Source organism: Streptomyces sp. VNUA24 (genome assembly GCF_029167005.1).
GTDB lineage: Bacteria > Actinomycetota > Actinomycetes > Streptomycetales > Streptomycetaceae > Streptomyces > Streptomyces scabiei.
Genome location: NZ_CP119143.1, coordinates 2,005,006 through 2,062,676, shown reverse-complemented (window position 1 = coordinate 2,062,676; position 57,671 = coordinate 2,005,006). Strand labels below are relative to the sequence as shown.

Genomic DNA, 57,671 nt, shown 5'->3' with positions numbered 1-57,671 from the left:
CTCGTGCTGGTGGCCTGCGGAGCCATCCAGAACTTCTCCGGCATCCACGAGGTCGGTCAGTTCATGGGCGGCTCGCAGCAGTGGAACGGCGGCGCGGTCGCCTCCCAGGAGGCCATCAAGGAACTCGGCACCAACGGCGGCGGCTACTTCAACGCCAACTCCGCCCACCCGTTCGAGAATCCGACGCCCTTCACCAACCTCTTCGAGATCTTCCTGCTGCTGGTGATCCCGTTCTCCCTGACCCGGACCTTCGGGGTCATGGTCGGCTCGGTCAAGCAGGGCCACGCGATCCTGGCGGCCATGGCCACCATCTGGGTCGGCTTCGTCGCCCTGATGATGTGGACCGAGTTCGCCCACCACGGACCGGCGCTGCAGATCGCCGGCGGTGCCATGGAGGGCAAGGAGGTGCGGTTCGGGGTCGGTTCCTCGTCGATCTTCGCGGTGTCCACGACCCTGACGTCGACCGGCGCGGTGGACTCCTTCCACTCGTCCTTCACCGGCCTGGGCGGCGGTATCACCCTGCTCGGCATGATGCTGGGCGAGATCGCGCCCGGCGGCACCGGTTCCGGCCTCTACGGCATGCTGATCATGGCGGTCATCGCGGTGTTCATCGCCGGGCTGATGGTCGGCCGTACGCCCGAGTACCTGGGCAGGAAGATCGGCACCCGCGAGATCAAGCTCGCGGCCTGCTACCTCCTGATCACCCCGGCGCTGGTGCTCGTCCTCACGGCGGTCTCCCTGGCACTGCCGACCCCGCCGCACTCGATGCTCAACTCCGGCGCGCACGGATTCTCCGAGGTGCTGTACGCCTTCACCTCCGCGGCCAACAACAACGGCTCGGCCTTCGCCGGCCTGAACGCGAACACCGACTGGTTCAACACCATGACCGGCATCGCGATGCTGCTCGGCCGCTTCCTGCCCATGGTCTTCGTCCTGGCCCTGGCCGGTTCGCTCGCCGGGCAGCAGCCGGTGCCGGAGACCGCGGGCACCCTGCGCACCGAGAAGCCGCTGTTCACCGGGTTGCTGGTGGGCGCGATCCTCATCGTCACCGGTCTGACGTATTTCCCCGCGCTCGCGCTGGGGCCGCTGGCCGAGGGGCTGGCGTCATGACCACCCGTACCGAAAGCGAAGCGATGTCCACTCCCACCCTCGCGCCCCACCAGGACGCACCCACCGGGCACAAGGCTCCCGAGGGCCGTGTCGGCGCGGGCCTCTTCGACCCCGGGCAGCTGATCAGGTCGCTGCCGGACGCCTTCCGCAAGCTCGACCCCCGGGTGATGGTCAGGTCGCCCGTCATGTTCGTGGTGTGGATCGGGTCCGTGCTCACCACGGTGTTCTCCTTCAAGGACCCCGGTGACTGGTTCGGCTGGACCATCAGCGTCTGGCTGTGGCTGACCGTCGTCTTCGCCAACCTCGCGGAGGCGGTCGCCGAGGGTCGCGGCAAGGCCCAGGCCGACACCCTGCGCAAGGCCAGGACCGACACGGTGGCCCGTCTCGTGGACGGCACCGAGGTCCCCGGAACCGGGCTGAAGATCGGTGACCTGGTCGTCTGCGAGGCCGGCGACATCATCCCCGGCGACGGGGACGTGGTCGAGGGGGTGGCGTCCGTCGACGAGTCGGCGATCACCGGTGAGTCGGCACCCGTCATCCGCGAGTCCGGCGGCGACCGCAGTGCCGTCACCGGCGGCACCAAGGTCCTCTCCGACCGGATCGTCATCAAGATCACGACGAAGCCCGGCGAGACCTTCATCGACCGGATGATCAACCTGGTCGAGGGCGCGGCCCGGCAGAAGACGCCCAACGAGATCGCGCTGAACATCCTGCTCGCCTCGCTGACCATCGTCTTCCTGCTGGCCTGTGCCACACTGCCGCCGTTCGCGGACTACGCGGGCACGCACCTCACGATGGTCGTGCTGGTCGCCCTGCTGGTCTGCCTCATCCCGACCACCATCGGCGCCCTGCTCTCCGCCATCGGCATCGCGGGCATGGACCGGCTCGTGCAGCGCAACGTCCTGGCCATGTCCGGCCGGGCGGTCGAGGCGGCCGGTGACGTGTCGACACTGCTGCTCGACAAGACCGGCACCATCACCCTCGGCAACCGGCAGGCCGCCGAGTTCGTGGCGGTGCGCGGGGTGACGGAGGAGCAGGTCGCCGACGCGGCCCAGCTCTCCTCGCTGGCCGACGAGACACCCGAGGGCCGCTCCGTCGTCGTCCTGGCGCGGGAGAAGTACGGGCTGCGCGAGCGCGAGCCGGTCGGGGCCGAGTGGATCGCCTTCACCGCGCAGACCCGGATGTCGGGCGTGGACATCGACGGGCGGAAGATCCGCAAGGGCGCCGCCGGGTCGGTCGTCAGGTGGATCGAGGAGCAGGGCGGTGAAGTCGCGCCCGACGCGAGGGAGTTGACCGACCGGATCGCCGCGGCCGGCGGTACCCCGCTGCTGGTCGCGGTCGAGGACGCCGACGGGGCCCGGGTACTGGGCGTCGTCCACCTCAAGGACGTCGTCAAGCAGGGCATGCGGGAGCGGTTCGACGAACTGCGCCGTATGGGGATCAGGACCGTCATGATCACGGGTGACAACCCGCTGACGGCGAAGGCGATCGCCGAGGAGGCGGGCGTCGACGACTTCCTCGCCGAGGCCACGCCCGAGGACAAGATGGCCCTCATCAAGCGGGAGCAGGCCGGCGGCAAACTGGTCGCGATGACCGGGGACGGCACCAACGACGCCCCCGCGCTGGCCCAGGCCGACGTCGGTGTGGCCATGAACACCGGCACGTCGGCCGCCAAGGAGGCCGGCAACATGGTCGACCTCGACTCCGACCCGACCAAGCTGATCGAGATCGTCGGGATCGGCAAGCAACTCCTCATCACCCGGGGGGCGTTGACCACGTTCTCCATCGCCAACGACGTCGCCAAGTACTTCGCGATCATCCCGGCGCTGTTCGCGGCCGTCCACCCCGGCCTGGACAAGCTCAACATCATGGGCCTGTCCTCACCGGACTCCGCGATCCTGTCCGCCGTCGTCTTCAACGCGCTCATCATCATCGCGCTGGTGCCGCTGTCCCTGCGGGGCGTGCGGTACCGGCCGGTCAGCGCCGACCGGATGCTCCGCCGCAACCTCACGATCTACGGCCTCGGCGGGCTGATCGCCCCCTTCGTCGGCATCAAGCTCATCGATCTGCTCATCTCTCTCGTCCCCGGGCTGTGACTCTTGTGAAGGCGTGCTGAAAGCCATGAACAACTCCGTATCGAACACGGCCCGGTTGCTGTGGGCGGGGCTCAGGGCCCTGCTGGTGCTGACCCTGGTGACGGGCGTCGTCTACCCGCTCGCCGTCACCGGCGTCGCCCAGACCCTCTTCCACGACAAGGCGAACGGCTCGGAGATCTCGTACGGCGGGAAGGTCGTCGGTTCCTCCCTGATCGGCCAACAGGGCTACAGCCTCGCCTACTTCCAGCCCCGGCCGGCCGACGGGCTCGGCGAGAACTCGGTCAACACGCAATACAGGCTGATCCTCTCGGGCGCCACCAACCTCTCCGCCGACAACAAGAAACTCATCGCGTCGGTCGAGGAGGCGAAGGCGAAGGTCGTCGAGGACAACTCCGTGCCCGGCTACACCGTGAAGCCGTCCCAGGTCCCGGCCGACGCGGTCACCTCCTCCGGCTCCGGCCTCGACCCGGACATCTCCCCGGCCTACGCCGACCTCCAGATCCACCGCGTCGCCGAGAAGAACGGCCTGACCGTCGCCCAGGTGCGGAAACTCGTCGACGAGCACACCGAGGGCCGCACGCTCGGCTTCATCGGCGAACCCCGCGTGAACGTCCTCGAACTCAACATCGCGCTCAGGACACTCGTCGCCGGGGATCCGACGACCCCGTGACCCTCCCGCGTCCGGAATCCTCTCTCGCGGCGTGAACCACTCGGGGGGTCTCGTCCGATGAGGGGGTGTGAGCGAGATGAAGCGGGGGAGTCCGGGCGACGCCGAGCTGTTGCGGGCGGTCGCCGACGGGGACCGACGGGCGTTCGAGGAGCTGTACCGCAGGTACGCGCCGTGGCTCGTGCTGCGGCTGCGCGGCCGGTGCGCCGACCCGGTGCTGGTCGACGACGTCGTGCAGGAGACCTTCCTCGACGTGTGGCGGGGAGCGGCCCGGTACCGGCGCGAGGGCGATGTCGCGGGCTGGTTGTGGCGGATCGGATCGCGCCGTCTGGTGGACGCGCTGCGCGGCGACGGGGCCCGCGGCAGGCTGCGGCAGGCGCTCGCCCGCCTGCGGCAGCGCGAGGAGGTGTCGGCCGAGGAACAGGTGCTGGCCCGGGTGCAGCACGGTGACCTCGCGGGGTCGCTCGCCGCACTCTCGCCGGAACTGCGGGCTGTACTGCAGGCCACGGTGATCGACGGACTGACGACCCGTGAGGCGGCCGTGCTGCTCGGCATTCCCCCGGGCACGGTCAAGACCCGGGCCATGCGCGCCCGGAGGCAACTGCGGGAGGGCCTGACATGAGCTGGCACACCGACGACGGGGACCTCGCGGAGTACGCCCGGGGAACGCTGGCCGCCCCCCGGCTGTGGTCCGTCGAGACGCACCTCGCGGGCTGCGCCGACTGCCGGGCCGCGCTCACGTCCCACGTCCCGCCCGCCGAGATCGATGCCGGCTGGGCCAGGCTGGTGGACGAACTCGACGCCCCGAGGCCGGGCCTCGCCGAGTCGCTGCTGCTCCGGGCGGGCGTCGCCGACCACACCGCCCGGCTGCTCGCGGCGACCCCCGTGCTGCGCCGCTCCTGGCTCGGCGCCGTGACCCTCACCCTGCTGCTCGCGGTCGGCGTGGCGCTGGTCGCGTCGCCGCTGATGCTGCTGGCCACGGCACCGCTGCTGCCCCTGGCCGGAGTGGCGCTGTCGTTCGGCCCAAGGCTCGACCCGACCTACGAGACGGCCGTGGTCGCGCCGATGCACACCTTCCGGCTGCTGATGGTGCGCACGGTCGCGGTGCTGTCGACGACGACACCGCTGAGCGGGCTGGCGAGCCTGGCACTGCCCTCGCTCGGGCCGGCGGCGCTCGGCTGGCTGCTGCCGGCGCTCGCGCTGACCGCCACGGGCGTCGCCCTCATGCCCCGGCTGGGCCCCGTCCTCGCTCCGGCGCTGGTCGGAGCCGGGTGGACGGCACTGGTGGTGCTGAGCCGCCTTCTGGCGTCCGGCACACCGCTGCCCTTCACCGCCGAGGGCCAGGGCGCGGCGGCGGCGGTCGCGACGCTCGCGACGGTGCTGCTGCTCGCGGCGCGGGACCGCTTCGACTCCGGCCGCCTCGGCACGTCCCCCCGATCCCTTCGATTCGCAGCCAGGAGGCTGTCATGACACGACCCACGGTCTCCGCCGCCGGGCTGACCCTGAGCTATCGCGGCACCCCGGCGGTGGACGACGTCACCCTGCGGCTCTCCGAGGGCGTCACGGGCCTGCTCGGCCCCAACGGCGCGGGCAAGACCACCCTGCTGCGCGTCCTGGCGACCGCCACGCCCCCGGACAAGGGTGCCTTCACCGTCCTCGGACACGACCCGAGCACGGTCCACGGACGGCAGGACGCACGACGGGTCCTCGGCTATCTGCCGCAGAACCCCGGATTCCACCCGGACTTCACCGCCTTCGAGTTCATCGACTACGTCGCGATCCTCAAGGAGCTGACCGACCGGCGGGCCCGGCACGCCGAGACCCGCCGGGTCCTCGACGCGGTCGGCCTCGCGGAGGTGCGCGGCAAGCGGATACGGCGGCTGTCCGGCGGCATGCGGCAGCGCGTGGCGCTCGCCGCGGCCCTGGTCGGTGACCCGGGCTTCCTGGTCCTGGACGAGCCGACGGTCGGGCTCGACCCCGAACAGCGCATGCGGTTCCGGGAGTTGATCGCGGAGGCCGGAGAGGGCCGGACGGTGCTGCTGTCCACCCACCAGACCGAGGACGTGGCGATGCTGTGCCACCGGGTCGTCGTGATGGACGGGGGCCGGGTCCGGTTCGACGGCACGCCCGCGGAGCTGACCGCGGTGGCGGACGGCCGGGTGTGGAACAGCGGGGACCGGCAGCCGGGCGCCCGGGCCGGATGGCGCACCGGGACGGGCGAGTTCCGCAACGTCGGGGACCCGCCCGCGGGCGCCCGGCTCGCCGAACCGACACTGGAGGACGGCTACCTCCTCTCGCTCGGCGGCGATCAGGTGGCGGAGGTGGCCGCGTGACCACGATGACCGGGACACCGGTGACCGCGCCGAGACCGCAGCCGGTACGGGTCCGCGGCGGCGCGGGGGCGGTGCTCGCGCTGGCCCGGGTGGAGGCGCGGCGCCTGCTGCTGCACCCCCTGGTGCTGATCGCGCTCGTGACGTACGTGGCCCTCCTCCTGTGGTCGGGCGACGCGGCGGAGGACGCCTTTCCGGTGCTCCAGGACGTCGACCGCGAGACACAGATCGGACAACTCCTCCTGGGGCTGGCGGTGCTGGTCGCCGTGAACCTGGCGGTGCTGCGCTCGCACCGGCGGGGCACGGAGGCGTACTTCGGGGTGCTGGTGCTGCAGCCGTGGCGGCGCACGGTCGCGCATCTGCTGTCGGTGCTGCCGACGGCCGCCGTGGGGGCGCTGATCGTGGCGGGGCAGTTCACGGCGGCGGCGCTGAAGCCCGGGGCCGTGGGCCACGCCTCGCCCGCCGAGCTGGTGACCGGGCCGCTGCTGGTCCTCCTGGCCGCCGTCCTCGGCGTGCTGCTCGGCCGGGTCGCCCGGTCCGCGTTCGTGGCGCCGCTGGCCGTGGTCGCCGTCCTGGCCGTCACCATGGTCTTCGTCGCCGAAGCGGGCAGCCCGGCCCTGCTGCGCGGGCTGACCCCCGTGCTCTTCGACGAGGGGGCCCGGCCCCTGCCGTCCGACCTGGTGGGGCGGCCCGCCGCCTGGCACGCGCTGTACCTGCTGGCGCTCGCGGTGCTGACGGCCGCCGGCGCGGTCCTGATGAGCGGCGGCCGGGGACGGGCCGTACGGGCCACCGCGCTGGGGGCGCTCGGCGCGGTCGTGACCACCGTGGCCCTCCAGGGCACGGCACCGTCGGACGCGGTACGCGAGGCGCGCGAGACGGCGACCCGCCACCCGGCGGCCGTCCAGGACTGCGAGCGGCGCGGAGCGACGACGTACTGTGCCTTCCCCGAGTTCACCCCCTGGATCGGCGAGTGGGCCCGGGTGACGGAGGCGGTGCGCTCGCTGGCCGGCGCACCGGACGCGAAGCGTCCGCTGACCGTACGGCAGCGGGTCGCCGCGCTCGACGGGCCGTCGGGCACCGGGGAGCCCTCACCCGGCGCACCCGGCGAGTCCACGGCGACCACCGCGTGGGGCGGCGAGCGGGAGCTGGAGTTCGCCGCGAGCGTCGCCCGGGGACTGGTCGTGGGACACGAGCGGTACGAGGGCGTGTACTGCGACGCGCGGGGCGTGCTGATGGTCTGGCTGGCGGTCCGCGCCACCCCGGACGGCGAGGCGATGTTCGAGAGGCTCGGACAGGGGCCCAGCAGCCCGGGCGTGATCCAGGCCCCGGTGAGCGCGGTGTCGCTGCGAGGGCGTGAACTCGCCGTGTTCCAGGCGCTGTCGGCCGAGCCTCCGAAGGAGGTGGACCGCAGGGTGAAGGAGTCCTGGGCGGAACTGTCCGCCGCGGGCACGAGCACCGAACGCGCGGCAGCCCTGCTGGGCGTCACCGCCCCGGCCGAGACCGCCGACGACCGGGAGTACCAGTGCGCGTGAGGCGACGCCTGACGGTGACGGCGGCCCTGGTGCGGCCCACGGCACGCTCGCTGCCGTGGGCGGTGTTCACCGCCGGCTGGGCGGTGGGGCTGGCCGTCGCCGCCGTACCGGTGGTGTTCTCGATGGATCTCCCGGCGGTCGTGCTGGTCGACCTGGCCCGGGTGGCCGCGCTGTGCGGGGCGGTGGGGACGGCGTTCGTCCTGGACGATCCGGCCCGGCACACCACGGGCGTCCCTCCGGTGCCGCGTCCGCTGCGGCAGGCGGTGCGCGCGGCCCTCGTCCTGCCGCCGCTCGCGGTCTGGTGGGCGGCGGTGCTGGGGGTCCTGCGGGCGGGTGCCGACGCCGAGGCGTGGGCCGCGTCACCGGTGGGGGCGCTGACGGTCGAGGCCGGCGCGCTGTGCGCGCTGGCGCTCGCCCTGGCCGCGGCGACGGTGCGGTTCACCGTGCGGAGCGTGCCGGGCCCGGCGGTGTCGGGCGCCGTGACGGCCCTGCCGGTCCTGGCCGGCGTGCTCCTCCCGAAGCGCTTCACGCTCTTCGCAGCGCCGGGCACCCCGCGCTGGGACGACGCCCATGTGCTGTGGGCGGGCATCCTCGCCGCCCTGCTCGCCGTCTGGCTGGTCTGCGCCCGGGAGCCGTACCGCCGGCTCGGGGCCGTGCGCGGGCGGGCCTTGCGCGGGCGTCGCGGCGGCACCGGCGGGCGGCGGCTGACCGGCGGGTGACCGGTGGGTGACGGCGGTCCGTGCCTCGGCCGTCGGCCGGCGGGGTGACGTGAGGCGTGCCTCGGTCGCCGAACGGCTGGTGTGGCCGGGGGCTGACAGCCGTCCGGGGGAGTGCGCCCGCCCCCGGCTACCTTCACGCCGAGGTCGTCCACCCCGTGTGACAGGGCCACCCCACTGCGGACACGGGGTGGCCCGGCGAGGAGGAGGCCCGGGCCCGGTCCGTACCGGGCGGCCGCCTCCCGGACGCGGTCCGGGTGCGGGCCGTCACCGGACGCGAGAGCCTTGGGCGCACCACCCGGAGGAGGACGACCATGACCCGACCGGTCCACGAGGCGTCGCCCGGAGTGCGCCGGATCACCCTGGACGCCGCGGGGGTGCCGCTGTCGGCGCTGCTCGCCGAGCCGCCGGGCGACTCCCCGCGTGCCGTCGTGGTCGCGGTGCACGGCGGTGGCATGAACGCGGGGTACTTCGACTGCCGGGCCCACCCCCGACAGTCCCTGCTGACCCTGGGGGCGGGCCTCGGCCACACCGTCCTCGCCGTGGACCGGCCGGGCTACCGGCACTCCGCCACCCGCCTGCCCCAGGGACAGGACCTGGCGGAGCAGGCCGTCTCGCTGCGCGCGGCCCTGCGCGACTTCGGCTCCCGCCACGACACCGGTGGGGGACTGTTCCTGCTCGCCCACTCCTACGGCGGCAAGGTGGCGCTCACCGCCGCCGCCGACTCCGCTCCACCGGACCTGCTCGGGATCGACGTCTCCGGCTGCGGCCATCGCTACGCCGTCGAGCCGCACGAACTGCCCGGCGCCGACGACGACGCCGGCCGGCTGCGCCGAAGCTGGGGGCCGCTCGGCCTGTACCCCTCGGGCACCTTCCGGGAGAGCGGCGCCATCGTCGAGCCCGTGCCCGCCCTGGAACGGGCCGAACTGGTCCGCTGGCCGGAGCTCTTCCGCACCACGGCACCCCGCGTCCGCGTGCCGGTGCGGCTGACGTTCGCCGAACACGAGACCTGGTGGCGCCACGACGACGAGGCCCTGCGCGATCTGGCCGCACACTTCACGGCCGCCCCGCACGTGAGCGTCGAGCGTCAGCCGGCGGCCGGGCACAACATCAGCCTCGGCCGGGCCGCCCGCGCCTACCATCTGCGTGCCCTCGCGTTCCTGGAGGACTGCCTGGCGGCCCGCGAGAGGACCCTCGCGCCCGGCGCGGTCCGGGCCGCGCCGCCCGCGACGGTCCCCTGACCCAGAGGAACGGCCGGCCCGTGCCGGTCGGCCGAACCCACGGCGGCCCGGGCCGACGGGCTCCGGCCCGGGCCGGAGCCCGTCGGCCGGAGACCACGGACCTGCGGGGCGGCTCACCCTCCCCGCATCCACGCCCGCGTCCCGAACGAGGCACACGCCCGTGAGGCCACCGTCGCCGCCGCGCGCAGAGCCTCCGTGAAGCCCTCCGGCGTCAGGACGTCCCGCCCCGCGAGAGCATGCGTGAGCGCCCCGTGCAGGACGTCCCCCGCGCCCAGCGTGTCCACCACCCGAACAGCGGGAACGTCGACCGTGCCCCCCTCGCCGGGGCCCGCCCACACGAGGGGCCGAGGGCCCCTGCTGACCGCCGACCAGAGGACCCCGTGGTCCCGCAGACGGCGCAGGGTGGCGGCGGGGTCGGTCCGCGAGGCGGGCGTACCGGGCGGGCGGAAGTCCTCCGAGGCGACCGCGACGTCGACCGACGGCAGCAGCCTCTCCGTACCGGGCTTCCAGCTGCCGCCGTCGAACACCGTCCGACGGCCGGCCGCGCGCGCCGCGCGGGCGGCCGCCACCGCCAGGTCCATGTGATGGCCGTCGAACTCCACGATGTCGTGGTCCGCCACCAGCGCGTCCAGCCCGTCCGGCGGGGCGAGCCGGCGGCCCGTCGCATTGGTCGAGGCGACGGCCCGGTCGCCGCCCGCCGCCGTGACCAGCACCGACGACACCGTCGGCGGCTCGGCCGAACCGGCCGCCAGGTCCACCACCGTCACCCCCTGCCGGTCCAGGTCCGCCGCGACGGCGACCCCCAGGGGATGGTGTCCGACCGCCGTGAGCAGGGTGGCGGCACCGCCCAGGTGGGCGAACGCCACCGCCGCGTTCGCCGCGGGCCCGCCCGCGGCCACGACCTGCTCACGCGCCGTCAGCTTCTCGTTCGCCCCCGGCACCCGGTCGACGAGCTGCACGACGTCCAGCGTGCACAACCCGACGAACAGCCCCCGAAGGCTCCCGCGCGTCCCCGCCGGGTCCCCGGACTCCACCATGGTCTCCCCGCTCTCCGTCGCCCGGCCCGACACCGGACCGTCCGTCGGACGGTACGTCCACCGGGAACGGACGAGCGTCACGTGGCCCCGTGAATCCCGTGCGCGGGTGCCGGTGAAAGCGGGCGCTCCGGGGCGCGTGACGTGGCAGGGTAGGGGCTCGGGGGATCCGGGTGACCGCGCGCCACGCGTGGCGTGTCCGGCGCACAATGAACCCGGGAAGCAGTGCCTTGTCGTCGATCTGTGAGCCCATGGACGACGGCTCCGGTCGTACGGAGAGAAGGAACGATGGGCGAGCACGGTGTCGCCTCGGCCGCGGTCGACGCCAGGGGGCTGGTCACCGCGTGGAGTGCGGGCGCCCGTAGGGTCCTCGGCTACGAGCACGGCGAGGTGGTCGGCAGCCGGGCCGCCGATCTGCTGGCCGGCGGCCTGCCCGCCTCGGCCCGGGGCGCTCTCGCCGAGACCGTGGACTGGCGGGGCTCCCTGCACGCGCGGCACCGGGACGGCCACGGGGTGGAGCTGGAGCTGCAGGCCCATCCGCTCCTCGACGCGGCCGGGGACGCCCAGTGGTTCGTGACGGCCACGGTGCCGGAGCCGGCCGTGCGGCTGCGGCGATGGGCCCTGGACCAGCTCCCCGTCCCCATCGCGCTCTTCGACCACGACGGACTCGCGGTGTCCGCGAACTCCGCGATGGAGAAGGTGATGGGCCGGTCCCAGCGGGACCTGCTCGGCCGGCGGGTGGGGGAGTCGGTCGACGGACGGCGACGGCTCCCGGGCTTCGAGGGCCTCGACGAGGCGGTACGCAGCGTCCTGCGCACGGGGGAGCCCATGCCCTTCGAGGCATGGCTGCGCGCACCGGGCGAGGCCCGCGAGCACGCCTGGCTGGTCTCGCTCAGTCCGTTGAAGGACGGCGCCGGTGAGGTACGGGGCATGTGCCTGGCCGCGATCGACAGCACGGAGCAGTTCCTGGCCCGCCGACGGCTGAGCATGCTCAACGAGTCCGGCGACCGGATCGGCTCCACCCTGGACGTCACACGCACCGCCGAGGAACTCGCGGAGGTGTGCACGGACCATCTGGCCGACTTCGTCATCGTCGATCTGCTGGACTCCGTCCGGGCGGGCGAGGAGGCCACGGTCTCGCCCGGCACCGACCCCCTGGTCTTCCGCCGCATGGCACAGCGGTCCGTGCTGGAGGGCTGCCCCGAGGCCGTGATCCCGGTCGGCAGCCGGCACGGGTACGTCGCCGGGTCCCCGCCGGACCGTGCGCTGACCACCGGCCGGGCCGTGCTGTTCGAGGTCGACGACGCCACCGGGCGGCTGTGGGCGGGCTCGGCGGAGCGCGCCCGCAGCATCGAGGCCCACGGCATCCACTCGATCATGGCCGTGCCCCTGCGGGCCCGGGGTCTCACGCTCGGCCTGTCGATCCTCTCCCGCCACCGCACGGCCGAGCCCTTCGGCGAGGACGACCTGCTGCTGGCCGAGGAGCTCGCGGCCCGGGCCGCGGTCTGCGTCGACAACGCCCGCCGCTACACCCGCGAACGTGCCATCGCCCTCGAACTGCAGCGCAGCCTCCTGCCGCACCGCGCACCCCACCAGGCCGCCGTCGAGGTCTCCTCCCGCTACCAGCCGGCCAGCACCCGCGCCGGGATCGGCGGCGACTGGTTCGACGTCATCCCCCTGTCCGGCGCCAGGGTGGGCCTCGTCGTGGGCGACGTCGTCGGGCACGGGGTGCAGGCGTCCGCCACGATGGGCCGGCTGCGCACCGCCGTGCGCACCCTGGCCGACGTGGACCTCGCGCCGGACGAGCTGCTCACCCAGCTCGACGACATCGTCCTGCGCCTGGACTCCGAGCGCACGGCCGACGAGGCGGAGGACGCGCACAGCCCGGGGGAGATCGGGGCCACCTGTCTCTACGCCGTCTACGACCCGGTCTCGCGCCGCTGCTCCATGGCCCGGGCCGGCCACCCGCCACCGGCGCTGATCTCGCCGGACGGGGAGGCCCGCTTCCTCGACCTGCCGATCGGACCGCCGCTGGGCGTGGGCGGGCTGCCCTTCGAGACGGCCGAGTTCGACGTCCCCGAGGGCAGCGTGTTCGCCCTCTACACCGACGGCCTGGTCCAGGCACCGGACCGCGACCTGGACGACGGACTCGCGCGGCTGCGGCAGGCCCTGTCCGGCACGGACCGTGCTCTGGAGGAGACCTGTGACGGAGTGCTGCGGAGCCTGCTGACGGACCGCCCCGCCGACGACGTGGCCCTGCTCCTGGCCCGGACCCGGGCGCTGGACGCCGACCGGGTCGCCACCTGGGAGGTGCCCGCGGACCCCGCCTTCGTCGGTCAGGCCCGCAAGCTGGCCTGCGACCAGCTGGCCGCCTGGCGGCTGGAGGAGGTCTCCTTCGTCACCGAGCTGATCGTCAGCGAACTGGTCACCAACGCCATCCGGTACGGCGGGTCCCCGATCCAGCTGCGGCTGATCCGGGAGACCACCCTCATCTGCGAGGTGTCGGACTCCAGCAGCACCGCGCCGCACATGCGCCGGGCCCGCGCCTTCGACGAGGGCGGACGGGGGCTCCTGCTCGTCGCCCAGCTCACCCAGCGCTGGGGCAGCCGCCACACCCGCACCGGCAAGACGATCTGGGCCGAGCAGGCCCTTCCCGACCGGGCACGGGACTTCTAGACCACCTCTAGCCACCGATGCACGCCCGGGTCGAGCGGCCGGGCCGGCATCGCCCCCCCCGCGACGGGCCGCGCGTCGTGCTGCCCGATCGCCTGCCTGCAGGATCCTTGACCCCGGCTCGGCACTCCACGATGCTGTGTTGCGTTACACGCGATGAGTACCGCGATAAGAAACATCGAACTCAGCTCTCGAACCAGCCGAGGAGTGGTCATGGCTCACCAGGTCCGTGCTGTCGTCGCGCGGGGCAAAGGTGCCCCTGTCAGCCTGGAAACGATCGTCGTGCCCGACCCGGGGCCGGGTGAGGCGCTGGTGAAGGTGCAGGCGTGCGGGGTGTGCCACACCGACCTGCACTACAAGCAGGGCGGCATCAGCGACGACTTCCCCTTCCTTCTGGGCCATGAGGCGGCCGGTGTGGTGGAGTCGGTCGGGGAGGGGGTCACGGATGTGGCGCCCGGTGACTTCGTGATTCTCAACTGGCGTGCGGTGTGCGGGAGTTGCCGGGCGTGTCGGCGGGGTCGTCCGTGGTACTGCTTCAACACGCACAACGCGACGCAGAAGATGACGCTGCTCGATGGCACGGAGCTGTCTCCGGCGCTGGGTATCGGTGCGTTCGCGGAGAAGACGCTGGTGGCGGCGGGTCAGTGCACGAAGGTGGACCCGGCGGCGGCTCCGGCGGTGGCGGGTCTGCTGGGGTGCGGGGTGATGGCGGGCATCGGTGCGGCGATCAACACCGGCAACGTGGGCCGGGGCGACACGGTCGCCGTGATCGGCTGCGGCGGGGTCGGGGCCGCGGCGGTGGTCGGATCCGAGCTGGCGGGCGCGGCGAAGGTCATCGCGGTGGACATCGACGACCGCAAGCTGGAGACCGCCCGGAAGCTGGGCGCGACCCACTCCGTCAACTCCCGCGAGACGGACCCGGTCGAGGCGATCCGTGAGCTGACCGGGGGTTTCGGCGCCGATGTCGTCATCGAGGCGGTGGGCCGTCCGGAGACGTACAAGCAGGCGTTCTACGCCCGTGACCTGGCCGGCACGGTCGTCCTGGTCGGTGTCCCCACCCCGGAGATGAAGCTCGAACTCCCCCTCCTCGACGTCTTCGGCCGCGGCGGCGCCCTGAAGTCCTCCTGGTACGGCGACTGCCTGCCCGACCGCGACTTCCCCATGCTCATCGACCTCTACCTCCAGAAGCGCCTGGACCTGGACGCCTTCGTCACCGAGACCATCCAGCTCGACGAGGTCGAGAAGGCCTTCGACCGCATGCACCAGGGTGACGTCCTGCGCTCCGTCGTCGTCCTCTGACGCCTGACGCCTGACGCCTGACGCCTGACGCCTGAAGCGTGACGCCTGACGCCCGCGTCTGACGTTTCACCCCTTTCACGCCTGACGTTTCACGCCTGACGTTTCACGCCTGACGTTTCACGCCTGACGTTTCACGCCTGACGTTTCACGCCTGACGTCTCACGGCCGAGTGCTGCGTCCGGCCGTGCGGTGGCCGGGGCCTCCCGCCACCGCACGGTCCGCACATCCCCGCATACCCCCTTGACAGGGGATCGGGGATCACGCTTTCTTGATTGCGTTGCGTATCGCGGCACTGTTGTGCAGTGTGCAACTCGTGCGCGCGAGGCCGGGAGGCCCGGCGACGGAACGGCTCTGATTCCCCTACATCCCGGAGTGGCGCCTCAGATGACTCGCAACGCACCTGTCGACGACCCCGGAGACGCCCGGCTGCGGGTCGGCCCCCCGAAGGAGTACGCGGCCGGCATCCCCGCCGTCACCTCCTCGCTCCGGCACGCCGGCGAGCAGATGGGAGCCCGCCGGGGCCTGCTCACCCTTCTGCGCGTCAACCAGAAGGAAGGCTTCGACTGCCCCGGCTGTGCCTGGCCCGAACCGGAGCACCGGCACGCCGCGGAGTTCTGCGAGAACGGGGCCAAGGCGGTGGCCGAGGAGGCCACCGTGCGCCGGGTGACCCCGGACTTCTTCGCCGGGCACACCCTGGAGGACCTGCTCCCCGCCAGCGACTACTGGCTCGGCCAGCAGGGCCGTCTGACCCATCCCATGTACCGCCGGGCCGGCGACGACCGCTACCGGCCGATCTCCTGGGACGACGCGTTCGCCGTGATCGCCCGTGAACTCGCCGCGCTCGACCACCCCGGCCAGGCCGCCTTCTACACCTCCGGCCGGGCGAGCAACGAGGCCGCGTTCCTCTACCAGCTGTTCGTCAGGATGCTCGGCACCAACAACCTGCCCGACTGCTCCAACATGTGCCACGAGTCGAGCGGTTCGGCGCTGACGGAGACCATCGGCATCGGCAAGGGCAGCGTCACCCTCGAAGACCTCCACGACGCCGATCTCATCCTCGTGGTCGGCCAGAACCCCGGCACCAACCACCCCCGGATGCTCTCCTCGCTGGAGACCGCCAAGCGCCGGGGCGCCCGGATCATCGCGGTCAACCCGCTCCCCGAGGCCGGGCTGCTGCGGTTCAAGAACCCCCAGCGGCCGTCCGGCGTCCTCGGTGGCGGCACCCGCCTGGCCGACCGGTTCCTCCAGATCAGGCTGGGCGGGGACCAGGCGCTGTTCCAGGCGTTCAACCGCATGCTGCTGGAGGCCGAGGACGAGGCCCCCGGCACCGTCCTGGACACCTCCTTCATCGAGCGGTACACCCACGGCTTCCAGGAGTTCGCCGAGCACGCCCGCAAGACGCCCTGGGACGAGATCCTGACCGCCACCGGCCTGTCCGAGGAGGAGATCCGGGCCGCGTTCGAGGACGTGCGGGGCGCCGGGAAGATCGTCGTCTGCTGGGCGATGGGCCTCACCCAGCACAAGCACTCGGTCCCCACCATCCGGGACGTCGTCAACTTCCTCCTGCTGGGCGGCAACATCGGCCGCCCGGGCGCCGGTCTCTGCCCGGTGCGCGGCCACTCCAACGTGCAGGGCGACCGCACGATGGGCATCTACGAGAAACCGGACGACGCGTTCCTGGACGCGCTCGGCGCCGAGTTCGCCTTCACGCCCCCCAGGCGGCACGGCCACGACGCGGTCGAGAGCATCCGTGCCATGCGCGACGGTGACGTACGGGTCTTCGTCGCGCTCGGCGGCAACTTCGTCGCCGCCGCCCCCGACACCGACCTCACCGAACGGGCCCTGCGCACCTGCCGGCTCACCGTGCAGATCTCCACCAAGCTCAACCGCTCGCACGTCATCGCCGGGGAGCAGGCGCTCATCCTTCCCTGCCTCGGCCGGACCGAGGCCGACCTGCGGCCCGCCGGTCCGCAACAGGTCACCGTCGAGGACTCCATGGGCATGGTGCACCTCTCCCGGGGGCGGCTCGCCCCCGCCTCCGAACACCTGCTGAGCGAGCCCGCGATCGTCTGCCGGATGGCACGGGCCGCGCTCGGGGAAGCGGGTTCCCACGTGCCCTGGGAGGAGTTCGAGAGGGACTACGACAGCATTCGCGACCGCATCGCCCGCGTGATCCCCGGCTTCCAGGACTTCAACCACCGGGTGCGACGGCCGGGCGGCTTCGCGCTGCCCCACCCGCCGCGCGACGAACGCCGGTTCACCACCGCCACGGGGCTGGCCAATTTCACGGCCAACCCGCTGGAGCGGCCTCATGTGCCGCCGGGCCGACTGCTGCTCCAGACGCTGCGCTCCCACGACCAGTACAACACCACCGTCTACGGCCTGGACGACCGCTACCGCGGCATCCACCAAGGCCGCCGGGTCCTCTTCGTGAACCCCGGCGACCTCGCCGACCGGGGGCTGGCCGACGGAGACCTCGTCGACATCGTCAGCGAGTACGACGACGGGGTGGAGCGCAGGGCCCCGGCCTTCCGCGTGGTGTCCTACCCGACGCCCCGCGACTGCTGCGCCGCCTACTTCCCCGAGACCAACGTCCTGGTCCCCCTGGACTCCACGGCGGCGATCAGCAACACCCCCACCTCGAAGTCGATCGTCGTCCGCCTGGAACCGGTGCCCGGCGGCCCGGCCGCGGGGGCCTGACGCACCCCTTGACCACCGGGTCGTGGCCGGAACCCGGTGACGGCCGCGCTCCGGCGGCCGGTATGTCTCCCCACTTGTCCCGCCCCGCCGCGCGACCGTCGTCCGCGGCGGGGTGTCCACCGTCGTCCGTGGAAGGAACGAGCTGATGAGCAGAGCCCGCGAAATGAACGGGAGCGCAGGTCCTCCCGGCACGGACCAGGGACCGGGAGGCGGCGCGGCCGGCGGACGCCCCCGGACCGACCCCGTCGTCTTCGGTGTCGCCGCGGCCGTCACCCTGGCCTTCGTCGTGTGGGGTGCGACGGCGACCGACGCACTGGAGAGCGTGTCGGGGAAGCTGCTGGACGGGACGATCCGCAACGGCGGCTGGGCCTTCGTCCTCGCCGCCTCGGGTTTCGTGGTCTTCGCCCTCTGGCTCGCGATGAGCCGCTACGGGCGGATCACCCTGGGAAAGGAGGGGGAGCAGCCGGAGTTCCGCACCGTCTCGTGGATCGCCATGATGTTCAGCGCCGGCATGGGCATCGGTCTGATGTTCTACGGCGTGAGCGAGCCCCTCTCCCACTTCGTCACCCCGCCGCCGGGCACCGACCCGGCCGACGCCAACCAGGCCATGGAGACCGCCATGGCCACGACCCTCTTCCACTGGACGCTCCATCCGTGGGCGATGTACGCGGTCGTGGGTCTCGCCATCGCCTACAGCACCTTCCGGCGCGGACGCCGTCAGCTGATCAGCGCGGTGTTCACGCCGTTGCTCGGTGAGAAGAGGGTGAACGGATGGCCCGGCCGGGCCATCGACGTCCTCGCCATCTTCGCCACCCTCTTCGGCTCCGCGGCCTCCCTCGGGCTCGGCGCCCTCCAGATCGGCAGCGGCTTCACGGAGCTGGGCTGGCTGGGGTCGGTCGGCACCGGACTGCTGGTCCTCGTGATCACGGTGCTGACCGTGGCGTTCGTCGCCTCGGCGGTGTCGGGCATCGAGAAGGGCATCCAGTGGCTGTCCAACACCAACATGGTGCTGGCGGTGCTCCTCGCGCTCTTCGTGTTCCTCGTCGGCCCGACCATCTTCATCCTCGACCTGCTGCCCACCTCCGTCGGTGCCTTCTTCGGCGACCTCGCCCAGATGGCGGGCCGGACCGAGGCGTCGAGCGGCAAGGGTGTCGCCGACTGGCTGGCGGGCTGGACGGTCTTCTACTGGGCGTGGTGGATCTCCTGGACACCCTTCGTCGGGATGTTCATCGCGCGCATCAGCCGCGGCCGCACCATCCGGCAGTTCGTCGGGGGCGTCATCCTGGTCCCCAGCAGCGTCAGCCTGCTCTGGTTCGCCGTGTTCGGCGGCTCGGCGATGCACCTCCAGGAGGCCGGCCGTCTCAACGACGCCGCCACCGCCCAGGGGCAGCTCTTCGACGTCCTCCAGCAGTACCCCCTGGCCACGGTGACGAGCATCGTCGTGATGGTGCTCGTCGGCATCTTCTTCGTCTCCGGCGCCGACGCCGCCTCCATCGTGATGGGGACCCTGTCCCAGCGGGGCTCCCTCGAACCCTCCCGGGGCGTCGTGGTGTTCTGGGGCGTGCTGACCGGGGCGGTCGCCGCCGTCATGCTGCTCATCGGCGGCGGCAAGGGCGACGCGCTCACCGGGCTGCAGAACCTCACCATCCTCGCGGCGGCCCCCTTCACCCTGGTGATGATCGGGTTGTGCGTCGCGCTCAACCGCGATCTGCGCCACGATCCGCTCATCATCCGCGGACGCATGGGCAAGGAGGCCGTCGAGACGGCCGTCATCGCCGGACACGAGAAGTACGACGGGGAGTTCGAGCTGCGCATCGGCCCCGCCACGTCCACGGCCGGCGCGGAGGCCGGACAGCCCCGCCAGGACGAGGAGGCCGCGCCCTCCGCCGTCTGAGAGCGACGGGACCCGCCCTGCGGCGGGGTCGTGGCACCGCCCTGTGCGGCCACGGCCCCGCCGGGCCCCGGCGGCCCCGTCCGGCCCCATCCGCCCGCCCTCGCCCCGCGGTTGCCGCGAGTCGAGAAGGCGGGCTGTTGTTGTTCTATGTGAGCCGCGTTTTGGATACCGCAACGCCCGGCGTGACTTACAGGGGCCTCTGGATGCCTTGACAAGGGTTCAGGGCGACTCCAGACTGATGTTGCGCTTACCGCAAACCGTTTCGTTATACGCACCCGAGGTGTCATGATGATTCCCGCGTGCCGTCTCGCGGATCTCCCGCGAGGTGAGGCCTTCCGGCTCGACATCGACCCGCCGGTGTCGGTGTTCCACACCGACGACGGCGAAGTCTTCGCCATCGATGACACCTGCACCCACCAGGACGCCTCGCTCGCCGACGGCTGGCTGGAGGGCTGCGAGGTGGAATGCCCGCTGCATGCCTCCAAGTTCGACCTGCGCACCGGCGCGGTCGACTCCCCGCCGGCGAAGCTGCCGGTCCGGACGCACGAGGTCGTCGTCGAGGACGACATGATCTACGTCCGGCTCTCCACGGAGGCCCCCAACCTGCCGCCCTGCATCTCGGCCCGCCTCGCCGGCGGTCCCGCGTGAGGACCGTCGCCGTGGTCGGCGCCTCCCTCGCCGGCCTGTCGGCGGCGCGCTCGCTGCGCAAACAGGGCTTCGACGGCCGGCTGGTCGTCATCGGGGACGAGCTCCACCGCCCCTACGACAGGCCCCCGCTGTCCAAGGAGTTCCTGTCCGGCACCCTGGGCGAGGCCGAACTCGCGCTGGAGGCGGAGGGCGAGGACCTGGCGGCGGAGTGGCTGCTCGGCACCCGCGCCACCGGGCTCGACCACACCGCGCGCACCGTCCGCCTCGCCGACGGACGCGAGGTGCGTGCCGACGGCTTCGTCATCGCCACCGGCGCCGTGGCACGCACGCTGCCCGGCTCCGCGGGCCTCGCCGGAGTGCACACCCTGCGCACCCTGGACGACGCCCGCGCCCTGCGGGACGAACTGGCCCGCGGCGGAAGCCTGGTGGTGATCGGCGGCGGCTTCATCGGCGCCGAGGTCGCCTCCACCGCTCGCGCCCTCGGTCTCGAGGTGACCGTCGTGGAGGCGGCCCCGACCCCGCTCGCCGGGCCGCTCGGCGCCACCATGGGCGCCGTCGTCTCCGGCCTGCACGCCGACCACGGGGTGCGGCTGCTGTGCGGCGTGGGCGTCAAGGGACTGAGCGGGGAGCACCGGGTCGACGCCGTCCTGCTGGAGGACGGCCGCAGCCTCCCCGCCGACATCGTGGTCGTCGGCGTCGGCGCCCACCCGTGCGTCGAGTGGCTGGAGGGTTCCGGCATCGCCCTCGACAACGGCGTGAAGTGCGGAGCGGACGGCCGCACCAGCCTGGCCGGGGTGGTCGCGGTCGGCGACTGCGCCAACTGGTACGACCCCAGGGCCGGCCACCACCGCCGCGTGGAGCACTGGACCGGCGCGCGCGAGCGCCCGGAGGCCGCCGTCGCCGCCCTGCTGGCGGGCGGCGCGGTCGAGCCCGGCGTGCCCCGGCCGCCGTACTTCTGGTCCGACCAGTACGGCGTCCGCATCCAGTTCGCCGGCCACGCGGCCGAGGCCGACAGCATCACCGTCGAGGCGGGCGCGGCAGACGACCGCGACGTCCTCGCCGTCTACCGGCGCGACGGCCGTCCGGTCGCCGTGCTCGGGATGAACCAGCCGCGGCTGTTCATGCGGGCCCGCAAGCAGCTGGCCGCCGCCACGTCTTGACAGCACCCCGGCGTCACCCCATGCTGCGGTTGCCCACAGCGCGCAGCGTTGCTCCATGTACAACGCCGTCCGGAGTCGTCCTCCCGGCGTCCGAATGACCCCTCCGCGACGTTCACCGAGGAGTGACCCGTGACCTCGACCAGCCTGCCCGACAGCCTGATCGCCACTCTTCCCGGCTCCTCCTACACCGATCCGGCGTTCTTCGCCCAGGAGCAGGAGCACATATTCGAGACCATGTGGTTCTGCGTCGCCCGGGCCTCCGAGCTGGCGAAGCCCGGTGCCTTCCGCACCGTCGACGTGGGCCGCGAGAGCATCCTCGTCACCCGGGCCCGGGACCACTCGATCCGCGCGTACTTCAACGTCTGCCGGCACCGCGGGGCCAAGCTGTGCACCGAGGAGTCCGGCGAGGTCAAGCGGGCCTTCCAGTGCCCCTACCACGCCTGGACGTACGACCTGAACGGCAAGCTGGTCGCCGCGCCCAACCTCACCAAGATGCCCGACGTGGGCCGGACCGAGTACGGGCTGGTGAGTGTCGCCGTGCGGGAATGGCTCGGTTATGTCTGGGTCTGCCTCGCGGAGAACCCGCCCTCCTTCGAGGAGGACGTCATCGGCGAGGTGATCACCCGCCTCGGTGACGTGGAGTCGATCGAGCGGTACGACATCGACAATCTCTCCGTGGGGCGTCGGATCACGTACGACGTGAAGGCGAACTGGAAGCTGATCATCGAGAACTTCATGGAGTGCTACCACTGCGCCACGATCCATCCGGAACTGACCGAGGTGCTGCCGGAGTTCGCGGACGGGTATGCCGCTCAGTACTACGTGGGCCACGGTGCGGAGTTCGGTGAGGAGGTGCGGGGCTTCACGGTCGACGGTTCCGAGGGTCTGGACCGTATCCCGGGTGTCGCGGAGGACCAGGACCGCCGCTACTACGCGATCACCGTCCGGCCGCAGGTGTTCATCAACCTCGTGCCCGACCACGTGATCTTCCACCGCATGTACCCGGTCGCGGCGGACCGCACGATCGTGGAGTGCGACTGGCTGTACCTGCCCCACGTCGTGGACAGCGGCAAGGACGTCAGCCGGTCCGTGGAACTCTTCGACCGGGTCAACCTCCAGGACTTCGAGGCCTGCGAGCGGACCCAGCCCGGCATGAGCTCACGTCTGTACGCCAAGGGCGGTGTGCTGGTGCCCAGCGAGCACCACATCGGCGCCTTCCACGACTGGGTGAACGAGCGCCTCGGCATCACCCAGGGGTGACTCAGCCCAGGAAACCCATGCGGTGACTGATCTCGGCGGCGCCCTTGAGCAGCACCGGGGACAGCTCGTGCAGCCGCTCCTCGGTGAACCGGTAGGAGGGCCCCGACGCGCTGAGGGCGGCGATGACCTCGCCGTCCCGGTTGCGCACCGGCGCGGCCATGGCGTGCAGGCCGATCTCCAGCTCCTCCAGGGTGAAGGCGTAGCCCCGCTCCCGGGCGGTGACGAGGTTCTTCTCCAGCTTCGTCTTCGCGGTGATGGTGTGCGGGGTGACCTTCTTCATGCCCGCGGTCGTCAGCAGGGCGGCGCGCTCCTTGGCCGACAGGTGGGCCAGCAGGATCTTGCCGCTCGACGTCGCGTGCAGGGGGGTCAGTTGGCCCACCCAGTTGTGCGCGGTGACCGCCCCGGGACCGCGCACCTGGTACAGGTTGATCGCGTACTGCTCCTGCATGACGGCGATGTTGACGGTCTCGCCGATCTCCTCGGCCAGACGCTCGCACACGGGACGGCCCTGCTGGGTGATGTCGATACGGCCCGTGACCGCGCCGGCCAGGCGCACGATGCCGAAGCCGAGCCGGTACTTGCCGCGCTCGCCGGCCTGCTCGACCAGACCGCGCGCCTCCAGGGCTCCGAGGAGACGGAAGGCCGTGGACTTGTGCACCTCGATCTCGGCCGCCACCTCGCTGACACCGGCTTCGCCGCGCTGCGCGAGGATCTCCAGGACGCTGATGGCGCGGTCCACCGACTGCACGCCGCCGGCCGGTGCGTTCGACGTTTCTGTGTCAAGGCTGTAGTTGCTCACAGTGAAACTATACGCGCAGTAAACAACACAGTTGCAAGTAACCGCCCCGAAACGAAGTTCCTCAAGTTGCGTCGTTCGCAACCTGGTGCGTATAGCGCGACCCGGTCTAGCATGCCACGCATATCTACGGCGCGAGCGAGACGAGGCACCATGGCTCCTGTGCAGTACGACTTCGTGATCGTCGGTGGTGGTTCCGCGGGCAGTGCACTGGCAAACAGGCTGTCCGCCGACCCGGCCAACCGAGTTCTGGTCCTGGAAGCGGGCCGGTCGGATTTCCCGTGGGACGTCTTCATCCACATGCCCGCGGCGCTGACCTACCCGATCGGCAGCCGCTTCTACGACTGGAAGTACGAGTCCGAGCCCGAGCCCCACATGAACGGCCGCCGCGTCTACCACGCACGCGGCAAGGTCCTGGGCGGCTCCAGCAGCATCAACGGCATGATCTTCCAGCGCGGCAACCCCATGGACTACGAGCGCTGGGCGGCCGACGCGGGCATGGAGAGCTGGGACTACGCGCACTGTCTGCCGTACTTCCGGCGCATGGAGAACTGTCTCGCGGCCGACCCCGACGACGAGTTCCGCGGCCACGACGGGCCCCTGGTCCTGGAACGCGGCCCGGCGACGAACCCCCTCTTCGGCGCCTTCCTCAAGGCCACCGAGGAGGCGGGCTACGCCCCCACCGACGACGTCAACGGCTACCGACAGGAAGGCTTCGCCAAGTTCGACCGCAACGTCCACCGCGGTCGCCGGCTCTCGGCCTCGAAGGCGTACCTGAAGCCCGTCCGTAAGCGGCCCAACCTCACCATCACCACCCGCGCCCTGGTCACCCGCGTCCTGTTCGAGGGCAAGAAGGCCGTCGGCGTCGAGTACCAGCGGGGCAAGGGCGCCCCCCAGCAGGTCCGCGCCAAGGAGGTCATCCTCTGCGGCGGCGCGATCAACTCGCCGCAGCTGCTCCAGCTCTCCGGCGTGGGCAACGCCGAGGAACTGAGGGCGCTGGGCATCGACGTCGTCCACGACCTGCCGGGCGTCGGCGAGAACATGCAGGACCACCTGGAGGTCTACATCCAGTACGCCTGCGAGCAGCCCGTCTCCATGCAGCCGTACCTGGCGAAGTGGCGCGCGCCCTTCATCGGGCTGCAGTGGCTGTTCCGCAAGGGCCCCGCCGCCACCAACCACTTCGAGGCCGGCGGGTTCGCCCGCAGCAACGAGGACGTCGACTACCCCAACCTGATGTTCCACTTCCTGCCGATCGCGGTCCGCTACGACGGCTCCGTACCGGCCGGTGGCCACGGCTACCAGGTGCACGTCGGTCCCATGTACTCCGACGCCATCGGCTCGGTGAAGATCAAGAGCCGGGACCCCCGGGAGCACCCCGCCCTGCGCTTCAACTACCTCTCCACCGAGCAGGACCGCCGCGAGTGGGTCGAGGCGATCCGGGTGGCCCGCAAGCTCCTCAACCAGCCCGCGCTCGCCCCCTACAACGGCGGGGAGATCTCCCCCGGACCGTCGGTTGAGACGGACGAGGAGATCCTGGCCTGGGTCGCCAAGGACGGCGAGACCGCTCTGCACCCCTCCTGCACCTGCAAGATGGGCACCGACGAGATGTCCGTCGTGGACCCCACCAGCATGCGCGTGCACGGCGTGGACGGACTGCGGGTGGTGGACGCCTCCGTCATGCCCTACGTCACCAACGGCAACATCTACGCGCCGGTGATGATGATCGCCGAGAAGGCCGCCGACCTGATCCTCGGCAAGGAGCCGCTGGCCCCGTCGAAGGCCGCGTACTACCGGCACCGCGACGTCCAGACGCGGGCGGAGTAGACCTTGGCCGCCGCAGGGCTGCGCGCGGTGCTGAGGACGGTGCGCTACGAGGTGCTGCCGGCGCGAGCCACCGAGGAGAAGGTCCTCGCCCATGTCCCGCGCGACGTCGTCGTCACCGTGACGGCGTCGCCGGTCAAGGGCCTGGAACCCACCCTCGACCTCACCGTCCGGCTCGCCGCGCACGGCTACCGTGTCGTCCCGCACGTCCCCGCCCGGCTCCTGCGGGACGACCGGCACCTGAAGGAGGTCGTGGACCGGCTGCGCGAGGCCGGTGTGGACGACGTGTTCGTCCCGGCGGGTGACGCCGACCCGCCGGCCGGGCCCTACGACGGGGCCCTGCCGGTGCTGCGCCGGCTGAGCGAGCTGGGCGGACCGTTCGCCCGGGTCGGGGTCACCGGCTATCCCGAGAGCCATCCGCTCATCCACGACGACGTCACGGTCCAGGCGATGTGGGACAAGCGCGAGCACGCCACGTACGTCGTGAGCAACCTCTGCTTCGACCCGCGGGTGCTGGGTGAGTGGCTGGCGCGCGTCAGGCGCCGGGACGTGACCCTGCCGGTCCATGTGGGCGTCGCCGGGCCCGTGCAGCGCGCGAAGCTGCTGTCCATGGCGACGAAGATCGGGGTGGGGGAGTCGACCCGCTTCCTGACCAGGCACGCGTCCTGGTTCGTCCGTTTCGCCGCGCCCGGCGGCTACTCGCCCGAGAAGCTGCTCACGCGCACGGAGAAGGCCCTCACCGACCCCGCGTCCGGGGTGGCGGGGCTGCACCTGTTCACCTTCAACCAGATCGCGGAGACGGAGCGCTGGCGGCGGTCCCTGCTGGACCGGCTGGAGGGCTGAGCGCACCCCCGGACGCGAAACGCCGGACGGGCCTCTCGGCCCGTCCGGCGTTCGTCGTCGTATACGGACGGCTTCGTATGCGGACTGCTTCGTATACGCACGGACGCGTGGACGGACGCCCTCGTGCGAGGACGTCCGTACCGCTCAGCGGAAGACGACCGTGCGGTTGCCCTCGACCATCACCCGGTTCTCGCTGTGCCACTTCACCGCGTGCGCGAGCACCTGGGCCTCCACGTCCCGGCCGACCGTGACCAGCTCGCCGGGGTCCAGCGAGTGGTCCACCCGGACCACGTCCTGCTCGATGATCTGTCCCTCGTCGAGGTCCGAGGTCACGTAGTGCGCCGTCGCGCCGACGAGCTTCACCCCGCGGTCGTAGGCCTGGTCGTAGGGGCGTGCTCCCTTGAAGCTGGGCAGGAAGGAGTGGTGGATGTTGATGGCGCGGCCGTCCAGCTCCTTGCACAGGTCGTCGGAGAGGATCTGCATGTAGCGGGCCAGGACCACCAGGTCGATGTCCAGGTCGCGGACGAGTTCGAGCAGCCGCGCCTCGGCCTCCGGCTTGGTCTCCCGGGTCACCGGCACGTGGTGGAACGGGACGTCGTACGTCTCCGCGAGCTTCTCGAAGTCCCGGTGGTTGGAGACGATCGCGGGGATCTCGATGTTGAGCGCGCCCGCCCGCTGCCGGAAGAGCAGGTCGTTCAGGCAGTGCCCGAACTTGGACACCATGATCAGGGTCCGGGTGGGTGTGGAGGCGTCGCTGAGGGACCACGAGATGCCGTAGGCCTGGGCGACGGGGCCGAACCGGTACCGCAGGCCCTCCAGGTCGACGTTCGGGTCGGAGACGTCGAAATGGACCCGCATGAAGAACCGGCCCTGGAGCCGGTCGTCGAACTGCTGGCTTTCCAGGATGTTTCCGGAGTTCCTGACGAGATAGCCGCTCACGGCGTGGACCAGCCCGGCACTGTCGGGGCAGGAAAGGGTCAGGACGAACTCACGGCCAGGTTGCGGTCGGGGGAACCTCATGGACACGGTGGCCTCCGTCGGTGCGTATTGCACAACAAGGTGAGCGATACGCAACATGGTCGGCTCGGGGTCGCCTGCGGTCAAGGGTGGGAAGGTAAGTGACCACATGGCCAAATCGTCATCCGCCAACATCTTGACGTCCGTCTGACCAGCCGACAGGGTGTTCCATCACAAGCAATCGGGTGCACGATGCGCAACGAATTTCAGTCGGAAGGCTCGGCGCGTGGCAGACCTGTATGTGAATGGCGAATGGCGGGCTCCGGTGGCCGGTGGTCACCGCGAGATCCGATGTCCCGCTGACGGCACGCTCACGGCGACCGTCTCGGAAGGAACGCGCCCCGACACCGAGGCGGCGATCGCCGCGGCCCGGGCGGCCTTCGACTCCGGCCCCTGGCCGGGCACCCCCGAGCGGGAACGCGGCGCACTGCTGCTGCGCACCGCGGACATCATCGAGCGCGACACCAAGAGCTTCGCCCGCGCGGAGTCGCTCGACACGGGTAAGCGGGTGGTGGAGAGCGAGTACGACATCGCCGACGTCGTCTCCTGCTTCCGCTACTACGGCGGACTCGCGGGCACCGACGCCGGCCGGGTGATCGACACCGGCCGCGACGACGCCGTCAGCCGGGTCGTCTACGAGCCGGTCGGGGTGTGCGCACTGATCACCCCCTGGAACTACCCGCTCCTGCAAGCCAGTTGGAAGGTCGCCCCGGCTCTCCTGGCCGGCAACACGATCGTCCTCAAGCCCAGCGAGCTGACCCCCTCCACCTCCGTCCTGCTGATGAAGGCACTGGAGGAGGCCGGACTGCCGGCCGGCGCCGCCAACCTGGTGCTGGGCGCCGGCCCCGAGGTGGGCGCCCCGCTCTCCGAGGACCCCCGTGTCGACCTGGTCTCCTTCACCGGCGGCCTGGACACCGGCCGGCGCATCATGGCCACCGCCGCCGCGACCGTGAAGAAGGTCGCGCTGGAGCTGGGCGGCAAGAACCCCAACGTCGTCTTCGCCGACGCCGACTTCGAGACGGCCGTGGACATGGCCCTCACCGCCGTCTTCCTGCACTCGGGCCAGGTCTGCTCGGCCGGGGCCCGGCTGATCGTCGAGGACTCCCTGCACGACCGCTTCGTCGACGAGGTCGTCCGCCGCGCCCGGCTCATCCGGCTCGGCGGCCCCTACGACACCGAGGCCGAGACCGGGGCCCTGATCTCCGCGCAGCACCGGGACAAGGTCGAGGCGTACGTCGCCTCCGGCATCGCCGAGGGCGCCGTCCTGCGCTGCGGCGGCGCCCGCCCCGACGACCCCGCCCTGGCGGACGGCCACTACTACCTGCCCACCGTCCTCGACGAGTGCCGGCAGGACATGCGTGTGGTGCACGAGGAGTCCTTCGGGCCCGTGCTCACCGTGGAACGCTTCACCGACGAGGACGACGCCGTCCGCATCGCCAACGACACCGAGTACGGGTTGGCCGGTGCCGTGTGGACACAGGACGCCGGCAGGGCCCAGCGGGTCGCCCGGCGGCTGCGGCACGGCACCGTGTGGATCAACGACTACCACCCCTATGTGCCGCAAGCGGAATGGGGCGGTTTCGGGCACTCCGGTGTGGGCCGGGAGCTGGGACCGACCGGCCTGAACGAGTACCGAGAGCCCAAGCACATCTGGCAGAACATCCAACCCCGGCCGCAGCGCTGGTTCAGCGGCTGAACGCCGAAAGAAGGTCGAACATGACCACCCAGACCGAGGTGCCGCAGCGGCGCGGCACGCCCCAGGACTCGGGTCCCACCCCGGTCATCTCCGTGCGCAACCTGTGGAAGGTGTTCGGGCCGAAGGCCGACCGGGTGCCGCAGTCCGAGGAGCTGTGCGGGCTCACCCGCCGGGAGCTGATGGACCGCACCGGCTGTACCGCCGCCGTGCGCGACGTGCACTTCGACGTCTCGCCCGGCGAGGTCTTCGTCGTCATGGGCCTGTCCGGCTCCGGCAAGTCCACGCTGGTGCGATGTCTGACCCGGCTGATCGAACCCACCGCGGGCGAGGTCGTCTTCGAGGGCGAGGACATCCGCCAGGCCGACGACAGGCGCCTGCGCGATCTGCGCCGCCGCAAGTTCTCCATGGTCTTCCAGCACTTCGGACTGCTGCCGCACCGCCGGGTCGTCGACAACGTGGCCTTCGGGCTGGAGATCCGCGGCATGGGCAGGGCCGAACGCGTCAGGCGGGCCCAGGAGGTCGTCGAACTGGTCGGCCTCGCCGGCTACGAGAAGTCCTACCCCGACCAGCTCTCCGGCGGCATGCAGCAGCGTGTGGGACTGGCCCGCGCGCTGGCCGGCGACCCGGACGTGCTCTTCTTCGACGAACCGTTCTCCGCGCTCGACCCGCTGATCCGCCGCGACATGCAGAACGAGGTCATCCGGCTGCACCACGAGGTCGGCAAGACGATGGTCTTCATCACCCACGACCTCTCCGAGGCCCTCAAGCTGGGCGACCGCATCCTGATCATGCGCGACGGCAAGATGGTCCAGTGCGGCACCGGCGACGAGCTGGTCGGCGCCCCGGCCGACGACTACGTGCGCGAGTTCGTCAAGGACGTCCCCCGCGGCGATGTGCTCACCCTGCGGTGGATCATGCGGCCCCTGGAGGACGGCGACGCCCTGGACGGACCCGAGCTGGGCCCGGACGTCGTGGTCAAGGAGGCCACCCGCGCCGTCCTCGCCGCCGACAAGCCCGTCAAGGTCGTCGAGAACGGCAAGCTGCTCGGCATCGTCGGCGACGAGGAGATCCTCGCCGTGGTCGCCGGACAGGAAGGCGGCGCCTGATGACCGTCGTCGTGGAGAAGACCGAGCCGCCGGGCGGGCCGGAGAGGACCCGGCCCGCCGAGCAGCCCGCCCCGGCCGCGGAACCCCGCCGGATCAGCCGCTCCATGGTGCTCGGCGCGATCCTGGTGGTCTGGCTGGTGCTGTTCGCCGTTCTGCGCGGCAGACAGACCCTCACGCTCGGCGCGGCGGACCTGACCGACCTGCACCGGTGGTTCAACGACGTCAACGACTCGATCGGCGCGAACCGCAACTCCAACCCGCTGTTCCTGTACTTCTTCAACGAGATCCGCCTGGTCATAGATTCCCTGGCGGCCTTCGTGCAGGAGCTGATCTCCCAGCCCTCCGCCGACCGCCCCCTTCCGCAGATCGGCTGGCTCGGCGTCGTCGGCATCGCGGGCTACGTCTCCTGGGCCTTCGGCAACTGGCGGGTCGCGCTGCTGGCGGTGGCCGGCTTCACCTTCCTCGGCCTGCAGGGCCTGTGGCAGGAGAGCATGGACACCCTGGCGCTCACCGTCTCCGCGGTCCTGGTGGCGCTGCTGTTCGGGATCCCGCTGGGCGTGTGGGCGGGGCTGTCCGACCGGGTCAACCGGATCGCCACGCCCCTGCTGGACTTCATGCAGACGATGCCGACCTTCGTCTACCTGGCCCCGCTGACCCTGTTCTTCCTCATCGGCGGAGCCTCCGCGACCATCGCCACCGTGGTCTACGCGGCGCCGCCGGCCATCCGGATCACCGCGCACGCCATCCGGACCGTGCCGGAGACGACGGTGGAGGCGGCCGACTCGCTCGGGGCGACCCGACGGCAGGCCCTGCTGAAGGTCCTGCTGCCGATGTCCAAGCGGACCGTGGTGATGGGCGTCAACCAGACCATCATGGCCGCCCTGGCCATGGTGACCATCGCGGCCCTCATCGACGCCCCCGGCCTCGGCAAGACTGTCGTCCAGGCGCTCCAGTCGCTCGACGTCGGCACGGCGTTCAACGCGGGTCTGTCCATCGTCGTCATGGCGATCGTCCTCGACCGGGTCACGACCGCGGCGAGCGCGCGGGAGGAGGAGGCCCGGCGCTCCAAGAACCGGTTCCTCGCCTGGCGGCGGCCGCTGCTCGGCGCGGGCGCGGTCCTGACGGCCGTCCTGGTCTTCATGTCGCACACCTACGTGTGGGCGGCCGAGTTCCCCGGTGAGGGCGGTCTCGGCAGCTCCATCGCGAGCGCGGCGGACACCACGACGACCTGGGTGCAGGACAACCTGTCCGGCGTCACCAACGCCGTCCGCGACCTCATCACCAACGGGCTGCTCAACCCGTTCCAGTCGCTGCTCACGGACTCCCCGTGGTGGCTCGTCGGCGCCGTCCTCGTCGCGCTCGGCGTGGTCCTCGGCGGCCGCCGGGCGGGTGTCACCACGGCGGTGTGCGTGGGGCTGCTGGTGGCCACCGGGATGTGGTCGGACAGCATGACGACGCTGGCCTCGACCGTGGTGGCCACCGTCCTCGTGATGCTGCTCGGCATCGGCTTCGGCGTCTGGATGGGCCGCAGCCGGCTGGTGGACCGCATGCTGCGGCCGAGCCTGGACGCGGCACAGGTCATGCCGCCGTTCGTCTATCTGGTGCCGTTCCTCGCGCTGTTCGGCGCGACCCGTTTCACGGCGATCGTCGCCGCGATCGTCTACGCGGCGCCCGTCGCCATGAAGATCATCGCGGACGGGGTGCGGAACGTGCCCGCGACGACCGTGGAGGCGGCCACCTCCGCCGGGTGCAACACCTGGCAGATCATCACCAAGGTCCAGCTGCCGATGGCGCGCGGTGCCCTGACTCTCGCCACGAACCAGGGTCTGATCTACGTGCTGTCGATGGTTGTGGTGGGCGGCCTGGTAGGTGCCGGCGCCCTCGGCTACGACGTCGTGGCCGGTTTCTCGCAGGGCCAACTGTTCGGGAAGGGGCTCGCCGCAGGGCTCGCCATCGTCCTTCTCGGAGTCATGTTCGACCGCATCACTCAGGCCGCGGCGCGGCGAACCAGCGCATGAAGGAGCAAGTCACCATGGCAAGGCAAGCAAGACGATGGAGAGTCGGCGCGGCCGGCATCGCGGTTCTCGGCCTCACCCTCACCGCCTGCGGCGGAGCGAAGGTCGGTGACGAGTCCTCGGAGGCGGGCGGCTCGGGTGGCTCGGGCGGCTCCGCGAAGTGCGGCACCTTCAACCTCGCGGTCAACCCGTGGGTCGGCTACGAGGCCAACGCGGCGGTCATCGCCTACGTCGCGGAGAAGGACCTCGGCTGCAAGGTCACCAAGAAGGACCTGAAGGAGGAGATCGCCTGGCAGGGCTTCGGGACCGGTGAGGTGGATGCGGTCGTCGAGAACTGGGGCCACGACGACCTGAAGAAGAAGTACATCACCGACCAGAAGACCGCCGTGGACGCCGGCGCGACCGGCAACGAAGGACTGATCGGCTGGTACGTGCCGCCGTGGCTGGCCAAGGCGCACCCGGACATCACCGACTGGAAGAACCTCAACAAGTACGCGGCGAAGTTCAAGACCTCCGAGTCCGGCGGCAAGGGCCAGCTCCTCGACGGCGACCCGTCGTTCGTCACCAACGACGAGGCGCTGGTCAAGAACCTGAAGCTGGACTACAAGGTCGTGTACGCGGGCAGCGAGACGGCCCTCATCCAGACCTTCCGCAAGGCGGAGAAGAACAAGGAATGGGTGATCGGCTACTTCTACGAGCCCCAGTGGTTCATGTCCGAGGTCCCGCTGGTGAAGGTCAAGCTGCCCGACTACAAGCAGGGCTGCGACGCCGACGCCGAGAAGGTGGCCTGCGACTACCCGGTCTACACGCTGGACAAGATCGTGGCCAAGAAGTTCGCCGAGTCGGGCAGCCCCGCCTATGACCTGGTGAAGAAGTTCAGCTGGACCAACGACGACCAGAACATCGTGGCCAAGTACATCGCCGTGGACAAGATGACCCCCGAGGCCGCGGCCAAGAAGTGGGTCGACGCCAACCGCGTCAAGGTGGACGCCTGGCTCAAGTAGGGCCGCGGACCGGACGCGGGAATCCGGTCGGACCATGCCCGGTGGGCGGCGCGCGCGTCATGTGTGCCGCCCACCGGGCATCGCCGTGTCCGGGCCCCGTTCTCCCCCTGTTTTCCGAGGTCCCGGGACCCTTGACACCCACCTGCGCGGAGGGCACATTGAGTTGCGCAACCTGAACCGCGTTGCGTAAACAGCAACTCGATCGGCTCGACTGATCAACAGACCGGAGGTGCGGCGATGGCGGGACCCCGAGTGGTCATCATCGGAGCGGGAGTCGTGGGAGCGGCTCTCGCGGACGAGATCTCCGCACGAGGCTGGACCGAGGTGACCGTGGTCGACCAGGGCCCGCTCCCCGCCACCGGGGGCTCCACGTCACACGCCCCGGGCCTGGTCTTCCAGACGAACTCGTCCAAGACGATGACCGAGCTGGCCCGGTACACCGTCGAGAAGTTCTGCTCCCTCGACGTGGACGGCAAGCCCTGCTTCCTCCAGGTCGGCGGACTCGAAGTGGCCACCACCCCCGAGCGCCTGACCGAACTGCGGCGCCGCCACGGCTGGATCACCGCCTGGGGCATCGAGTCCCGTCTGCTCACCGCGGACGAGTGCCTCGAGCAGCACCCGCTGGTCAACCCCGACAAGGTCCTCGGCGGCCTCCTGGTCCCCACCGACGGCCTCGCCAAGGCCGTCCTCGCCGTCGAGGCACAGATCCGCCGGGCCACCGAGCGCGGTGTGACCTTCCTGGCCCGCCACGAGGTCCTCGACGTGCTGAAGGCCGACGGCGAGGTCACCGGCGTCCTGACCGACCAGGGCGAGATCCCGGCCGACATCGTGGTGTGCTGCGCCGGCATCTGGGGCCCGAAGATCGCCCGCATGGCCGGCATGAACCTCCCGCTGACCCCGCTGGCCCACCAGCTCGCCTGGACCGGCCCGGTCCCGGCGCTCGCCGGCCAGACCGAGGAGGCGATCCGGCCGATCCTGCGCCACCAGGACGCCGACCTCTACTACCGCGACCGCTTCGACGGCATCGGCATCGGCTACTACGGCCACCGCCCGATGCCCATCACCGCCGACGAGATCCTCTCCGTGGACGAGGCCGCCGGCATGCCGTCGGTCCTGAAGTTCACCGAGGACGACTTCGCGGACGCCTGGACCGAGACCCAGGCACTGCTTCCCTCCACCAAGGAGGCGAAGATCGAGGAGGGCATCAACGGCCTGTTCTCCTTCACCACCGACAACTTCCCGCTGCTCGGCGAGTCCCGGGACGTCAAGGGCTTCTGGGTCGCCGAGGCGGTCTGGGTCACCCACTCCGCCGGCGTCGGCCGGGCCATGGCCGAATGGCTGGTCGACGGCTACTGCTCCTCCTTCGACCTGCACGAGTGCGACGTCAACCGCTTCGAGCCGCACCAGCTCTCCCCGGAGTACGTCCTGGCCCGCGACTGCCAGAACTTCGTCGAGGTCTACGACATCCTCCACCCCCTCCAGCCCTCCGGCGACCCGCGCCCGATCCGCACCAGCCCCTTCCACGCCCGCCAGCAGGAGCACGGCGCCTTCTTCCTGGAGGCGAACGGCTGGGAGCGCCCGCAGTGGTACGAGGCCAACGCCGGCCTCGTCGAGGGCCGCTCCATCCCCACCCCGAACGACTGGGCCGCCCGGTTCTGGTCGCCGATCGTCGGCGCCGAGGCCCAGGCCACCCGCGAGACCGTCGCCCTGTACGACATGACGGCCCTCAAGCGCCTGGAGGTGAGCGGCCCCGGCGCCGCCGACCTCCTGGAGCGCCTGTGCACCGGCAAGGTCGCCAAGTCCGTCGGCTCGGTCACCTACACCCTCTTCCTCGACCACGACGGCGGCATCCGCAGCGACGTCACCGTCGCCCGGCTCGCCCACGACACCTTCCAGATCGGCGCCAACGGCAACATCGACCTGGACTGGATCACCCGCCACCTCCCGGCCGACGGCACCGTCCAGGTCCGTGACATCACCCCCGGCACCTGCTGCATCGGCCTGTGGGGCCCGCTGGCCCGCAAGGTCCTCCAGCCCCTCACCGACGCCGACTTCAGCAACGACGGCCTGAAGTACTTCCGCGCCAAGCAGGCGTACATCGGGTCGGTGCCCGTCACCGCGATGCGCCTGAGCTACGTCGGCGAACTCGGCTGGGAGATCTACACCACCGCCGACCAGGGCCAGAAGCTCTGGGACACCCTCTGGGAGGCGGCCAGGCCGCTGGGCGGAGTCATCGCCGGCCGCGGCGCCTTCAACAGCCTCCGCCTGGAGAAGGGCTACCGCTCCTTCGGCACCGACATGACCTACGAGCACGACCCCTACGAGGCCGGCGTCGGCTTCGCCGTCAAGCTCGACAAGGACGACTTCATCGGCAAGGACGCGCTGCTGCGCCGCAAGGAGAACGTCCGGCGCAAGCTGTCCTGCCTCGTCGTCGACGACCCCCGGTCGGTCGTCCTCGGCAAGGAACCCGTCCTCGACGGGGACCGGACGGTCGGCTACGTCACCAGCGCCGCCTACGGCTACACCATCGGCAAGGGCATCGCCTACGCCTGGCTCCCGACGGAACTCACGGCCCCCGGGACCGTGCTGCACATCGGCTACTTCGACCAGCGCGTCGAGGCCGTCGTCACCGAGGAGCCCCTGTTCGACCCCACCATGTCCCGCCTCCGTGGCTGACACCCGCCACGACCGCAGAGGGAAGGAACACCGCCGGTGAACGCACAGCTGCTCGACGGCAAGGCGACCGCCGCCGACATCCGCCGCGAACTCACGGAGCGGGTGGCCAAGTTGACCGCCGACGGCGGCCGCCCGCCGGGCCTCGGCACCGTCCTGGTCGGCGAGGACCCCGGAAGTCACGCCTATGTCGCGGGCAAGCACCGCGACTGCGCCCAGGTCGGCATCGCCTCCATCCGCCGCGAACTGCCCGCCGACGCCACCCAGCAGCAGGTCGAGGACGTCATCGACGAGCTGAACGCCGACCCGGCCTGCACCGGCTACATCGTCCAGCTCCCGCTGCCCCGCCACCTGGACGCCAACGCCGTCCTGGAACGCATGGACCCGGCCAAGGACGCCGACGGACTGCACCCCGTCAACCTCGGCCGGCTCACCCTCGGCGTCGACGCCCCGCTGCCCTGCACCCCGCGCGGCATCGTCGAACTCCTGCGCCGCCACGACGTGCCGCTCGCCGGCGCCCGGGTCTGCGTGGTCGGCCGGGGCATCACCGTCGGCCGCCCCATCGGCCTGCTGCTCACCCGCCGCTCCGAGAACGCCACCGTCACCCTGTGCCACACCGGCACCAAGGGCCTGGCCTGGCACACCCGCGAGGCCGACATCGTCATCGCGGCCGCCGGCTCACCGGGACTGATCACCAAGGACATGCTGCGCAGCGGCGCGGCCGTCCTGGACGTCGGCATCACCCGCACCGACCAGGGCCTGGTCGGCGACATCCACCCGGACGCCGCCCAGGTCGCCGGCTGGATCGCGCCGATGCCCGGCGGAGTGGGCCCCATGACCCGCGCGATGTTGCTGGCCAACGTCGTCGAGGCCGCCGAGAGGAACGCCACCGCCGTATGAACGCGCACGCCCCCGCCTCCCCGCTCCACCCGTACCCTTCGGAAGACGGAGACGTCCGATGAGCCCCCGTACCCCCGGCGCAGACCTCCCCGAGCACCCCGACTGGCTGTGGCGCGACCCCGAGCCGAAGAAGTCGTACGACGTAGTGATCGTCGGCGGCGGCGGCCACGGCCTGGCCACCGCCCACTATCTGGCGAAGAACCACGGCATCACCAACGTCGCGGTGCTGGAGAAGGGCTGGCTCGGCGGCGGCAACATGGCCCGCAACACCACGATCATCCGCTCCAACTACCTGTGGGACGAGAGCGCAGGCATCTACGAGCACGCCCTCAAGCTCTGGGAGGGACTGGAGGAGGAGCTCGACTACCCGATCCTCTTCTCCCAGCGCGGTGTGCTGAACCTCGCGCACAGCCTGCAGGACGTCCGCGACAGCGTGCGCCGCGTGGAGGCCAACCGCCTCAACGGCGTCGACGCGGAATGGCTCGACGCCGACGGCGTCAAGGACGTCTGCCCGATCGTCAACATCTCGCCGGACGTGCGCTACCCGGTCCTCGGCGCCACCTACCAGCCGCGCGCGGGCATCGCCAAGCACGACCACGTGGCCTGGGGCCTGGCCCGCTCCGCCGACGCCGCCGGCATCGACATCATCCAGAACTGCGAGGTCACCGGCCTCGACGTGGTCGACAACCGGGTCGTCGGCGTGCGGACGACCCGGGGCCGTATCGCGGCCGGCAAGGTCGCGCTCTGCTCGGCGGGCCACACCTCGGTCCTCGCCGCCATGGCGGGCATCCAACTGCCCGTCCAGTCCCACCCGCTGCAGGCCCTGGTCTCCGAACTCCTGGAGCCGGTGCACCCCACGGTCGTGATGTCCAACGCCGTCCACGTGTACGTCAGCCAGGCGCACAAGGGCGAGCTGGTGATGGGCGCGGGCATCGACGCGTACAACTCGTACACGCAGCGCGGTGCCTTCCACATCATCGAGGAGCAGATGGCCGCGGCCCTGGAACTGTTCCCGGTCTTCGCCCGCGCCCATGTGCTGCGCACCTGGGGCGGCATCGTCGACGTCAGCCCCGACGCCTCACCGATCGTCGGGCTCAGCCCCGTCGACAACCTCTACCTCAACTGCGGCTGGGGAACCGGCGGGTTCAAGGCCACCCCGGGCGTCGGCTGGGTCTACGCCCACACCATCGCCCACGACACCCCGCACGCCCTCAACGCCCCCTTCTCGCTCGACCGTTTCACCACCGGCGCGCTCGTCGACGAGCACGGCGCGGCCGCGGTGGCCCACTAGGGAGCCCCACACATGCTGCTCATCACCTGCCCGTGGTGCGGGCCCCGCGACGAGGCCGAGTTCCACTACGGAGGCCAGGCCCACGTGGCCTACCCCGAGACCCCCTCGGCCCTCACCGACGAGGAGTGGGCCCGCTACCTCTTCTTCCGCGACAACACCAAGGGCCCCTTCGCCGAACGCTGGAGCCACGCGGCGGGCTGCCGTCGCTGGTTCAACGCGGTGCGCGACACCTCCACGAACGAGATCCTGTCGGTGTACCGCTCGGGCGAGGAACGCCCGGAGACCCCGGAGAGGATCACATCTCAGCCGAGGCCGGCATCACCAGCCCGTCCGGCGCTTGAGGACGAGGCCGTTCAGGCCGAAGGGGGGTCCGGGGGCGCAGCCCCCGTGGAGGGGACGGGTAGGGGCGGCGGGGGCGAGACAACCCAACCGTTCCGCCACCCCACCCGAGGCCGCGTCGACCGCGACACCCTCCTCACGTTCACCTTCGACGGCACCGAGTACCAGGGCCACCAGGGCGACACCCTCGCCTCCGCCCTCCTCGCCAACGGCGTCATCCAGGCGGGCACCAGCATCAAGCTCGGCCGCCCCCGCGGCATCTTCTCCGCCGGCGTCGAGGAACCCAACGCGGTCATCCAGATCGAGGAACCCTTCCCCGAGCCGATGCTGCCCGCGACCACCGTCGAGCTGTACGACGGCCTGGTCGCCACCAGCCTCCCCGGCCAGGGCCGCCTCGCCACCGAACCCGACCCGGCCCGCTACGACGCCGTCCACGCCCACTGCGACCTGCTGGTCGTGGGCGCGGGCCCGGCCGGCCTCGCGGCGGCCGCCGCGGCGGCGAACAGCGGCGCCCGCGTCATCCTCGCCGACGACCAGCCCGAACCGGGCGGCAGCCTCCTCGGCACCGCCGAACACCTCGACTGGGTGGGCGAGACCGCCGCACTGCTCGACGCCGCCCCCGAGGTCCGCGTCCTGCGCCGCACCACCGTCTTCGGCTACTACGACGACAACCACCTCCTCGCCGTCGAACGCCGCACCAACCACCTCGGCGGCGCGGCGCCCGCGGACGTCTCCCGGGAACGCGTCTGGCGCATCCGCGCCCGCCGCGTCGTCCTCGCCACCGGCGCCCACGAACGCTCCCTGGCCTTCGCGGACAACGACCGGCCCGGCGTGATGCTGGCCTCCTCGGCCCGCACCCACGTCAACCGCCACGGCGCCCTGCCCGGCCGTCACGCGGTCGTCTTCACCACCAACGACAGCGCCTACGCGGCGGCCCTGGACCTCGCCTCGGCGGGCCTGGGCATCGCGGCGATCGTCGACACCCGCCCCGAGCCGGGGGAGTGGGCCGAGCGCGCCACGGCCGCCGGCATCGAGGTCCTGGCCGGGCACGCCGTCACCGGCACGGAGGGCGCCCCCCGCCTCACCGCCGTGACCGTCGCCCCGTACGGGGAGTCCGCAGGGCAGCGGGAGTTCGCCGCCGACCTGCTGTTGGTCTCCGGCGGCTGGAACCCCGCGGCGCACCTGTTCAGCCAGTCCGGCGGCAAGCTGCGCCACGACGAGACGCTGGGCTCCTTCGTCCCCGACACCGGCCGCCAGGCCGTCGAGGTCGTGGGCGGCGCGAGCGGTCTCCTCGACACCGCCGGTGTCCTCGCCCAGGGCGCCGCCGCCGGTGCCCGCGCGACCGAGGCCGAGGGGTACACACCCGAGGAACCCCGCCTGCCCGCCGTGCCGGCGCAGCCCCGGCCGACCCCGGCGATGCATGTGTACATCGTGCCGGGCGAGTCGGACGCCCCCCGGTTCGTCGACCTCCAGCGTGATGTCACGGTGGCCGACCTGGCCCGTGCGACCGGCGCCGGCCTCCGCTCGGTGGAGCACACCAAGCGGTACACCACGGCCGGCACGGCCAACGACCAGGGCAAGACCTCCGGCGTGCTGGCCGGCGGTGCCGTCGCCGAACTCCTCGGCGTGGACGTCTCGTCCCTCGGCACGACCACGTTCCGCCCGCCGTACACCCCCGTCTCCTTCGCCGCGCTCGCGGGCCGCGACCGGGGCGTGCTGAGCGACCCGGTCCGCACGACCGCCCTGCACGAGTGGCACGTCGGGCACGGCGCGCTGTTCGAGAACGTCGGCCAGTGGAAGCGCCCCTGGTACTACCCGCAGGACGGCGAGGACATGGAGACCGCGGTGCTGCGCGAGTGCGCGGCGACCCGGGAGGGTGTGGGCTTCATGGACGCCTCCACCCTCGGCAAGATCGACGTCCAGGGCCCGGACGCCGGTGTCTTCCTCGACCTGCTCTACACCAACATGATGAGCACCCTCAAGGTCGGCATGATCCGCTACGGCGTCATGTGCCGCCCCGACGGCATGGTCTTCGACGACGGCACGGTCATCCGCGTGGCCCAGGACCGCTACCTGGTCACCACGACGACCGGCAACGCGGCCACCGTGCTCGACTGGATGGAGGAGTGGCTCCAGACGGAGTGGCCCGAACTCAAGGTCCACTGCACCTCCGTGACCGAACAGTGGGCCACGGTCGCCCTGGTCGGCCCCAGGTCCCGCGAGGTGATCGGCTCCCTCGCACCTGAACTGGCCGTGTCCAACGAGGACTTCCCGTTCATGGCCTGGCGCGCGACGACCGTCGCGGGCATCGAGGCCCGGGTCTGCCGGATCAGCTTCTCCGGCGAACTCGCCTACGAGATCAACGTCTCGCCCTGGGAGGCCCTGACGCTCTGGGAGGCGCTGTACGAGGCCGGCGCCCCGTACGGCATCACCCCGTACGGCACCGAGACCATGCACGTCCTGCGCGCCGAGAAGGGGTACCCGATCATCGGCCAGGACACCGACGGCACGGTCACCCCGCAGGACCTCGGCATGAGCTGGGTCGTCTCCAAGAAGAAGTCGGACTTCGTCGGCAAGCGGTCCTACAGCCGCCCCGACACCGTCCGGCCCGACCGCAAGCACCTGGTCGGCCTGCTGCCCGAGGACCCGGGCGACTTCCTCCCCGAGGGCACCCACCTGGTCGCCGACAGCGTGCTGCCGGCCCCGCCCGTCCCGATGCTCGGCCACGTCACCTCCAGCTACCGCAGTGCCGCTCTCGGCCGGACCTTCGCGCTCGCCCTGGTCAAGGGCGGCCGGGACCGCATCGGCGAGCGGCTGTACGCCCCCGTGGGCGACCGACTGGTCCCCGTGACCGTCGCGAGCCCCGTCCTCTACGACCCCGAGGGAGCCCGCCGCGATGGCTGACACCGCCCTGACCGCCCGGCCCCGCAGCCCCCTGTCGGGGGCCGCCGACCGGCTGGCCGCCGCCACCCGCGCCTCCGGGGGCGCGATCCGGCTGGCCGAACTCCCCTTCCTGACCCAGCTCGACGTACGTCTCGATCCCAAGGGGGCGGCGGCGGACGCCGTCGGTCTCGCGCTGGGCCTGCCGCTGCCCCTGGAGCCCGACACCGTCGTCCGGGCGGGCGAGCTGACCGCGCTGTGGCTCGGCCCCGACGAGTGGCTGCTCGTGGGGCCGCCGGGCGGCGCGCGCGAGCTGGAGAACCGGATCCGTGAGGCCGCCGGAGAGGAGCACGTCTCCGTCACGGACGTCTCAGCGCAGCGCACCACGGTCCTGGTCGCCGGCGCGGGCGCCCGTGACCTGCTGGCGCACGGCTGCTCGCTGGACCTGCACCCGAGGGCCTTCGGCCCCGGCCGCTGCGCCCAGACCACCCTGGGCCGCACCCAGGTCGTGCTGGTCGCACGCGAGGAGCCCGGCGCGGGCTTCTGGGTCCTGGTCCGTTCCTCGTTCGCCGGATACCTGGCCGACTGGCTGCTCGACGCGGCGACGGAGTACGTCTGAGGTATGCGGGTCCCTGTCAGCACGTCGAAAGTCGGACACCGGTGACCGTCACGATCCACGCCCCCGCCACGCCCGCGCACCCGGGCACGCCGGACCTGCACCCGCACGGGCTGCCCAGGCCCGGCCGGACGCTGGTGATGGGCGTCGTGAACGTCACGCCGGACTCGTTCTCCGACGGCGGGCTGTCGTTCGCGGCCGACGCGGCCGTGGCCCACGGCCGCGCCCTGCTGGAGCAGGGCGCGGACCTCGTGGACGTGGGCGGCGAGTCGACCCGCCCCGGCGCGGCGCGCCCGCCGGTCGAGGAGGAGCTGCGCCGGGTGCTGCCCGTCGTCCGGGCCCTCGCGGCCGAAGGCGCGGTCGTCAGCGTCGACACCATGCGGGCCGAGGTCGCCGCGCGCGCCCTGGAGGCGGGCGCGCGGCTGGTCAACGACGTCTCGGGGGGCCTCGCCGATCCGGGGATGCTGCCCCTCATGGCGCGGGCGGGGGTGCCGTACGTGCTGATGCACTGGCGTGGCCACTCCGCCGGGATGCAGGCGAACGCCGTCTACGGCGACGTGGTCGACGAGGTGCTCGGCGAGGTGCGGCTGCGGATCGACGCGGCCCTGGAGGCGGGCGTCCCGCCCGGCTCGCTGATCGTCGATCCCGGGCTGGGCTTCGCCAAGACGCCCGAGCACAACTGGGAACTGCTGGCCCGTCTCGGGGAGGTCCGCGCGCTGGGCCGTCCCGTCCTGCTGGGCGCGTCCCGCAAGGCGTTCCTGGGCCGGCTCCTGGCCGACCGGACGACCGGGGAGCCGCGCCCGGCGCGGGAGCGAGACGCCGCGACCGCCGCCGTGTCCGTGCTCGCCGCCGCGCAGGGCGTCTGGTGCCTGCGCGTGCACGACGTCGCCTCGACGCTGGACGCGGTGCGGGTGACGGCCCGCTGGGGCGCCGAGACGGTGGTGGCGGCGCGGGCGCCGCTGGGCCGAGCGTTCCGCGCGGACGCCTCCGGGCTGCACACGTAGCGCGGGCGGTCAGCCCAGATAGCCCATCCTGCGGCTGATCTCCTCGGCGCCCCGCGTCAGCGCGGGCACCAGTGAGCTCATACGCTCCTCGGTGAAGCGGTAGGCCGGTCCGGAGGCGCTGAGCGCGGCGATGACCTCGCCCTCGCGGGAGCGGATCGGGGCCGCCATCGCGTGGAGTCCGATCTCCAGCTCCTCCATCGTCACCGCGTAGCCGCGGGCGCGTGCCTCGGCGAGATCCTTCTCCAGCTTCGTACGGGCGGTCAGGGTGTGCGGCGTCAGCTTCCGCAGCCCGGACGCCTCCAGCACCTCGGCGCGGCGCCGCTCCGACAGATGGGCCAGCAGGATCTTGCCGCTGGACGTGGCGTGCACGGGGGTGAGCTGGCCGACCCAGTTGTGGGTGCCGACCGCGCCCGGTCCGCGTACCTGGTGGAGGTTGACCGCGTAGTGCTCCTGCAGCACCGCGATGTTGACGGTCTCGCCGATCTCCTCGCTGAGCCGCTCGCAGACCTGCCGGCCCTGCTGGGTGATGTCGAGCCTGCCCGTGACGGCGCCGGCGAGCCTGACGATCCCGAAACCCAGCCGGTACTTGCCCCGCTCGGCCGTCTGCTCGACCAGTCCACGTGCCTCCAGCGCCCCGAGGAGCCGGAACGCGGTGGACTTGTGGACGTCGATCTCGGCGGCGACCTCGCTGACCCCGGCCTCGCCGCGCCGGGCGAGGATCTCCAGCACGCTGACGGCGCGGTCGACGGACTGCACACCGTTCACCGCGGGCCCCGTTGTTGCGCTCTCTGCCGCGTAGTTGCTCATAGTGCAACTATACGCAGCCGCGCCCGAAGATCCCGAGAGGGTCGCGCTTCCGGGCGGACCTGGCCGGAACCGATCGCCCGCATGGTCGCACGGCCCTTCCCGTCCGGGGAAGAGGGCGGCGCCGGGGGAGTCCGGGCAAGTCGGTGCGACCGACCTCTTGACAGTGGGTGTCCCCAAGGAGACAGTTTGGTCGTCGTTGCTCATAGCGAAGATGGTTGCGCTATATGGAACACGGCGGCGGTGGCTCGGCCACGGTCCCTGTCCGGGCGCCGACGCAGTCACTCCCTCCCTTCCCGCCCTCCCTTCCTCGCCGACAGCTCCGGGGAGCGATCGGCGTCCGCCCGCCATCCAGCACATCCGGCCGAAGCACGGATTCGGCCGTCCCTCGACGAGGAGATCGACCGTGACACACGAGGTACGCGCCGTCGTCGCCCGCAAACAGGGCGCCCCGGTCTCGGTGGAGACCGTCCTGGTGCCGGACCCCGGCCCCGGAGAGGCGCTGGTGCGGGTGCAGGCCTGCGGTGTCTGCCACACCGACCTGCACTACCGGGAGGGCGGCATCAACGACGACTTCCCGTTCCTGCTCGGCCATGAGGCCGCGGGCGTGGTGGAGTCGGTCGGCGAGGGCGTCACCGACGTCGCCCCCGGCGACTTCGTCATCCTCAACTGGCGCGCCGTGTGCGGGACCTGCCGGGCCTGCCGCAGGGGCAGGCCCTGGTACTGCTTCGCCACGCACAACGCCACGCAGCCGATGACCCTCGTCGACGGCACCCCGCTCTCCCCGGCCCTCGGCATCGGCGCCTTCGCCGAGAAGGCCCTGGTCGCCGCCGGACAGTGCACCAAGGTGGACCCGATGGCCGCGCCCGCCGCCGCCGGCCTCCTCGGCTGCGGTGTGATGGCCGGCTTCGGCGCGGCGGTCAACACCGGCGGCGTGGGACGCGGTGACTCCCTCGCGGTGATCGGCTGCGGCGGGGTGGGCATGGCCGCGATCGCGGGCGGCAAGGTCGCCGGCGCCGGCCGCATCATCGCCGTCGACGTGGACGAGCGGAAGCTGAAGTGGGCCGAGCGGTTCGGCGCCACCGACACCGTCGACGCGTCCAGGACCGACGCCGTCGAGGCGATCCGCGAACTCACCGGCGGCTTCGGCGCGGACGTCGTCGTGGACGCGGTGGGCCGCCCCGAGACCTTCAGACAGGCCTTCTACGCCCGTGACCTGGCCGGCACCGCCGTCCTGGTGGGTGTCCCCACGCCCGAGCTGAAGCTCGAACTGCCGCTGCTGGACGTCTTCGGCCGCGGTGGCGCGCTGAAGTCCTCCTGGTACGGCGACTGCCTGCCCTCCCGCGACTTCCCCGCCCTGATCGACCTCTACCTCCAGGGCCGCTTCGACCTCGGCGAGTTCGTCACCGAGACCATCGGCCTGGACGACGTCGAGGCCGCGTTCGCCAAGATGCACCACGGCGACGTCCTGCGTTCGGTGGTGGTCCTGTGACCGCCCGCATCGAGCGCCTCGTCACCTCCGGCACCTTCGAACTGGACGGCGGCAGCTGGGAGGTCGACAACAACGTCTGGCTGATCGGCGACGACGAGGAGGTCCTGGTCGTCGACGCCGCACACGACGCGGACACCATCTCGGCCGCCGTCGGCGGCCGGCGCCTGGTCGCCGTGGTGTGCACCCACGCCCACAACGACCACGTCAACGCCGCCCCGGCCGTGGCCGCCCGCCACGGCGCGCCCATCCTGCTCCACCCCGCCGACACCGTGCTGTGGACGATGGCGCACGGCGAGGACGCCCCCGACTTCCGGGAACTGGCCGAGGGCGAGACCCTGACCGTCGCCGGCGTCGAGCTGACGGTGCTCCACACGCCCGGCCACGCGCCCGGCGCGGTCTGCCTCCACGCGCCCGCGCTGGACGCCCTGTTCTCCGGCGACACCCTCTTCCAGGGAGGCCCCGGGGCCACCGGCCGGTCCTTCTCGGACTTCGGCACCATCATCGCCTCCGTCCGGGACCGGCTGCTGACGCTCCCCGCCGGCACCACCGTCCACACCGGTCACGGCGACACCACCACGATCGGGGCCGAGGCGCCCCACCTCGACGAGTGGATCGCCCGCGGCCACTGAGCACCCCCGCCACCGCTTCCCGAATTTCCCGAAGGTGACTCGATGACCCTCACGAATCTGCCGCCCAGCCTGATCCCCACGCTGTCCGGCGAGTACTACACGGACCCCGGAGTGTTCGCCCAGGAGCAGGAGCGGGTCTTCGAGGCCATGTGGTTCTGTGTGGCCCGCGCCTCCGAACTGGCCAAGCCCGGCGCGTTCCGCACCTACCAGGTCGGCCGCGAGAGCGTCCTCGTCTCCCGCTCCCGGGACGGCTCGGTCAAGGCATTCCTCAACATCTGCCGGCACCGCGGGGCCAAGCTCTGCCTGGAGGAGTCGGGCGAGGTCAAGCGGGCCTTCCAGTGTCCGTACCACGCCTGGACGTACGGCCTGGACGGCAAGCTGGTCGCCGCGCCGAACCTGACCTCGATGCCGGACATCGACCGCACCGAGTACGGCCTGATCAACGTCCATGTGCGGGAGTGGCTCGGCTATGTGTGGGTCTGCCTGGCCGACGAGCCGCCGTCCTTCGAGGCCGACGTGCTGGGCGCGGTCGTCGAGCGGCTCGGCGACCTGGAGTCCATCGAGCGGTACGACATCGACAATCTCTCCGTGGGGCGTCGGATCACGTACGACGTGAAGGCGAACTGGAAGCTGATCATCGAGAACTTCATGGAGTGCTACCACTGCGCCACGATCCATCCGGAACTGACAGAGGTGCTGCCGGAGTTCGCGGACGGGTATGCCGCCCAGTACTACGTGGGCCACGGTGCGGAGTTCGGTGAGGAGGTGCAGGGGTTCACGGTCGACGGCTCCGAGGGTCTGGACCGTATCCCGGGTGTCGCGGAGGACCAGGACCGCCGCTACTACGCGATCACCGTCCGGCCGCAGGTGTTCATCAACCTCGTCCCCGACCACGTGATCTTCCACCGCATGTACCCGATGGCGGCGGACCGCACGATCGTGGAGTGCGACTGGCTGTACCTGCCCCACGTCGTGGACAGCGGCAAGGACGTGGAGCGCTCGGTGGAGCTGTTCCACCGGGTGAACCAGCAGGACTTCGACGCCTGTGAGCGCACCCAGCCGGCGATGAGCTCCAAGGCGTACGCCAAGGGCGGTGTGCTGGTGCCCAGCGAGCACCACATCGGCGAGTTCCACACCTGGCTGCAGAACAAGCTCGACGTCGGCCCCGCGCACTGACCTCGCGGCGCCCCCGCGAACCCCCGTCCACCTGCCGATCCGGTCCCTCCGGCAGGTGGACGGGCCAGGGCGAGGGAGTTGCGTTCGATGCAACTGTGAGCGTCATCGGGAACGCTCGATGGGTCCGCCCTCTTGACACTCCCGAACTCCACCGAAACCATGTTGCGCATAACGCGTGTCGTTGTGCCATGTGAGACATCCCTTCGTCAGGAGCCCGCATGAGGAGCATCACCGTCGTCGGAGCGTCACTGGCGGGCCTGAGCACGGTCCGCGCGCTGCGCACCGAGGGCTACGACGGCGAGATCGTCGTCGTGGGGGAGGAGCGCCACACCCCCTACGACCGCCCCCCGCTGTCCAAGGACTTCCTGAAGGGTGACATCGACGCCGACGCGCTCGCGCTCGGGGACGCCGCCGAGTACGACGACCTGGACGTGCACTGGCTGCTCGGCGAACGCGCGGTCCGTCTCGACGCCGTGGCCCGGACCGTCACCCTGACCGGAGGACGCCAGGTCCGCACCCACGGTGTGGTCGTCGCCACCGGTGCGAGTCCCCGCACGCTCCCCGGTGCCGACGGACTGGCCGGCGTGCACACCCTGCGCACCCTGGACGACGCCCTCGCCCTGCGGGCCGAGTTGCTGGACGGTCTCCCCAGGGTCGTCGTCATCGGCGCCGGCTTCATCGGCGCCGAGGTGGCCTCCACCGCCCACCGGCTCGGGCTGCACGTCACCCTCGTCGAGGCGGCCGAGGTGCCACTGGAGCGCCAACTCGGCCGCGACATGGGCCTGGTCTGCTCCTCCCTGCACACCGATCACGGCGTCGACCTGCTGTGCGGCACGGGCGTGGCCGAACTGCTCGGCCGGGACCGGGTCACCGGCGTCCGGCTGGCGGACGGGCGCGTGCTGCCCGCCGACGTGGTCGTGGCCGGTGTGGGCGTCCGGCCGAACACCGACTGGCTCGCGGGCTCCGGGGTCCTGGTGGACGACGGCGTGGTGTGCGACACCGGCTGCGCGACCACCGTCCCGGGCGTCGTCGCCGTCGGGGACGTGGCCCGCTGCCCCCACCCCTTCACCGGCCGCCACGCCCGCATCGAGCACTGGAGCAACGCCACCGAGCAGGCGAGGACCGCCGCCCGGACCCTGCTGACGGGGGTGTCCGCCCCGGCCCCGCCCACCGCCCCGTACTTCTGGTCCGACCAGTACCGCACCCGCATCCAGCTCGCCGGGTACGTCGTCCCGGGCGCCGAGCCCGAGATCGTCGAGGGCGACCTCGACAGCCGTACGTTCACGGCCGTCTACCGGCACGAGGGCAGCCCCGTGGCCGTGCTCTCCCTCAACCAGCCGAAGTTCTTCAACCGGCTCCGCCGCACGCTCGTCCCCGCCGCCGCGGTCGCCGTGTCCTGAGCGCTCCGCCCCCGAACGCCCCGCCTCCTCCCTCCGGAACCCGCACAGGAGACCGCCGATGACCCTGCTCAACCAGTCCCTGCACGACCTCGACCCCGAGGTCGCGGCCGCCGTCGACGCCGAGCTGCACCGCCAGCAGTCCACCCTGGAGATGATCGCCTCCGAGAACTTCGCCCCCCTCGCGGTCATGGAGGCGCAGGGCACGGTCCTGACCAACAAGTACGCCGAGGGCTACCCGGGCCGCCGCTACTACGGCGGCTGCGAGCACGTCGACGTCACCGAGCAGATCGCGATCGACCGGCTGAAGGAGCTGTTCGGCGCCGAGTACGCCAACGTCCAGCCGCACTCGGGTGCCTCCGCCAACCAGGCCGCCCTGTTCGCGCTGGCCCAGCCCGGCGACACCATCCTCGGCCTGGACCTGGCCCACGGCGGCCACCTCACCCACGGCATGAAGATCAACTTCTCGGGCAAGCAGTTCAACGTCGTGCCCTACCACGTGGACGACTCGGGCCTGGTCGACATGGACGAGGTCGAGCGGCTGGCCAAGGAGCACCGCCCGAAGGTGATCATCGCGGGGTGGTCGGCGTATCCGCGGCAGCTGGACTTCGCCGCGTTCCGCCGGATCGCCGACGAGACCGGCGCGCTGCTGTGGGTGGACATGGCGCACTTCGCCGGTCTGGTGGCGGCCGGGCTGCACCCCAACCCCGTCGAGTACGCCGACGTGGTCACCTCCACGACCCACAAGACGCTCGGCGGGCCGCGCGGCGGCATCATCCTCGCCCGGAGCAAGGAGTTCGCCAAGAAGCTCAACTCCTCCGTCTTCCCCGGGTTCCAGGGCGGTCCGCTGGAGCACGTGATCGCGGCGAAGGCGGTCTCCTTCAAGGTCGCCGCGAGCGAGGAGTTCAAGGAGCGCCAGCGGCGCACGGTCGAGGGCGCGCAGATCCTCGCCGGGCGGCTGACGGCCCCCGACGCTCGCGCCGCGGGTGTCGACGTGCTGTCGGGGGGCACGGATGTGCACCTGATCCTGGTCGACCTGCGCCACTCCGAGCTGGACGGGCAGCAGGCCGAGGACCGTCTCCACGAGGTCGGCATCACCGTCAACCGCAACGCGGTCCCCAACGACCCGCGTCCGCCGATGGTGACCTCCGGCCTGCGGATCGGCACCCCGGCCCTGGCCACCCGCGGCTTCACCGCGGAGGACTTCACCGAGGTCGCCGACGTCATCGCCGAGGCCCTCAAGCCCTCCTACGACACCGAAGCCCTCAAGGCCCGGGTCAAGGCCCTCGCCGACAAGCACCCGCTCTACCCCGGCCTGTGACCGACAACCTCCCGCAGGGCGCGCGCCGTCACCGCCGGCGCGCCCCTTCAACTCCACGGAGCGTGGCGTGGCAATCAGCGTCTTCGACCTCTTCTCGATCGGCATAGGCCCGTCCAGCTCGCACACCGTGGGCCCGATGCGTGCCGCCGGGATGTTCGTCAGGCGGCTGAAGCAGGACGGGATGCTCGCCCAGACCGCCGCCGTACGGGCCGAGTTGTTCGGTTCGCTGGGCGCGACCGGCCACGGCCACGGCACCCCCAAGGCGGTGCTGCTCGGGCTGGAGGGCAACGAGCCGCACACGGTCGACGTCACGCAGGCCGACGTGGACGTCGATCGGATCCGTGCCACCGGGCGCCTGCGTCTCCTCGGCGCGGAGATCGGTCCCGCCCACGAGGTCGCCTTCGACGCCTCGGCCCATCTGGTCCTGCACCGCAGGCGGTCACTGCCGTACCACGCCAACGGCATGATCCTCTTCGCGTACGACGGCGACGGCGTCCTCCTGCTGGAGAAGACGTACTACTCCGTCGGCGGCGGCTTCGTCGTCGACGAGGAAGCCGCCGGCGCGGACCGCATCAAGCTCGACGACACCGTGCTGCCCCATCCGTTCAGCACCGGCGACGAACTGCTGCGGCTCGCCCGGGAGACGGGGCTGTCGATCTCCGCGCTGATGCTGGAGAACGAGAAGGCGTGGCGTACCGAGGACGAGATCCGCGCGGGCCTGCTGGAGATCTGGCGTGTCATGGAGGCGTGCGTCTCCCGCGGGCTGGGCCGCGAGGGCATCCTCCCCGGCGGTCTGAAGGTCCGCCGCCGGGCGGCCGCGGCCGCCCGTGCGCTGCGCAGCGAGGGCGATCCGCTGCCCCGCGCCATGGAGTGGATCACGCTCTACGCGATGGCCGTGAACGAGGAGAACGCCGCCGGCGGACGGGTCGTCACCGCGCCGACGAACGGCGCGGCCGGCATCATCCCCGCCGTCCTGCAGTATTTCCTGGAGTTCGTGCCGGGCGCCGACGAGGACGGCATCGTCCGCTTCCTGCTCGCCGCCGGCGCGATCGGTCTGCTCTTCAAGGAGAACGCCTCCATCTCCGGCGCCGAGGTCGGCTGCCAGGGCGAGGTCGGCTCCGCCTGCTCCATGGCGGCGGGCGGCCTTGCCGAGGTCATGGGCGGCAGCCCCGAACAGGTGGAGAACGCCGCCGAGATCGGCATGGAGCACAACCTCGGCCTCACCTGCGACCCCGTCGGCGGCCTCGTCCAGATCCCCTGCATCGAACGCAACGGCATGGCCGCCGTCAAGGCCGTCACCGCCGCCCGGATGGCCCTGCGGGGCGACGGCCGTCACCATGTCTCCCTCGACAAGGTCATCAAGACCATGAAGGAGACCGGCGCCGACATGAAGGTCAAGTACAAGGAGACCGCCCGCGGCGGCCTCGCCGTCAACGTCATCGAGTGCTGAGGGCGGCCGGGGAGCACCGGCGGCGGACCCGACGACAGAACGGGGAGTGAGGCTTCATGGGCCGGGTCACCGAGCGCCGCCGGGTGCTGCGGATCAGGGACGGGGCACCGAGCACCCGCCCCGACACGCTGGTCGCCGAGGAGCCGATGGAGATCCGGCTGGGCGGCAGACCGCTGGCCGTCACCATGCGCACACCCGGCGACGACTTCGCCCTGGCCGCCGGGTTCCTGGTGAGCGAGGGCGTCGTGAGCCGGGCCTCGGACGTGGCGAACATCGTGTACTGCGCGGGCGCCACCGAGGACGGCCGGAACACCTACAACGTCGTCGACGTCCGGCTCGCCCCCGGTGTGCCGCTGCCCGACATCACCCTGGAGCGCAACGTCTACACCACCTCCTCGTGCGGCCTGTGCGGGAAGGCGAGCCTCGACGCCGTACGGACCACGGCCCACTGGCCCCTCGCCGACACGCCTCCGGTCCGGGTCACCCCCGAACTGCTGGCCCTCCTGCCCGACCGGCTGCGGGCCGCGCAACAGGTGTTCGACCGGACCGGCGGACTGCACGCTGCCGGGCTGTTCTCCCCCGAGGGCGACCTGCTGGACCTGCGGGAGGACGTCGGCCGGCACAACGCCGTGGACAAGGTGGTCGGCCGCGCGCTCCGGTCCGGTGAACTCCCGCTGTCCCGGAGCATCCTGCTGGTCTCCGGACGGGCCTCCTTCGAACTGGTCCAGAAGGCCGTCATGGCGGGCATCCCCGTCCTCGCCGCCGTCTCCGCACCGTCATCCCTCGCCGTGGACCTGGCCGTCGAGACCGGACTCACCCTCGTCGGCTTCCTGCGCGGCGGCTCCATGAACGTCTACGCGGGCGAGCACCGGCTCGACCTGAAGGCGGAGGCGGCGGCCGTCTCCGGCGCCTGACCCCCTCTCGCCGACCGGCGGGGGCCCTGTCAGCTTGGTAAGGCTTACCTAATAGACTGATCGCGCCCCCGGATGCCGCAGCCGCGCGCCGGGGGCGCGATCCGCCCGCCGCACGACAGGACCGACCATGCGCACCACCACCCGCCGCCTTCTGACGGCCCTCGCCCTCACCCCGGTGCTCGCCGGCTGCTTCGCCTCCGGGGAGGACGGATCGGGTGCGAGCGGGGCGCAGGGAGCCGGCGGCCGCCTGCGGATAGCCCTCGCGGTGCCGCCCGTCCAGGCCCTGTCGCCGTACAGCAACGACGCCACCGTGCTCAGCAAGCTCTCCGTGGCCGAGGGACTCACCGCCCTGGACGAGAACGGCGCCGCCGCACCCGCCCTGGCGAAGTCCTGGACCCGGAAGAACGACACCACCTGGGTGTTCGAACTGCGCAAGGCCACCTTCCAGGACGGCACCGACGTCACCGCCGAGTCGGTCGTCAACGCGCTCGACCACGCGAACGAGGCCGAGACCAAGCCGCGCGTCCTGAGCGACATCACGCTGACCGCCGAGGCTGACGACAAGGACACCGTCACCCTCACCACGAAGACGGCCGACCCCGTCCTCCCGCTGCGGCTCGCCAGCCCCGCCCTCGGCATCCTCGCCGCGAAGGCGTACGCCGACGACGGCACCGTCAGCCCCGTCGGCACCGGCACCGGCCCGTTCACGATCACCAAGTTGACCGGAAAGACCAAGGCCACCCTCGACCGCTACGACGGCTACTGGGGCGGCAAGGCCAAGAGCCCCGGCATCGACGTCAGCTGGATCGCCGACGGCACCGCCCGCGCCAACGCCCTGCGCGGCGGCGACGTGGACATCGCCGAGTGGATCCCCACCGCCCAGGCGAAGCTCCTCGACGCGAAGACGCGGCACGAAGTGCCCTCCGTCCGCACCGACAGCCTGATCCTCAACACCCGCGGCGGCCTCCTCGCCGACGACGGACTGCGCGCCGCCGCCCGTGCGGCCGTGGACGGCGGTGTCCTCGTCGACTCCGTCTTCGGCGGATACGCGGACCCCGCCGAGGGGCTGTTCGGGCCGGCCGTCTCCTGGGCCGCCGACCGGCGGGTCGAGGTGACCGGCCGGGCGAAGGCCGCGACCACCGCACAGGTGAAGTCGGAGACCAAGGGCAGCATCCTGCGCCTGGCCACGTACACCAACCGCGCCGAACTCCCCGAGGCCGCCTCGGTCCTCCAGCAGCAGCTGGAGAAGGCCGGGTTCACTGTGAAGCAGGACGTGCGCGAGTACACGCAGATGGAGGCCGACCTCCTCGCGGGCCGGTACGACGCCCTCGTCTTCTCCCGGGTCACGCTCCTCGACACCGGCGACGCGGTGGCCTACCTCGCCAGCGACTTCACCGGGGACGGCGTCTACAACATCGCGGGCCTGAAGGACACCGCGGTCGACAAGGCCATCAAGTCCGCCGCCGCGGAGGGCGACACGGCCGAGCGGCAGAAGAAGATCATGCGGGCCGAGGCGGAGATCCTGCGCACCGACGCCGTCGTCCCGCTGGTCCACGAGAAGGTCGTCCAGGGCATCGCCGGTGATGTCGAGGGCGTCCTGCTCGACCCCCGCGAGCGCTCCCTCGTCGACGTCGACACCCACCTGAAGTAACCGCCGATGAGCACCATGCCGCCGGCCGGCGCCCGAAGCCTCCCGACCCGGTGGCGCGCGGGCGCCGGCCGGGTCGCGGCGGCGACCGCGCTGCTGGCCGCCGTCGCCTTCCTGCCCTGGCTGTCCGGTATCGACCCCGCCCTGACCGTGCTGCGCGCCCGCTCCGCCGACCAGGACCCCACTTCGGCCCAGCTGGCCGCCGTACGCGAACAACTGGGCCTGGACGAGGGGCCGTTCGCCCATATCGGGCGATGGGCGGCCGGGCTGGCGCGCGGCGACGCGGGTGTCTCCTGGGTGTCGGGGGAACCGGTGCTGCCGCAGGTGACGACCGCTCTCGCGGTCTCCGTGACGCTCATGCTCGGCGCGTTCGCGGTCACCGTGGTGGTGGCCGCGCTGGTCTGCGCCCGCACCCTGCGCCTCGGCGCGCGGCGCGGACTGCGGCGCACGCGGGCGGGGACCGGCGCCGCCGTCCTCGCCGCGCTGCCCAAGTTCCTGCTCGCCTCCCTGCTGGCGACGGTGTGCGGGGTGTGGCTCGGCTGGTTCCCCTCCCAGGGCTGGGAGGGGCCGCGCTCGATGGTGCTGCCCGCCCTCGCCCTCGGCGTGCCCTCCGGAGCGATGATCGGCGGGCTGCTCGACCAGTCCCTGCCCGCCGCCTTCAACGAGCCGTGGGCCCGCACCTGGCGCGCCTTCGGACATGGCGGTGGCCGCATCGCGCGCACCGCGCTGCGGCGCGCCCTGGCCGGAGTGCTCCCCCAGCTCCTGCCGACCGTCGTCGCCCTGGTCGGCGGCGCGGTCGCGGTGGAGAAGATCTTCAACATCCCGGGCCTCGGCCGGCTCGCGCTGGACGCGGCCGTCGCCCAGGACCTGCCGCCGCTGCAGACCGCGACCCTGGCCCTGGTCCTGCTCGGCGTCTGCGCCGGCTTCGCGATCCGGGCCGCGCGCCACGCCCTGCTCGGCCCCGCCCTGCGGGACGGCGCCCTGCCCGCCCTCCATCCGCCCACGCTCGTACGGACCCGTGCGCTGCCCTGGGTCATCGGCTGCTGCGCGATCACCCTGCTGGCCCTGGTGGTCTCCGGTCTGCTGCGCGACCCCCTCCAGGTGGAGACGACGGCCCGCCTGCTGCCGCCGTCCCTCGCGCACCCGCTCGGCACCGACGCGCTCGGCCGCGATCTGCTGGCCCGGCTCGGCCACGGTGCCCTGCGCACGGTGGGCGTGGCCCTCGTGGTGACCGTGGCCGCCGCCCTCGTCGGACTGGTCGTCGGGACGGCGACGCAGGTGGGGGCCGGGCTGACCGAAGTGGTGTCGACGCTGCCGGCCGTCCTCGCCGGGCTGCTCACGACCGCGGTCACCGGACCGTCGGTCGGGGGCGCCGCGTGCGCGGTGTGCCTGGTGGCCTGGACGCCGTACGCGGCGCAGGCGGCCGCCCTGCTCGAACAGGAACGGGCCAGCGGCCACCTGCTCGCGGCGGTCTCCTTCGGCGCGGGCCCCGCCTACCTCCTGCGCCACCACCTGCTGCCCGCGGTCCTGCCCGCGCTGGTGCGCAACGCGCTGCTGCGCCTGCCCACCACGGTCCTCGTGCTGGCGTCCCTGGGCTTCCTCGGCCTGGGCGAGCAGCCGCCCACTCCGGAGTGGGGGCGCCTGCTCTCGGAGAACCAGCCCTACGCGGAACTGGCCCCCTGGACCGTCCTCGGCCCGGCCGCCGCGCTGGTCCTTCTCTCCGTGCTGTCCGTCTCCACCACGGCCTGGACCCGCACCCGGACGGCGTCCACCGTCTGACGCCGTCCCGCCCTGACGCCGTCCCGCCCGTGGCCGTCGAGGACCGCGCCCCGTGCCGAAGCGGCTCAGGAGACGGCGGCCGCCTCGGCGGTCTCGGCGACCTCGCCGGCGCGCGCCGCCTCGTCCCGCGCCATGCGCAGGAAGCGCCGGATCGCCTCGACGGACATGTCGAGCGCCTCGGACGCGGCGTCCTCGTCGCCGAACATCTGAACGGCCTCGGTGACGGCCACGGCCAGTTCCGTCTCCGCCTTGCGGACCTTGCCCTCGGCCTTGTCCACGGTGTCGACGACCGCCAGCTGGCGGCGCTGCTTCTCCTGGAGTCGCTGTTTGCGGGAGAGTGTCTTGTCGGAGTTCTGCACAGTCATGACCAAGATCATAAGGTTCGGGGCGCGCCCCCATGAAATCGTCAACTCACCCTCCGTGCGGCGGTGTTCGGACGCGCTCGCCCTCCATCACTCGCACGGGATCCGAGAAGGGGGAACATGAGTTCTCTGGCCTTCGTCTTCGGTACGGGACGCAGCGGCTCGACCGCGCTGTCCCGCATCCTCAACTCGCACCCGGACGTCCTGAGCCTCAACGAGTACATGGCCTCGGTGGGCGACGCGTCCTTCCCCACGGGTGAGGTGGACGGCGAGGAGTTCTGGCAGGCCCTCGTCCGGCCCGCGCCGCATTTCGAACGCATGATCCTCAGCGGGGTGCCGCTGCCGGAGTTCCTCTACACCCGTGCCCCCGGCCGCTACGCCGCGGAGACGACGGGCATCCCCGCGCTCTCCCTGATGGTGCTGCCCCATCTGACCGACGACCCGGACGGACTGCTCGACGAACTCGGCGCGGCCGTCACCCGCCGGCCGCGGCGCACCGCCGCCGAGCATCACCGGGCCCTGTTCGGCCTGCTCTGCGACCGGTTCGGCCGCACGGCCGTCGTGGAACGCTCCGGCTACTCGACCGGCTGGGCGCCGGGGCTGCGGGACGCCTTCCCCGAGGCCGGGTTCGTGCACATGTTCCGCGACGGCCCGGACTGCGCCCTGTCGATGAGCCGGCATCCCGGATACCGCGCGATCTCCCTGCTCCGCGAGATCAAGGCCCGCTCCGGCGTCGACAGCTTCGCCGACCTGACCTCCGCACACGTGCGCGCGCTGCCCCCGGACCTGGCGCCCCTGCTCGGCGCACGCTTCGATCCCGCGCTCGTCCGCGACCGCGTCATCCCCCTGCGCACCTTCGGCGCCCTGTGGTCCGAACTCGTCGTCGAGGGAACGGAGTTCCTCGCGGGTCTCCCCGCCGACCGGCGTCGCACGGCCCTCGCCTACGAGAACCTGCTGGACGATCCGGCCGGAGAACTCACCCGGCTGGCGGACTTCGTCGGCGTGGCCCCGCGCCCCGACTGGCTGCGCACCTCGTCCGCCCTGCTGGACCACGGCCGACGCGGTTCGGCCCGCGGCCTGCCCGCCGCCGAACTCGCCGAACTGCGGGCCGCGTGCGAGCGGGGCGAGCACGCCCTCCGGGCCTGGCGTCGACCGCGGTGACACGGCGGACGGGGGCGGCGGGAACATTCGGGCGCGCCGTCTCGTTGCCCCCGCGTCCCTTTCCGCCGCCCTCCCTGGGAGCATCGTGCCGACATCCACGCCCGCAACCTCCGTGGTCCCGCCCGTACTTCCGCCCCTGAGCGCACAGGCCGAGCGACTGATCGAGCTGGGCGTGCACGAACGCGCCGGACTGTCCGCCGACGAGGTGCGTACCTACGCCGAGGCCGCCGAGGCCGTCGCGGCTCCGGCGCCCGGCGCCGACGTCCTGCTCGCCGTCCACCCCGATCTCGCCCCGGCCTCCGCCCTCGCGCCGCTGATGCGCCGGGGCGGAAGGCCCGGTTTCGTCGTCACCGACATGGCCGACGTCGACCGTTTCACGCCCTCCGGCATCGCACTGCCCAAGGCCCGCCTCTATCTCGTCGGCGGTCTCGACCGGGGCGACCACCTGGCCGACCGGAGCCCCGACGAGGCCCTGCCCGCCCTCACCGAGGAGGGCCGCACCCCGCTGCTGCTCACCGAAGGCATCCACTGGGTGCTCCAGCGGCCGGAGGTCCTGGAGCGCAACCACTGCTTCATGACCATCGGCTCCCGGCTGCGCAAGGACAACGGCACACCGGACGCCCGTACCCCCGCGATCTGGATCAGCAACGGCACCGGGCGTGACGGCGTCGAGCGCCGTGACGCGGCCAAGGTCGGCTGGTGCTGGTGGGGCAACCGGCACACCTGGCTGGGCTTCGCCTCCACGACGGGACGCGCGGACGCGGGCGTCCCGGGGGAGAACGGGTCGGCGGCCGGAGTGTGACCGCCCGGCAGATGTGACCCCTCGTGCCGTACGGCGCCCCCGGCGACCGGGGGCGCCATCCGGCGGGGGGACACCCCCCGGGTGGCGGGGCGGGGCCGGACGCCCGCCGGGTACCGGGTGGCCGGCGCGCTCTCCAGCCTGGAGGAATGACCCAGAACGCAAGAGCCACGACACTCGCGGCACCGGCCACCGACGGCCGGGACGAGGCCGCCGGCACGGAACGGTCCGAGGCCCCGCGGGGCGACCGGCCCTCGGTGGGACGCCTGGTCGGTGTGGACCTGGCCCGGGGGCTCGCGGTCTTCGGGATGTACGCGGCGCACGTCGGCCCCGACCCCTCCGAGGGCGGCACGACCGGCTTCCTCATGGAACTGGCGC

At 72.0% G+C, this 57,671-nt stretch carries 45 protein-coding genes (2 of these 45 only partly in view); 40 read left to right on the top strand and 5 right to left on the bottom strand.

Annotated elements, in window-relative coordinates; all coding sequences use genetic code 11:
* The 9 genes from kdpA to PYR72_RS08570 form a co-directional block, all read left to right on the top strand.
* On the top strand, positions 1–1,110 hold the 3' portion of the coding sequence (kdpA, locus tag PYR72_RS08610; protein ID WP_275454737.1) for a potassium-transporting ATPase subunit KdpA. Its footprint begins 555 nt before the window's first position; the window shows 1,110 of its 1,665 coding nt (coding positions 556–1,665); its start codon lies off the left edge, out of view; it ends in the stop codon at positions 1,108–1,110.
* Positions 1,107–3,206 (top strand): potassium-transporting ATPase subunit KdpB, encoded by a 2,100-nt coding sequence (kdpB, locus tag PYR72_RS08605; RefSeq protein ID WP_275454736.1) that lies wholly within the window; start codon positions 1,107–1,109, stop codon positions 3,204–3,206. Before kdpA ends, kdpB begins: the two co-directional genes overlap by 4 nt.
* A 25-nt stretch (positions 3,207–3,231) precedes the next feature.
* Entirely contained in the window at positions 3,232–3,876 is a 645-nt protein-coding gene (locus PYR72_RS08600; protein ID WP_275454735.1) for a potassium-transporting ATPase subunit C, read from the top strand.
* 76 nt (positions 3,877–3,952) lie between these two features.
* Entirely contained in the window at positions 3,953–4,495 is a 543-nt protein-coding gene (locus tag PYR72_RS08595; protein WP_086022926.1) for an RNA polymerase sigma factor, read from the top strand.
* The gene (locus PYR72_RS08590; protein WP_275454734.1) at positions 4,492–5,343 is read left to right on the top strand and encodes a zf-HC2 domain-containing protein; all 852 of its coding nucleotides are present in this window, start codon (positions 4,492–4,494) and stop codon (positions 5,341–5,343) included. Before PYR72_RS08595 ends, PYR72_RS08590 begins: the two co-directional genes overlap by 4 nt.
* Positions 5,340–6,206 (top strand): ABC transporter ATP-binding protein, encoded by an 867-nt coding sequence (locus PYR72_RS08585; RefSeq protein ID WP_275454733.1) that lies wholly within the window; start codon positions 5,340–5,342, stop codon positions 6,204–6,206. Before PYR72_RS08590 ends, PYR72_RS08585 begins: the two co-directional genes overlap by 4 nt.
* A complete protein-coding gene (locus PYR72_RS08580; RefSeq protein WP_275454732.1) occupies positions 6,203–7,735 on the top strand; it encodes an ABC transporter permease in 1,533 nt (510 codons plus the stop codon). The genes PYR72_RS08585 and PYR72_RS08580 overlap by 4 nt, the downstream gene beginning before the upstream one ends.
* Positions 7,732–8,454 (top strand): ABC transporter, encoded by a 723-nt coding sequence (locus PYR72_RS08575; RefSeq protein ID WP_275454731.1) that lies wholly within the window; start codon positions 7,732–7,734, stop codon positions 8,452–8,454. Before PYR72_RS08580 ends, PYR72_RS08575 begins: the two co-directional genes overlap by 4 nt.
* Before the next feature lie 311 nt (positions 8,455–8,765).
* Positions 8,766–9,692: an alpha/beta fold hydrolase gene (locus tag PYR72_RS08570; protein WP_275454730.1), complete on the top strand. Its 927-nt coding sequence runs from the start codon at positions 8,766–8,768 to the stop codon at positions 9,690–9,692.
* A gap of 113 nt (positions 9,693–9,805) precedes the next feature.
* Here the strand turns inward: PYR72_RS08570 and PYR72_RS08565 are convergent, their stop codons facing one another.
* The gene (locus PYR72_RS08565; RefSeq protein WP_275454729.1) at positions 9,806–10,729 is read right to left on the bottom strand and encodes a PfkB family carbohydrate kinase; all 924 of its coding nucleotides are present in this window, start codon (positions 10,727–10,729) and stop codon (positions 9,806–9,808) included.
* Between the two features lie 285 nt (positions 10,730–11,014).
* On the opposite strand from PYR72_RS08565, the gene PYR72_RS08560 reads away from it, so the two are divergent.
* From PYR72_RS08560 to PYR72_RS08530, 7 genes are all read left to right on the top strand, one after another.
* A complete protein-coding gene (locus tag PYR72_RS08560; protein ID WP_275454728.1) occupies positions 11,015–13,402 on the top strand; it encodes a SpoIIE family protein phosphatase in 2,388 nt (795 codons plus the stop codon).
* Between the two features lie 210 nt (positions 13,403–13,612).
* Positions 13,613–14,698 carry an S-(hydroxymethyl)mycothiol dehydrogenase gene (locus PYR72_RS08555; RefSeq protein WP_275454727.1) on the top strand — a complete coding sequence of 362 codons (1,086 nt, stop codon included), beginning with the start codon at positions 13,613–13,615 and terminating at the stop codon, positions 14,696–14,698.
* Positions 14,699–15,082: 384 nt separating this feature from the next.
* Positions 15,083–17,398 carry an FdhF/YdeP family oxidoreductase gene (locus PYR72_RS08550; RefSeq protein WP_275454726.1) on the top strand — a complete coding sequence of 772 codons (2,316 nt, stop codon included), beginning with the start codon at positions 15,083–15,085 and terminating at the stop codon, positions 17,396–17,398.
* Positions 17,399–17,543: 145 nt separating this feature from the next.
* Positions 17,544–19,292, top strand: a complete 1,749-nt coding sequence (locus PYR72_RS08545; RefSeq protein WP_275454725.1) for a BCCT family transporter — start codon at positions 17,544–17,546, stop codon at positions 19,290–19,292.
* Positions 19,293–19,577: 285 nt separating this feature from the next.
* Complete coding sequence (locus tag PYR72_RS08540) at positions 19,578–19,940, top strand: bifunctional 3-phenylpropionate/cinnamic acid dioxygenase ferredoxin subunit (RefSeq protein ID WP_275454724.1); 363 nt, start codon at positions 19,578–19,580, stop codon at positions 19,938–19,940.
* Complete coding sequence (locus PYR72_RS08535) at positions 19,937–21,100, top strand: FAD-dependent oxidoreductase (RefSeq protein ID WP_275454723.1); 1,164 nt, start codon at positions 19,937–19,939, stop codon at positions 21,098–21,100. Before PYR72_RS08540 ends, PYR72_RS08535 begins: the two co-directional genes overlap by 4 nt.
* Positions 21,101–21,229: 129 nt before the next feature.
* Positions 21,230–22,360 (top strand): aromatic ring-hydroxylating dioxygenase subunit alpha, encoded by a 1,131-nt coding sequence (locus PYR72_RS08530; protein WP_275454722.1) that lies wholly within the window; start codon positions 21,230–21,232, stop codon positions 22,358–22,360.
* 1 nt (position 22,361) lies between these two features.
* Here the strand turns inward: PYR72_RS08530 and PYR72_RS08525 are convergent, their stop codons facing one another.
* Entirely contained in the window at positions 22,362–23,108 is a 747-nt protein-coding gene (locus PYR72_RS08525; RefSeq protein ID WP_275460363.1) for an IclR family transcriptional regulator, read from the bottom strand.
* 201 nt (positions 23,109–23,309) lie between these two features.
* On the opposite strand from PYR72_RS08525, the gene betA reads away from it, so the two are divergent.
* Both betA and PYR72_RS08515 read left to right on the top strand, forming a co-directional pair.
* Positions 23,310–24,980 carry a choline dehydrogenase gene (gene betA, locus PYR72_RS08520; protein WP_275454721.1) on the top strand — a complete coding sequence of 557 codons (1,671 nt, stop codon included), beginning with the start codon at positions 23,310–23,312 and terminating at the stop codon, positions 24,978–24,980.
* A 3-nt stretch (positions 24,981–24,983) separates the two neighbouring features.
* Positions 24,984–25,820, top strand: a complete 837-nt coding sequence (locus PYR72_RS08515; RefSeq protein WP_275454720.1) for a methylenetetrahydrofolate reductase — start codon at positions 24,984–24,986, stop codon at positions 25,818–25,820.
* A gap of 144 nt (positions 25,821–25,964) precedes the next feature.
* Here PYR72_RS08515 and purU read toward each other — a convergent pair whose 3' ends face one another.
* Positions 25,965–26,840, bottom strand: coding sequence for a formyltetrahydrofolate deformylase (gene purU, locus PYR72_RS08510; RefSeq protein ID WP_275454719.1), 876 nt, complete (start codon positions 26,838–26,840; stop codon positions 25,965–25,967).
* Positions 26,841–27,063: 223 nt separating this feature from the next.
* Here purU and PYR72_RS08505 point away from each other — a divergent pair, with 223 nt between their 5' ends.
* The 10 genes from PYR72_RS08505 to folP all read left to right on the top strand — a co-directional run bounded on the left by PYR72_RS08505 (position 27,064) and on the right by folP (position 42,361).
* The gene (locus PYR72_RS08505; RefSeq protein WP_275454718.1) at positions 27,064–28,533 is read left to right on the top strand and encodes an aldehyde dehydrogenase family protein; all 1,470 of its coding nucleotides are present in this window, start codon (positions 27,064–27,066) and stop codon (positions 28,531–28,533) included.
* 20 nt (positions 28,534–28,553) lie between these two features.
* Positions 28,554–29,639 (top strand): glycine betaine/L-proline ABC transporter ATP-binding protein, encoded by a 1,086-nt coding sequence (locus PYR72_RS08500; RefSeq protein ID WP_275454717.1) that lies wholly within the window; start codon positions 28,554–28,556, stop codon positions 29,637–29,639.
* The gene (locus PYR72_RS08495) at positions 29,639–31,657 is read left to right on the top strand and encodes an ABC transporter permease subunit (protein WP_275454716.1); all 2,019 of its coding nucleotides are present in this window, start codon (positions 29,639–29,641) and stop codon (positions 31,655–31,657) included. Before PYR72_RS08500 ends, PYR72_RS08495 begins: the two co-directional genes overlap by 1 nt.
* A gap of 14 nt (positions 31,658–31,671) precedes the next feature.
* The gene (locus tag PYR72_RS08490; RefSeq protein WP_275454715.1) at positions 31,672–32,658 is read left to right on the top strand and encodes an ABC transporter substrate-binding protein; all 987 of its coding nucleotides are present in this window, start codon (positions 31,672–31,674) and stop codon (positions 32,656–32,658) included.
* A gap of 237 nt (positions 32,659–32,895) precedes the next feature.
* Positions 32,896–35,334, top strand: a complete 2,439-nt coding sequence (locus PYR72_RS08485) for an FAD-dependent oxidoreductase (RefSeq protein ID WP_275454714.1) — start codon at positions 32,896–32,898, stop codon at positions 35,332–35,334.
* A gap of 36 nt (positions 35,335–35,370) precedes the next feature.
* Complete coding sequence (locus PYR72_RS08480) at positions 35,371–36,231, top strand: bifunctional methylenetetrahydrofolate dehydrogenase/methenyltetrahydrofolate cyclohydrolase (protein WP_275454713.1); 861 nt, start codon at positions 35,371–35,373, stop codon at positions 36,229–36,231.
* 58 nt (positions 36,232–36,289) lie between these two features.
* Positions 36,290–37,522: a sarcosine oxidase subunit beta family protein gene (locus tag PYR72_RS08475; protein ID WP_275454712.1), complete on the top strand. Its 1,233-nt coding sequence runs from the start codon at positions 36,290–36,292 to the stop codon at positions 37,520–37,522.
* A gap of 12 nt (positions 37,523–37,534) precedes the next feature.
* Positions 37,535–40,765: a sarcosine oxidase subunit delta family protein gene (locus tag PYR72_RS08470; protein ID WP_275454711.1), complete on the top strand. Its 3,231-nt coding sequence runs from the start codon at positions 37,535–37,537 to the stop codon at positions 40,763–40,765.
* A complete protein-coding gene (locus PYR72_RS08465) occupies positions 40,758–41,360 on the top strand; it encodes a sarcosine oxidase subunit gamma family protein (RefSeq protein WP_275454710.1) in 603 nt (200 codons plus the stop codon). The genes PYR72_RS08470 and PYR72_RS08465 overlap by 8 nt, the downstream gene beginning before the upstream one ends.
* 137 nt (positions 41,361–41,497) lie before the next feature.
* A complete protein-coding gene (gene folP, locus PYR72_RS08460; protein ID WP_275460362.1) occupies positions 41,498–42,361 on the top strand; it encodes a dihydropteroate synthase in 864 nt (287 codons plus the stop codon).
* 9 nt (positions 42,362–42,370) lie between these two features.
* On the opposite strand, the gene PYR72_RS08455 is transcribed toward folP, so the two are convergent.
* Positions 42,371–43,168 (bottom strand): IclR family transcriptional regulator, encoded by a 798-nt coding sequence (locus tag PYR72_RS08455; RefSeq protein ID WP_275454709.1) that lies wholly within the window; start codon positions 43,166–43,168, stop codon positions 42,371–42,373.
* Positions 43,169–43,571: 403 nt separating this feature from the next.
* On the opposite strand from PYR72_RS08455, the gene PYR72_RS08450 reads away from it, so the two are divergent.
* The 9 genes from PYR72_RS08450 to PYR72_RS08410 all read left to right on the top strand — a co-directional run bounded on the left by PYR72_RS08450 (position 43,572) and on the right by PYR72_RS08410 (position 54,971).
* Complete coding sequence (locus tag PYR72_RS08450) at positions 43,572–44,657, top strand: S-(hydroxymethyl)mycothiol dehydrogenase (RefSeq protein ID WP_275454708.1); 1,086 nt, start codon at positions 43,572–43,574, stop codon at positions 44,655–44,657.
* Positions 44,654–45,286: an MBL fold metallo-hydrolase gene (locus PYR72_RS08445; RefSeq protein ID WP_275454707.1), complete on the top strand. Its 633-nt coding sequence runs from the start codon at positions 44,654–44,656 to the stop codon at positions 45,284–45,286. Before PYR72_RS08450 ends, PYR72_RS08445 begins: the two co-directional genes overlap by 4 nt.
* A gap of 42 nt (positions 45,287–45,328) precedes the next feature.
* Positions 45,329–46,462 (top strand): aromatic ring-hydroxylating dioxygenase subunit alpha, encoded by a 1,134-nt coding sequence (locus tag PYR72_RS08440; protein ID WP_275454706.1) that lies wholly within the window; start codon positions 45,329–45,331, stop codon positions 46,460–46,462.
* Between the two features lie 218 nt (positions 46,463–46,680).
* Positions 46,681–47,862 (top strand): FAD-dependent oxidoreductase, encoded by a 1,182-nt coding sequence (locus PYR72_RS08435; protein ID WP_275454705.1) that lies wholly within the window; start codon positions 46,681–46,683, stop codon positions 47,860–47,862.
* Positions 47,863–47,920: 58 nt separating this feature from the next.
* Positions 47,921–49,180 (top strand): serine hydroxymethyltransferase, encoded by a 1,260-nt coding sequence (glyA, locus tag PYR72_RS08430; protein ID WP_275454704.1) that lies wholly within the window; start codon positions 47,921–47,923, stop codon positions 49,178–49,180.
* 67 nt (positions 49,181–49,247) lie between these two features.
* Positions 49,248–50,630: an L-serine ammonia-lyase gene (locus PYR72_RS08425; RefSeq protein ID WP_275454703.1), complete on the top strand. Its 1,383-nt coding sequence runs from the start codon at positions 49,248–49,250 to the stop codon at positions 50,628–50,630.
* 56 nt (positions 50,631–50,686) lie between these two features.
* Complete coding sequence (fdhD, locus tag PYR72_RS08420) at positions 50,687–51,544, top strand: formate dehydrogenase accessory sulfurtransferase FdhD (protein WP_275454702.1); 858 nt, start codon at positions 50,687–50,689, stop codon at positions 51,542–51,544.
* A 127-nt stretch (positions 51,545–51,671) separates the two neighbouring features.
* Positions 51,672–53,195, top strand: a complete 1,524-nt coding sequence (locus tag PYR72_RS08415; protein ID WP_275454701.1) for an ABC transporter substrate-binding protein — start codon at positions 51,672–51,674, stop codon at positions 53,193–53,195.
* 6 nt (positions 53,196–53,201) lie between these two features.
* On the top strand, positions 53,202–54,971 hold the full coding sequence (locus tag PYR72_RS08410) for an ABC transporter permease subunit (protein ID WP_275454700.1): 1,770 nt from the start codon (positions 53,202–53,204) through the stop codon (positions 54,969–54,971).
* Between the two features lie 65 nt (positions 54,972–55,036).
* On the opposite strand, the gene PYR72_RS08405 is transcribed toward PYR72_RS08410, so the two are convergent.
* Positions 55,037–55,336, bottom strand: coding sequence for a hypothetical protein (locus PYR72_RS08405; protein ID WP_275454699.1), 300 nt, complete (start codon positions 55,334–55,336; stop codon positions 55,037–55,039).
* A 117-nt stretch (positions 55,337–55,453) separates the two neighbouring features.
* On the opposite strand from PYR72_RS08405, the gene PYR72_RS08400 reads away from it, so the two are divergent.
* The 3 genes from PYR72_RS08400 to PYR72_RS08390 form a co-directional block, all read left to right on the top strand.
* Entirely contained in the window at positions 55,454–56,494 is a 1,041-nt protein-coding gene (locus PYR72_RS08400; protein ID WP_275454698.1) for a sulfotransferase, read from the top strand.
* An 85-nt stretch (positions 56,495–56,579) separates the two neighbouring features.
* Positions 56,580–57,296, top strand: coding sequence for a DUF5701 family protein (locus tag PYR72_RS08395; RefSeq protein ID WP_275454697.1), 717 nt, complete (start codon positions 56,580–56,582; stop codon positions 57,294–57,296).
* 146 nt (positions 57,297–57,442) lie between these two features.
* Positions 57,443–57,671, top strand: the 5' end (the start) of a protein-coding gene (locus PYR72_RS08390; protein WP_275454696.1) for a DUF418 domain-containing protein. Its footprint extends 1,016 nt past the window's final position; 229 of the gene's 1,245 nt are visible here — the first part of the coding sequence; it begins with the start codon at positions 57,443–57,445; its stop codon lies off the right edge, out of view.

Excerpts from the sequence above, each read along its gene's own strand:
- kdpB (WP_275454736.1), top strand. The coding sequence starts at position 1,107 with ATGACCACCCGTACCGAAAGCGAAGCGATGTCCACTCCCACCCTCGCG.
- PYR72_RS08600 (WP_275454735.1), top strand. The coding sequence starts at position 3,232 with ATGAACAACTCCGTATCGAACACGGCCCGGTTGCTGTGGGCGGGGCTC.
- PYR72_RS08595 (WP_086022926.1), top strand. The coding sequence starts at position 3,953 with ATGAAGCGGGGGAGTCCGGGCGACGCCGAGCTGTTGCGGGCGGTCGCC.
- PYR72_RS08590 (WP_275454734.1), top strand. The coding sequence starts at position 4,492 with ATGAGCTGGCACACCGACGACGGGGACCTCGCGGAGTACGCCCGGGGA.
- PYR72_RS08585 (WP_275454733.1), top strand. The coding sequence starts at position 5,340 with ATGACACGACCCACGGTCTCCGCCGCCGGGCTGACCCTGAGCTATCGC.
- PYR72_RS08570 (WP_275454730.1), top strand. The coding sequence starts at position 8,766 with ATGACCCGACCGGTCCACGAGGCGTCGCCCGGAGTGCGCCGGATCACC.
- PYR72_RS08565 (WP_275454729.1), bottom strand. The coding sequence starts at position 10,729 with ATGGTGGAGTCCGGGGACCCGGCGGGGACGCGCGGGAGCCTTCGGGGG.
- PYR72_RS08560 (WP_275454728.1), top strand. The coding sequence starts at position 11,015 with ATGGGCGAGCACGGTGTCGCCTCGGCCGCGGTCGACGCCAGGGGGCTG.
- PYR72_RS08555 (WP_275454727.1), top strand. The coding sequence starts at position 13,613 with ATGGCTCACCAGGTCCGTGCTGTCGTCGCGCGGGGCAAAGGTGCCCCT.
- PYR72_RS08550 (WP_275454726.1), top strand. The coding sequence starts at position 15,083 with ATGACTCGCAACGCACCTGTCGACGACCCCGGAGACGCCCGGCTGCGG.
- PYR72_RS08545 (WP_275454725.1), top strand. The coding sequence starts at position 17,544 with ATGAGCAGAGCCCGCGAAATGAACGGGAGCGCAGGTCCTCCCGGCACG.
- PYR72_RS08540 (WP_275454724.1), top strand. The coding sequence starts at position 19,578 with ATGATGATTCCCGCGTGCCGTCTCGCGGATCTCCCGCGAGGTGAGGCC.
- betA (WP_275454721.1), top strand. The coding sequence starts at position 23,310 with ATGGCTCCTGTGCAGTACGACTTCGTGATCGTCGGTGGTGGTTCCGCG.
- purU (WP_275454719.1), bottom strand. The coding sequence starts at position 26,840 with ATGAGGTTCCCCCGACCGCAACCTGGCCGTGAGTTCGTCCTGACCCTT.
- PYR72_RS08500 (WP_275454717.1), top strand. The coding sequence starts at position 28,554 with ATGACCACCCAGACCGAGGTGCCGCAGCGGCGCGGCACGCCCCAGGAC.
- PYR72_RS08495 (WP_275454716.1), top strand. The coding sequence starts at position 29,639 with ATGACCGTCGTCGTGGAGAAGACCGAGCCGCCGGGCGGGCCGGAGAGG.
- PYR72_RS08490 (WP_275454715.1), top strand. The coding sequence starts at position 31,672 with ATGGCAAGGCAAGCAAGACGATGGAGAGTCGGCGCGGCCGGCATCGCG.
- PYR72_RS08485 (WP_275454714.1), top strand. The coding sequence starts at position 32,896 with ATGGCGGGACCCCGAGTGGTCATCATCGGAGCGGGAGTCGTGGGAGCG.
- PYR72_RS08475 (WP_275454712.1), top strand. The coding sequence starts at position 36,290 with ATGAGCCCCCGTACCCCCGGCGCAGACCTCCCCGAGCACCCCGACTGG.
- PYR72_RS08470 (WP_275454711.1), top strand. The coding sequence starts at position 37,535 with ATGCTGCTCATCACCTGCCCGTGGTGCGGGCCCCGCGACGAGGCCGAG.
- PYR72_RS08465 (WP_275454710.1), top strand. The coding sequence starts at position 40,758 with ATGGCTGACACCGCCCTGACCGCCCGGCCCCGCAGCCCCCTGTCGGGG.
- folP (WP_275460362.1), top strand. The coding sequence starts at position 41,498 with ATGGGCGTCGTGAACGTCACGCCGGACTCGTTCTCCGACGGCGGGCTG.
- PYR72_RS08455 (WP_275454709.1), bottom strand. The coding sequence starts at position 43,168 with ATGAGCAACTACGCGGCAGAGAGCGCAACAACGGGGCCCGCGGTGAAC.
- PYR72_RS08440 (WP_275454706.1), top strand. The coding sequence starts at position 45,329 with ATGACCCTCACGAATCTGCCGCCCAGCCTGATCCCCACGCTGTCCGGC.
- PYR72_RS08435 (WP_275454705.1), top strand. The coding sequence starts at position 46,681 with ATGAGGAGCATCACCGTCGTCGGAGCGTCACTGGCGGGCCTGAGCACG.
- glyA (WP_275454704.1), top strand. The coding sequence starts at position 47,921 with ATGACCCTGCTCAACCAGTCCCTGCACGACCTCGACCCCGAGGTCGCG.
- fdhD (WP_275454702.1), top strand. The coding sequence starts at position 50,687 with ATGGGCCGGGTCACCGAGCGCCGCCGGGTGCTGCGGATCAGGGACGGG.
- PYR72_RS08415 (WP_275454701.1), top strand. The coding sequence starts at position 51,672 with ATGCGCACCACCACCCGCCGCCTTCTGACGGCCCTCGCCCTCACCCCG.
- PYR72_RS08410 (WP_275454700.1), top strand. The coding sequence starts at position 53,202 with ATGAGCACCATGCCGCCGGCCGGCGCCCGAAGCCTCCCGACCCGGTGG.
- PYR72_RS08405 (WP_275454699.1), bottom strand. The coding sequence starts at position 55,336 with ATGACTGTGCAGAACTCCGACAAGACACTCTCCCGCAAACAGCGACTC.
- PYR72_RS08400 (WP_275454698.1), top strand. The coding sequence starts at position 55,454 with ATGAGTTCTCTGGCCTTCGTCTTCGGTACGGGACGCAGCGGCTCGACC.